This is a genomic window from Rhodococcus mengyinensis, assembly GCF_048381435.1.
GTDB classification, from domain to species: domain Bacteria; phylum Actinomycetota; class Actinomycetes; order Mycobacteriales; family Mycobacteriaceae; genus Rhodococcus_F; species Rhodococcus_F opacus_D.
On sequence record NZ_JBLWIT010000038.1, the window covers coordinates 209,925 to 266,149 of the forward strand.

Genomic DNA, 56,225 nt, shown 5'->3' on the forward strand with positions numbered 1-56,225 from the left:
CCCGAGCCGACGCATTTCACCCCCGCGCGGCGCGCCGTGCCGGGGGCCCTGTTTTCTCGGTCACCGTCTGCGCACTAGACTCTGGCCCCGCGCCCCTATAGCTCAGTTGGTAGAGCTACGGACTTTTAATCCGCAGGTCGTAGGTTCGAGCCCTACTGGGGGCACTCTCCCCTTACCCGGCACATGCCGGGTAAGGGGCACGAGCACTCACCCACATCTCGGCGCTTCCGACGTCGCAGGCGCCCCGATCAGACGACGAACCGCCTCGACAGCGCTCTGCCGCCGCTGTGCCACCGTGCGCTCCCCCGACTTCCCCTCCGGCTTGCGTCCACCACGCGCGGTGGCCAGCGACACGGCGATGTCGGTGATCACGAGCAGCAGCTCGCCCGCGTTCCACGACGGATCGACGAACCCCTCCTGCTGCCCTCGCCGGATCTCGGCGATCTTGGGCCGCAGCGCGAGGGTCCGCGCATCGCTGTCGGCGATCTGCTCGCGCATCTCCAGGTCGGCCCACTTCTGCAGCCTCGCGTTCTCGGGGTGCGCCACGTAGTCGTCGAACAACCGGCCCGCGTAGCCCGGCAGATCGTCTCCCCGCAGCGCCGTCTGCTCGGTCGTCTCGGCGATCCACTGCGCGATGACGGCGTCGAACAGCGCTTCCTTGCTGTCGAAGTACGCGTACAGACGGTCCTTGCTCGCTCGGGCCGTCTCTGCGATGCGGTTGATCCGGGCCCCGGCGACTCCGTGGTGAGCGAACTCCTCCTTGGCCGCGGTGAGGATCCGTTCCCGCGTGGCTTCTCCCGCTGTTCGCATTCCGACATCCTAAATTGCCCGTTGCCGAACCATCTGGTTCGGCGTAGCGTGCGCGGTTGACGAACAGTTTGGTTCGTAAACCTCGCACCCCTCACCCCAAGGAACTCTTCATGGACATCGATCAGGCCCGCAGCACGTTCCACGAGCTCCGGGGGCGCGAGAGCGGCGTCTCCCCCGACGAACTCGACACCGTGTGGGCGGCGCTCGACACCGTCAGGGCCGAAGACATCCTCGGCAGCTGGAAGGGCGACGACTTCGCCACCGGCCACCGCCTCCACGAGAAGCTGTTCGCGAGCCGCTGGCACGGAAAGACGTTCCACTCCCTCGTGGATGCGAAGCCGTTGATCTGCCGTGACGCGGACGGCAACCTCTATTCCGACGTCAAGGCCGGCAACGGCGAAGCCAGCCTGTGGAACATCGAGTTCCGAGGCGAGGTCACCGCGACCATGGTGTACGACGGCGCACCCATCTTCGATCACTTCAAGAAGGTGGACGACTCCACTCTGATGGGCATCATGAACGGCAAGTCCGCACTGGTCCTCGACGACGGCAGGCACTACTACTTCCTGCTCGAAAGAGACTGAGTTCCAATGCAGGTCACAGCAGCGCTCTCACGCGGACCCGATTCCCCGTTCACGCTGGAGACGGTCGAACTCGACGAACCCCGCGCGGACGAGGTACTGGTGCGCATCGTCGCCACCGGCCTGTGCCACACGGACCTCTTCACCAAGGCGGCCCTCCCCCGCGCCGCCGGCCCCGCCGTTCTCGGGCACGAAGGTGCCGGGATCGTCGTGGACGTCGGGTCGCGTGTGAATGGGGTGACGCCCGGTGATCACGTGATTCTCAGCTACCGCCACTGCGGCGACTGCGACCAATGCCGAAGCGCTGGTCCGGCATACTGCGTCGATGCGCACCGGCTGAACAGTTCAGGCAGGCGCGCGGACGGTTCGGCCACCGTCACCCAGAACGGCGAACCCGTGCGCGCCGCCTTCTTCGGCCAGTCCAGCTTCGCCGAACACGTTCTCGCGACTGCCGACAACGTCGTGGTCGTGGACAAGTCCGTAGACCTGGCCGCCGCGGCGCCGCTCGGCTGCGGTTTCCAGACGGGTGCGGGCGCGGTACTGAACGTGCTCCGGCCGGTCAGCGAATCGAGTGTGGTCGTCTTCGGCGCGGGCAGCGTCGGGTTCGCCGCCCTGCTCGCGGCCCGATCATCCGGCGTCGCAACGCTTCTCGCAGTCGATCCGGTTCCCGCACGCCGTGCGCTCGCGGAAGAGTTCGGCGCGGTTGCGATCGATCCCGGATCGCAGGACGTGGTCGCCGCGATCCGTGCGGCGACCGGTGGGGGCTCCACCCACACCCTGGACACCACGGGGATCCCCGCCGTCATCGGCCAGGCGTTGTCGTCCCTGCGGGCGCGCGGCAGCGCGGTGGTCGTCGGTCTCGGCGCACCCGAAGTGGCGGTGAACATTCAGGATCTGATGCTGAGCGGCAAGACCCTCCGCGGCTGCGTCGAGGGCGATTCTTCGGTGCAGCAGTTCATTCCGCAGTTGCTGGCGCTGCACGCGGACGGGAAGTTCCCGTATGACCGTCTCGTCACCGAGTATCGATTCGACGACATCAACCGCGCCGTCGCCGATCAGGCCGCGGGCACGGTGATCAAGCCCGTGCTCGTGTGGTGAATTCGCTAGGGCGTGGCAGGTGACGGTCCGGCCGGCGGCCCGTCGCCCACCTGTCCGTCCTTCGCTTTCGTTTCTCTTCGCATCTCGGCGAGATCCTCGCCGCGCTTGCGGTACGTGAAGCTGACTCCGGCGACGCCGAGGAACAGCACCACTCCGATGATGGCGCCGGCGAGCGACGCGCCGCGGAATCCGGGCGCGTCGACGTCCATGATCCGTTCGCCCGCGTGCGCTGCGCTGTTGCCGCCGAGCACCACACTGAGCGTCAACAGGTTGGGCAGCACCACCAGGACACCGAGGATCAGCAACACGATCTGCACCGGCTTGAACCGGCGCCGGCGGAACAGCCGCCACGCTCCGCGGACCAGCAGCAGCGGCAGCAGGGTGCACAGGGTGCCGAACAACAGTCCCCACAGGATGCCGCCGCCGAAGCTGCCGCCCGCCAGTCCACCCACGTTCTGAGCCCACGCCCGCGGCAGGTAGGCCGCGAGGATGAAGTAGGCGATGACCAGTATCACCAGCAGGACTGCGATGCCGATGGCCTTCTTGGCCCACGCCGGCAGGCCCGATTTCGCCGGTGTGGAAGTGGATGCGCTGTCCTCGGTCGTCATGACTGGTCTCCCTGCGTCGGCAACAGTTCTTCGTCCAGCACCTGCTCGGCCAGTCGCTTCGGGGCGACGAGCGTGTACGACGTTCTGATCCACTCACGGAGCTGTTTCCAGCGGGGCTCGTCCGCGTCCGCGACGTCCACTGCGATCCAGCCGTGTCTACCGAGACCGTATCCCGCGGGCTCGGCCCCTGGTTCCGTTGCGACGACCGCTTCGGCCTCGTCGACGCTGAGCTTCACCGTCAACCGGGTGGCCTCCACGTCACTGAACACGAAATTCTTCCCCCGCACCCGGAACGTCGGGTGTCCGTCCCATTGGGCGACGTCCACCCGCACGGCTTCGGGCAACTCGGCGACGATCTGTTCCAGGCGGCTCATGTTGTTGCCCATGTGACGATTGTCGGCAGCGCCCCGACCCACCGCAACCGGCATAACGGACACGCGGGGTTCCGGCGGGCTCGGCGGGGTCCTGGGTGGCCTGCTCGGAAAGGGTGCGGGCGGCGGACTGGGCCCGGGTGGCGATATTCACACCTGGGGTGGATCGAATCCCAGGAGACCGACAGCTCGGACGAACAGGCTCCCACGCAACCGCCGACACGGCTCGAGTTACGGCGGGGAATCTGTGGAGACCGACAAATCTGTGATCGTCCACAACTGCCCGCGCGTCGCTGTGATGTTCTCTCCCTGCGATGATTACGCTGGTCACCGCACACGCACGCTCATCAGTACACTGTCATGTAACGGTTCGCCGCGTGGCGGCGACACATCCCGGAAGATCCATTACGGATCGGTAACTTGGACGGTTCCCGGGCCGCCGACGGCGTTTACCAACCTACTTACGGTGCCGTAGGCTGAACAAAGTCAAATTGAGCTACTGGAGGCATTACACATGGCGAGGGATCTGACCCAACTCGAACTGCTGCAGGAGTTGTCGCCGGTTGCAGAAGAGAACGTCAACCGCCACATCTCCATGGCCAAGGAATGGCATCCCCACGACTACGTTCCGTGGGACGAAGGACGCAACTTCGCCGCGATGGGCGGCATCGACTGGGATCCCGAGCAGTCGCAGCTCGACGAGGTCGCCAAGGCCGCGATGATCACGAACCTCCTCACCGAGGACAACCTGCCGTCGTATCACCGCGAGATCGCCGAGAACTTCTCGCAGGACGGCGCGTGGGGAACGTGGGTCGGTCGTTGGACCGCGGAGGAGAACCGTCACGGCATCGTGATGCGCGATTACCTCGTCGTGACCCGCGCCGTCGACCCCGTCCAGCTCGAGCGTTTCCGCATGGAGCACATGACGAACGGCTTCGCCTCCCCCGCCGACGTCGACGCCGGCTTCCTCCACTCCGTCGCGTACGTGACGTTCCAGGAACTCGCCACCCGCGTCAGCCACCGCAACACCGGTAAGGCGTGCAAGGACCCGATCGCCGACAAGATGCTGCAGCGCATCGCCGCCGACGAGAACCTGCACATGATCTTCTACCGCAACATGTGCGGCGCAGCCCTCGACCTCGCGCCCGATCAGGCGCTCGAGGCCATCAACATGATCGTCCAGAACTTCCAGATGCCGGGCGCAGGCATGCCGAACTTCCGGCGCAACGGTGTGCTCATGGCCAAGCACGGCATCTACGACCTGCGTCAGCACCTCGAAGAGGTCGTGATGCCCGTCCTGCGCAAGTGGAACATCTTCGAGCGGACCGATTTCACCGCCCGCGGCGAAGAGGTCCGCGAGAGCCTCGGCAAGTTCCTCGAGAACCTCGAGGGCCAGGCCACCAAGTTCGAGGAGCAGCGCGACCGCATGCTGGCCCGCGAGGCCAAGAAGCGCGAGCAGAAGGCTTCGTGACGTAAACAGTTATCCTGTGCCCGGTACCGGATTCGGTACCGGGCACAGTTTTTGTTCCAGCACTTTCGCAGAGGTCGTCAATGTCATCCCTTCGTATCGGATCGCTCGAGCTGCGCAGTCCGGTGGTTCTGGCCCCCATGGCCGGGATCACCAATGTCGCGTTCCGCACGCTATGCCGTGAGCTCGAGACGGAACGCGCGGGCAGCACGTCCGGCCTGTACGTCTGTGAGATGGTGACCGCGCGCGCTCTGGTGGAGCGGCAGCCCGCGACCCTGCACATGACGACGTTCGGACCGACCGAGACACCACGGTCGCTGCAGCTGTACACCGTCGACCCCGACACCACGTACGCCGCGGCCAAGATGATCGTGGACGAGAACATGGCCGACCACATCGACATGAACTTCGGCTGCCCGGTTCCCAAGGTGACCCGCAAGGGTGGCGGCGCGGCGCTGCCGTACAAGCGCACGCTGTTCGGCCGGATCGTCGCCGCCGCCGTGAAGGCGACCGAGGGCACCGACGTCCCGGTGACCGTCAAGTTCCGCGTCGGTATCGACGCCGAACACCACACACATCTCGACGCAGGCCGGATCGCCGCCGGCGAAGGTGCGGCCGCGGTCGCACTGCACGCGCGTACCGCGTCGCAGCGGTACTCCGGCACAGCCGACTGGAACGAGATCGCCCGGCTCAAGGAGCACGTCACCGACGTGCCCGTTCTCGGGAACGGCGACATCTTCGCCGCCGAGGACGCTGCCCGCATGATGGAGCAGACCGGTTGTGACGGCGTCGTCGTCGGCCGCGGATGCCTCGGCCGGCCGTGGCTGTTCGCGGAGCTGAGCGCGGCGCTGAACGGAAAACCGCAGCCCACTCCGCCGAATCTCGGCGAGGTGGCCACGATCATCCGCCGGCACGCGGAACTCCTCGCCGATCATCACGGCGAGGACAAGGGCCTGCGTGAACTGCGCAAGCACGTGTCCTGGTACCTGCGCGGCTTCCCCGCCGGGTCCGAGCTGCGGGTCGCGATGGCCCTCGTGAGCACCCTGACCGAACTCGACGACCTCCTCGTCCAGCTCGATCCGACCATCCCGTTCCCCAAGGACGCCGAGGGACCGCGCGGACGACAGGGGTCACCCGGCACGGTCGCGCTCCCCGAGGGGTGGCTCGACGACCCCGACGACTGCCTGGTGCCCGCCGGCGCCGACCTCATGCATTCTGGTGGTTAGCACCACGAACGCGCGTCACCTCGCTACATGTGTGGAGCCTCGACGTTCGATAAGTACTATGGCTGGAATCCGTCGAGGCCGACGGAGGTCCGAGTCGGCGGAGAGGTCAGGTTGCATCGGTGGGTGATGATCACAGCTCGGACTCACCGACTCCCGAATCCCGTGCCCCCTGGGAGCGTCCTCTCGCGGATCCCAGCTACCGAGAAGCCCAGTCCGGACGGCCGCGGCGACTCCCGCCGCGTCAGCCACCGCCCGAACGGCGGCCTCCCGAGCAGACCGCGCCACCCGAACGGACCGCGCCACCCGAACGGACCGCGCCACCCGAACGGACCGCGCCGCCCGAGCACCGGGCGCAGGTAGAACGCGCCGAACCGTCCCGCCACGACAGCGGCCGGATCGGCCGCCGGGCCGCGGGTGGGCCCACCGAAGCGCTCTCCGTCGCAGACTTGGTGAAGAAGGTCTCCGGGGAGGAACCGAGCGCGCCGGACGATCCGGACAAGACCGAGATCATTCCCCCGATCGACGAGCGGCAGCCACCGCCTCCCGGGGTTCCGCCGCGGGAGACCCCTCCGGCGGCGTCGCCCCCGGAGCCGCCGCAGAGCACACCTGAGCCCGAATGGGTCGCGGATTCCGCCGAGACCACCGCGGTACCGCAGGTGGTCGGCAACCCGGGTACCACCCGCCTGGCTCTCAGCAAGACCCGCAAACGCAAGCGTCTCCGTGCAGCAGGACGCGCCGTCGTCGCACTCGTGGCGGTGGTCGCACTCGCCGGAACCGGCATCGTCTGGGGTTACCTCCGCTCCACCGAGGGCAAGTTCGACCAGATCGCGGCACTCGACACGGAGTCGACCGACATCGTCGACGCCGTCGGGCAGACCGGTGACGAGACCTATCTCATCGTCGGCAGCGACACCCGCGCCGGCGCGAGCGGCGAAGTGGGTGCCGGAACCATCGACGATGCCGAGGGATCCCGCGCCGACACGGTGATGCTCGTCAACATCCCCGCCGACCGGAGCCGGGTGGTCGCGGTGTCGTTCCCCCGCGACCTGGACGTCGAGCGGCCCGTCTGTGAGGGCTGGGACAACGCCAGCGGCACCTACACCGAGGAGACGTTTCCCGCCGCCGACGGCGACAAACTCAACGCCACCTACGCACTCGGTGGACCGAAGTGCCTGGTGAAGGTGATCCAGAAGATGTCGGGTCTCAAGATCGGCCACTTCGTCGGCATGGACTTCGCCGGCTTCGAGTCGATGGTCAACGAGATCGGCGGGGTCAAGGTCTGTACCACCCAGCCGCTAGAGGACGGCGTCCTCGGCACCGTGCTGCCGGAGGCCGGCACCCAGATGCTCGACGGCAAGACCGCACTGAACTTCGTCCGCGCCCGACATGTCGAGGCAGAAGGCAACGGCGACTACGGCCGCATCAACCGTCAGCAGAGATTCCTGTCCGCCCTGCTGCGGGGCGCCCTGTCCAGTCAGGTGCTGCTCAATCCCGGCAAGCTGAACGGCTTCATCAACGCGTTCACCCGCGACACGTTCGTCGAGAACATCGACACGAAGTCGCTGGTCACGCTCGGGCGTTCACTGCAGAACGTCGACGCGGGCGCGGTCACGTTCCTGACGGTGCCCACCGCGGGCACCACCGAATGGGGCAACGAGATTCCGCGCACCGACGACATCAAGGCCATCTTCCGCGCCATCATCGACGACGAGGCGCTGCCCGGCGAGAAGCGTGCGGAACCCCTGCCCTCCGCCCCCGAACCGCAGGCAGCGCCGGCGCCGTTGTCGGTCCAGGCCGTCGACCCGTCCAGCGTGACCGTGCAGGTGTCGAACGCATCGGGTGAGTCGGGACTGGCCGCGACCGTGGCCGACTCGCTGGCCGCCGAGGGGTTCCAGATCTACAACGTCGGCAACTACACCGGAACCAGCGGTGAGACCGTCGTCCGGTTCTCGCCCGGCCACGAAGCCGAGGCGGCGACCCTGGCGTCGTCGTTCCCGGGTGCGGTGCTCGAATCGACCACCGGACTCGGGACGGTCGTCGAGGTCGCACTCGGTTCGAACTTCTCCGGGACCGTCCAGACGCCCAGCCCGATCGACACACCGCTCAGTATGTCGGGCGTGCGAGAGGGTCAGCCCGAGGACGTGGAAATCCCCGCGGACCTGGCGGTTGTGAACGCGGGCGACACGTCCTGCGAATGAGCGCCCGCCCGGTCGCTCGTTCACCCCGCGTTCACCGTGTGATCGTGACTTGGTTTCCCGTGCACCGTAGGCTGTGACCTCATGCGCGTGGCTTACAACGAACAGATGACCGAGCTTGCCGACTTGCTCGGTGAGATGGCGGGGCTTGCGGGGGTCGCCATGGAGCGAGCCACCCAGTCGCTGCTCCAGGCAGATCTCTCCCTCGCCGAGCAGGTGATCGGCGAGCACGACAAGATCACCGAGCTCAGCACCATCTGCGAGGAGCGGGCGTTCGCCCTCCTCGCCCTGCAGGCGCCGGTCGCCGGCGACCTCCGCTCGGTCGTCAGCGGAATCCAGATCGTCGCCGACATCGATCGCATGGGTGCGCTGGCTCTCCACGTCGCCAAGATCGCGCGCCGCCGACATCCCAACCACGTGCTTCCCGAAGAGGTCAACGGCTACTTCGCCGAGATGGGGCGCATCGCCGTCTCCATCGGCGCCGCTGCCCGCGAGGTTCTCGAGACGCGCGATCCCGAACGGGCCGCGCGCCTGCGTGAAGAGGACGAGGCGATGGACGACCTCCACCGTCACCTGTTCACCGTCCTCATGGACCGGGAGTGGAAGCACGGCGTGGCCGCGGCGGTCGACGTCACCCTGCTCGGCCGCTTCTACGAGCGTTTCGCCGACCACGCGGTCGAGGTGGGCCGCCGGGTGATCTTCCTCGTCACCGGCAAGCTGCCCGACGAGACCCAGACGCCCGCCGTCGACGCCGACACCCTCACCTCGTACCCCGAACTGTAGAACTCCCCCAACACTTTTCGCGCGAACGGGACGCTCGTACGGTCTGACCGTACGAGCGTCCCGTTCGTTCGCCCGAGGTCGCCGTCCGCAGACGCGAGAACGCCCCGACCGCGGTACCGGCCGGGGCGTTCTCGTGTGTGTCGCTCTATCCGAAGCGGCCCGAGATGTAGTCCTCGGTGGCCTTCTGCGTCGGGTTGGAGAAGATCTTCTCGGTGTCGTCGATCTCGACGAGGCGGCCCGGCTTGCCGGTGGCCTCGAGGTTGAAGAACGCCGTCTGGTCACTCACGCGCGCCGCCTGCTGCATGTTGTGGGTGACGATCACGATGGTGAAGTCCTTCTTCAGCTCCGTGATCAGGTCCTCGATCGCAAGGGTCGAGATCGGATCGAGCGCCGAGCAGGGTTCGTCCATCAGCAGGACGTCGGGCGAGACCGCGATGGCCCGGGCGATGCACAGACGCTGCTGCTGACCGCCGGAGAGTCCGCCGCCCGGCTTGTCGAGACGGTCCTTGACCTCGGTCCACAGGTTGGCGCCGCGCAGCGACCGCTCGGCCACCTCGTCGAGACGCTTCTTGCTGCGCTCGCCCTGCAGCTTCAGTCCGGCCACCACGTTGTCCTTGATGGACATCGTCGGGAACGGGTTGGGACGCTGGAACACCATGCCGATCGTCTTGCGGACGCCGACCGGGTCGATGCCGGAACCGTAGATGTCCTCACCGTCGAGCAGGATCGAACCCTCCACGCGCGCACCGGGAGTCACCTCGTGCATGCGGTTCAGCGAACGCAGCACCGTCGACTTGCCGCAGCCTGAGGGGCCGATGAAGGCGGTCACGTTCCGCGGGGGGACGGACAGCCCGACATCGGCGACGGCGTGGAATTTGCCGTAGTAGATGTTGACGTCCTTGAGATCCAGACGCTTGGCCATTACCGGCTCCCTACTGATTGGTGTTCGAAATCGAGTGTATGTGTCACTTGCTGCGGACCTGTGAGAAGTGGCCGATGACCTTGGCCAGGATGTTGAGGATGGCGATGAGGAGGATCAACGTCAGCGCCGCACCCCAGATGCGGTTGGTACCGGCATCGGTCGGGTTGTTCATCTCGGCGACCATGACGCCGGGCAGCGTGCCCATCTCGCCACCGAACAGGTTGAAGTTGATGAAGGGTGCGTACCCCACGAGGATCAGCAGCGGCGCAGTCTCACCCATCACCCGGGCCAGCGCCAGCATGACGCCCGTGATGATGCCGGGCAGTGCGGTGGGCAGCACGATCTTGGCGATCGTCTTCCACTTCGGAACGCCCAGCGCGTACGACGCCTCGCGCAAGTCCTGCGGAACGATGCGGAGCATCTCCTCCGTGCTGCGGACGACGACGGGAACCATCAGCAGCACCAGGGCGAGCGCAACGGCGAAGCCGGACTTGGGGAAACCGAACGTCGCGATCCACAAGGCGTAGATGAAGAGGGCGGCCACGATGGACGGGACACCGCTCAGGATGTCGACCATGAAGGTGGTGAGCTTCGCGAGCCGCGACTTCCGGTCGGCGTACTCGACGAGATAGATCGCAACGAACAGTCCGAGCGGAATGGACAGCACCGCGCAGACGATTCCCTGCAGAATCGTGCCGATCAGCGCGTGGTAGATGCCGCCGCCCGCCGCCGAGGAAGTCAGTCCGCTGAGCGAGTGGGTGAACCAGGTGGCCGACGTCAGGGCAGGGATTCCCTTGATGACAGCGGTGACCAGGACCCACACCAGTGGGACCAGCGCCACGAGCACTGCCAGCGTCACGAGGACGGTGGCGGTGAGGTCGGTGATGCGTCGGCGGACACCGACCCCCTGGAAGGTGGGGGCCTTGACCGGCTTGTCGAGTGTCGCGGTCATGGGTCAGTCCTTCTTTCCTGCGATCACGGCGCGGGCAGCGGCGTTCACGACGAAGGTGAGAACGAAGAGCACCAGACCTGCGGCGATGTAGGCGCCGGCCTGAATGTTGTTGTTGAACTCCGCGTAGCCGAGAGCGATCTTCGAGGCGATGGTGGCGCCGCCGTCGAACAGCGACCATCCGAAGGGCTGCGAGGTGGTGCGCAGGATCAGGTAGAGCGCCATGGTCTCGCCGAGGGCGCGACCCAGGCCGAGCATCGATCCGCTGATGTAGCCCGACTTGCCGAACGGAATGATCGTGGTTCGCACCACTTCCCACCGCGTGGCACCCAGCGCGAGTGCTGCCTCGATCTGGGGCGTCGGAGTCTGCACGAACACCTCGCGGGTCACCGCGGTGATGACGGGAAGGATCATGACGGCGAGGACGATACCTGCGGTGAAGATGGTGCCACCGCCGGTGATGGAACCGCTTCCGGTCGCGAACAGTGGGAACCAGCCGAGCTTTTCGTTGAGCCACACGGCAAGCGGCTTGATCGCCGGAGCGAACACCAGCAGACCCCAGAGGCCGTAGACGATCGACGGCACGGCGGCCAGCAGGTCGATCACGTACGCCAGCGGACGTTTGAGCCAGTTCGGCGAGTACTCGGTGAGGAAGATCGCGATGCCGAGGGCGACGGGCATCGCGAGGATCAGAGCGAACAGCGAGACGAGCACGGTCACCTGGAACAGGTCGAGAACACCGAACGCCATGGCATTGATGTTCTGAGTGACCCACTCACGGCTGGTGAGGAAATTGACCTGGTTCCTGCTCAGTGCGGGAACTGCGCGCCAGATCAGGAAGATGCCGATCGCGGCGATGAGGATCGAGATGAAGATCGCCGAGGTGGTTGCGAGGGACTTGAAGATCCGGTCCCCCGGCCTCGCGACGGACTTGCTGCGCGGTGCACCTGTCGGAGTCGGGGCTTCGGCCTTGGTGGTACTCAACTCGGCCTCCGGGGTGCCGTTCGGACCGCCCACCCCGACTCCGCCAGAAGCGGAGCCGGAGGCGCGAGGTGCTGATTCGATGTGCGCTTCACTCATCTGCGCTCGCAATCTTTCCTGGTCAGAATATCGAGTCATGGGCGGGTCCGAACGACTAACGGTACGATCAGCCGATTGCGGCGACCGACGCGTTCAGCTTCTCCTTCATGGAGTCGGGCAGCGGCACGTAACCCTGCTCGGCCAGGTTGCCCTGACCCTCGTTCGCTGCGCTGGTCAGGAACGACTTGACCGCTGCGGAGGTGTCGGCGTCGTAGCCCTTCGAGCACACGATCTCGTAGGTGGCGAGCACCAACGGGTACGCACCCGCTTCCTTGGTGCCGAAGATCGAGCCGAGGTCGAGGGTCAGATCGCCCACACCCTCACCCTTGAACTGCGCACCCTCGATCGCCTTCGCCGCGGACTCGTCCGACAGCGCGACGGGGCCGGAGCCGGTGTCGATCTGTGCGGCAGACAGCTTGTTCTGGTCGGCGTAGGACTTCTCGACGTAGGTGATCGAGCCCGGAGCGGAGGCCACTGCCTGCGCGACACCGGCCGAACCCTTGGCGCCCTCACCGATTCCGCCGGTGAAGTCGGAGCCTGCACCGGTGGTCCAGGCGCCGTTGGAGGCGGCCGTGAGGTACTGCTGGAAGTTGTCGGTGGTTCCCGACGAATCCGAGCGGATGATCGCGGTGACGTCCTGGTCCGGCAGGGTGGCGCCCGGGTTGAGCGCGGCGATGGCCGGGTCGTTCCACTTCTTGATGGTGCCGTTGAAGATCTTGGCGGTCACCTCGCCGTTCAGCACCAGGTCCTCGACGCCGTCGAGGTTGTAGGCGACAGCGACGGGTCCGAAGACGAGCGGAAGGTTCCAGGCCTCGCCGCCGACGCAACGGGCCTTGGCCTGCTCGGCCTGCTCGGCCTTGATCGCCGAGTCGGAGCCGGCGAAGTCGATCTGGCCCGCGATGAACTGGGTACGTCCGTCGCCGGAACCGCTGGGGTTGTACGCCAGGTTGACGGTCTTGCCCTTTTCCTGGCAGACGGAGATGTAGGTGGAGACGAACTGGTCCATGGCGTTCTTCTGGGCCGAGGAACCGGCCGAGGAGAGGTTGGCCTTGCCCTCGCACGTCGCGTTGGACGCCGCTGCGTCGACGCCGCTCGACGCCGCGTTGTTGTCGCTGCCACACGCGGCCAAGGTCATGGCACCCAGGGCCACTGCACCGAGCAGGGCGCCATTGCGCTTGAGATTCACCTAGTCCTCCGGAAATACCGTCTCGCCCGCGATCGGGCGGCGACATGAGGTGCGTTTCTTTGAAATCTGCACCAGGCAACACGGCGCTGCCCACGGAGAAACCTAGGGGTAGCTAATGTCCAGTTGGACCACGATCGGTGAACGGAAGGTGAACAGACCGAGCATTTGTCCACATTTCCGAGACGAACAACAGGTGCGGAAGTAGAGAAGCGCCTCAGGCGCGCGCGTACGCGACGTCGGTATGGAACCGCTCGAACCCGAGCCGGTCGTAGGTATGCAGCGCCGACGCATTGTCGCCCTCGACGTAGAGCAGCACCGCTCCGAGCCCGCGGTCACGCAGATAGTGCAGTCCGGCGAGCGTCAGCAACCGGCCGAGACCACGCCCCTGGGCGTCGGGGCCGATCGCCACCACGTAGACCTCACCGACGGCCGGCACGTCGCCCTGCTTCGGGTGCACCTTGGTCCAGTGGAATCCGAGCAGTCTCTGCTCGTCCGAAGCGGCGAACGCCATGAACAGTCCGGACGGATCGAACCAGGCCTCCGCACGACGCTCGGCCATTTCACGTTCGGTCCACGACCCCTGCTCGGGATGCCAGGCGAAGGCGGCAGCGTTGACCCGCAGCACCTCGGGATCGTCCTCGACGCCGCGGTACTCGCGGAGTGAAACATCTTCCGGCACAACGAGTTCTGGGAGTTCCGCACCGGCGAGCGGACGCCGGAGCTGCAGAAGTTCGCGCGCACCGGTCAGCCCGAGGCGCTGCGCCACCGCCTGTGCCGCAGGCAGGTTTCCGTGCGCCCACACCCGGGCGTCCGGACCACCCTCGGACAGGACCTCGGTGACCAACCGGCCACCGATTCCCCGGCCACGGGCCTCGGGGTCGACGGCGAGTTCGGCCATCGCGGGATGATCCCCGTGACCCGGCTGCAGCTGCGCATACCCGACGATCCGATCGGCGTCGGTCTCCACGAGATGACGGACACCGGCGCTACCGGCGCCGGACACGGCGTGCACGCCCTGCTCCGACACCGGCGCGGTTCCGTCCGCTGCCGTCGCGCGTTCGAGCAGTGCGGACACGTCCGCAGCTTGCTTGCCGTCGAGTCGATCAGTCCAGGACTGAACCGAAGCACTCACTGGATCGCCGGCCCTTCCGCGGATTCGAAGTCCGCATCCTCGGCGTCGAGGTCGTCGATGGGCGGCACCGGCGCACCCGACTTGCTGCGGGTGGGACGGACGGCCTTGTAGCCGACGTTGCGGACTGTACCGATCAAGGATTCGTACTCGCTGCCCAGCTTGGCGCGCAGACGACGCACGTGGACGTCGACCGTGCGGGTACCGCCGAAGAAGTCGTATCCCCACACCTCCTGCAGCAACTGCGCGCGGGTGAAGACGCGACCCGCGTGCTGTGCCAGGTACTTGAGGAGTTCGAACTCCTTGTAGGTGAGGTCGAGGGGACGGCCGCGCAGACGGGCCGTGTACGTGCCCTCGTCGATGACCAGTTCACCCAGCGTGATCTTGCCGGAAGCCTCCGGGCTCGCGACGCCACCGGTGCGTCCGACCAGCAGTCGGAGGCGGGCGTCCACCTCGGCCGGTCCGGTGCCCGGGAGCAGGATGTCGTCGAGGCCCCAGTCGGAATTGACCGCCACCAGGCCACCCTCGGTGAGGACTGCCACCACGGGAACCGCGGAACCCGTGCTGCCCAGCAGCCGGCAGAGGCCGCGAGCCGCCGCGAGATCGGTGCGCGCATCCACCAGGGCGATGTCGGCGGAGCTCGCTTCCAGGAGAGAGGACACCTCCGTCGGGGCAGGCCGCACCGAATGCGCCAGCAGGGCGAGGGCAGGCAGCACTGCCTCGGGGTTGGGGTCGGAGGTAAGAAGCAGTAGCTCCACACAGCCTCCCATCTCGTCGCCGTCGTACCCGGCCGGCAGACGGAATCGTTCATCCGCCGGTCCAGGTAGATCGACACTGAAGGTATCGACACTTTTGTCGGTGACAGAGTAGCGCGCCGCCGTCGGCGTTCGTTGCACCGAACCCCCGGCCGACCGGCGCGGAGGTTGCACCGACACTCCCCCGACGGGTGTCCGTCACAATGGGGCCGTGCGGAAACTCATCATCGGAATCGTCTTCCTCGTGGCTCTCGGTCTCGTCGTCGACTTCGGTTCGGCGGCCTACGCGGAGTACCGGGTGTCGCGGGAACTGCGGGCAGGGGCGTCCCTCACAGCGGACCCCGAGGTGACGGTTCACGGCTTTCCGTTCCTCACCCAGGCGTGGGACGGAAAGTACGAGAACATCGAGATCCGCGCCCAGGGAGTACAGAGTGACGTGGTGGGTGAGGTGACTATCGAGTCCACCCTCCTGGGTGTCTCCGCGCCGCTGTCCGACCTCGTCGACGGCTCCGTGAAGGCCCTTCCGGTCGATCACCTCTCCGGCCGCATGCTCATCGACGCCACCGACCTGGGACGCTTCCTCGACATCCCTGACCTGCAGGTTTCGGCCCCGCCGGCCAGCAAGTCGGACGGCACCGGGGGCTCCGGCGGCTCGGGGATGCCGACCGCGGGCGGCGTCGTCCTCACCGGCACCGTCCCCGTCGGGCCCATCGAGACCACCGTCAGCGTCCAGGCCGACCTGGTTCTCGACGGCGGTCAGGTGAAGATCGTCGCCAGCGACTTCTACTTCGGACCCGAAGGCCACGCCGACTTCACCATCCCCGAACCTCTCGCCCCCGCGATCCTCGGCCTCTTCACCCGGACGATCGACCCCCGGGAACTCCCGTTCGGCGTCCAGCCGACGGAGGTCTACGCGGAAGGCTCGCAGATCGTCATCGAGGGCGTCGGCAACAACGTCACGATCGACCTGAACGAACTGCAGAGCCGATGACCGGAATCACACTGTTACTGATCGCACTGTTCGCCGCCGTCGTGTTCGGGCTCGTCTGGCAACGCCGCCAGGGGACCGTCCGGAGCACCGGCAAGACTTCCGCGGTCGTGACCGACCGACGACGACTGCTCCTCGAGGCGGCGGGCGTCGGGCCGGCATCGCCCGAGCACCCTCGACGGGCCACCGTTCTCCACTTCTCCGCCGACTGGTGCGGACCCTGCGCGGCGGTGCGCAGGGTGGTGGGACAGGTCGTCGCGGACCTCGCCGGCGAGCCGGAACCTCCCGTCGAAGTGGAGGTCGACATCGACGAGTATCCCGCTCTCGCCAAGGAACTCGGCGTTCTGTCGTTGCCGACGACGTTCATTCTCGACGCCGACCGGCAGCAACGCTTCCGGGTGTCCGGAGTGCCCGCCGCGACCGACCTGCGGGCCGCGCTGGGACCCCTCACCCGGCCCCCGGGTTCAAATTCCTGAAGAACCGGGTAAACTCGTCGTCGTGCAATCCAGCCACGAGCTCATGCTCACCCGTCGCCGCACAGTAGACCTGTGCCGCCTCGGGGCTTGTTGCTGTACCTGTTGCTGATCACCAGGGCTGTCGCTTTCTGCTGACACCGCGGATTCCGCGCACGTGATCTCACCCCCGATGACGACGTCTTCCGTCGTCGTTCGGCGCCAGGCAAGCATTCAGGACTCACCGCAGGAGCACTTCTCATGTCCACAACACTCGAGCTCGAGCAGGTCGACGTTCGTGGCCCCCGGTTCGCCGCCTGGGTCACCACCGCCGTCCTCGTCGCCGTGCTCGTCGTGTCGACGTTCTCGCTGGTCGCAGCAGGAATTCTGCTGACGCTTCAAGCGGTCGTCTTCGCGGCAGGCGCAGCCACCGGGCCACGGCGCAGCCCGTACGGCCGGATCTTCGGCACCCTCGTCGCGCCGCGACTCGCCCCGGTCAGTGAACGCGAACCCGTCGCACCGCTTCGCTTCGCGCAGCTCGTCGGCTTCGTCTTCGCCGCCGTCGGCACCGTCGGCTTCTTCGCCGGCTCCGGCGTCGTCGGCGCCGTGGCCACCGCATTCGCCCTGTTCGCGGCGTTTCTCAACGCTGCGTTCGGCATCTGCCTCGGCTGCCAGATCTATCCACTCGTCGCACGCTTCCGCACGGCGGCCTGAAAGTTTCACACCGAGAACCACTGCACGATCCACCCGACACAAGTAAGTACACATCGAAAGGAACACCATGGCTCGCTCCGATGTCCTAGTCTCCGCCGACTGGGCTGAGCAGAACCTCAACGCCCCCAAGACCGTTTTCGTCGAGGTGGATGAGGACACCAGCGCATACGACGGCGGCCACATCGAAGGCGCCATCCGCCTCGACTGGCGGAAGGACCTGCAGGACGGCGTCCGTCGTGACTTCCTGAACCAGCAGCAGTTCTCCGACCTCCTGTCCGCCAAGGGCGTCGCCAACGACGACACCATCGTTCTCTACGGCGGCAACAACAACTGGTTCGCGGCGTACGCGTACTGGTACTTCAAGCTGTACGGCCACCAGGACGTGAAGCTGATCGACGGCGGCCGCAAGAAGTGGGAGCTCGACGGGCGTCCCCTCTCCAAGGAGACCGTCACCCGCGCGGCCACCCAGTACAAGGCCGAGGCCCCCGACCTGTCGATCCGCGCGTTCCGCGACGAGGTCATCGACGCCATCGGCAGCAAGAACCTCGTCGACGTGCGTTCGCCCGACGAGTTCTCCGGCAAGATCCTCGCTCCCGCGCACCTGCCGCAGGAGCAGGCGCAGCAGCGTGGACACGTCCCCACGGCCATCAACATTCCGTGGAGCACCACCGCAAACGAGGACGGCACGTTCAAGTCGGACGACGACCTGGAGAAGCTGTACTCGGAGAAGGGCTACGACGAGTCCAAGCCCACCATCGCGTACTGCCGTATCGGCGAGCGCTCCAGCCACACCTGGTTCGTGCTCAAGGAGATCCTCGGCAAGTCCGATGTCAAGAACTACGACGGCAGCTGGGTCGAATACGGCTCGCTCGTCGGCGCACCCATCGAGTTGGAGGTTCACTGAGCCATGTGTGGAGCACCTGTACAGACCCAGACCCTGCCCGCGGGCGTCGACGTCGAGAAGGAAACGGTCATCACCGGCCGCGTTCTCGCCGCTGACGGCCAGCCGATCGGTGGAGCGTTCGTGCGTCTCCTCGACGGCGGCGGAGAGTTCACCGCCGAGGTCGTCGCCTCGGGCACCGGAGACTTCCGCTTCTTCGCCGCTCCCGGCGAGTGGACCGTGCGTGCACTGTCCAGCTCCGGCAACGGCACCTCGACGGTGAGCCCGTCGAGCGCAGGCGTGCACAACGTCGACGTCACGGTCGGCGAGTAGTCACCAGCTGACGACATCAGAAGGGCCCCGCTCCGGATTCGGAGCGGGGCCCTTCTCGTCGTGCGGACTCTACTTGCCCGGTGCGGCTGGGATGGTCTCGCCGCCCTTCTCCGACTGCGCGAGTGCGGTGATCCAGTCGACGACCTTCTCGCTCTCCCAGTACCAGGGGTCGTTCGGGTTGTTGTTCCAGTAGAACAGGTGCTGGATGAAGCCCAGGAAGATGTACGGCTTGATCACCAGTTCGAAGACGTCCCTGTTGTCCTCGACGAACCCCGGGCCCTCGTCGGCGAGCTTCGCCTTCACGACCTCCGAACCGGGACCCATCGCCCAGTTGAGCGCCTCGACGATCTGCTCCTGGGACACCTGCATGTTGCGGTCCGGGCCGTCTGGGTCGTAAGTCCGGTCGGCGACCTTGCGGAGAACGTCGAGGAAGGACTCGTCGGAGGCGAACCAGTCTTCGTGTGTGACGATGTGCACAATCGACCGCGCCGCCATGTTCGTCACCGCATTCGCGAAGTCGGAGACCGTCTGGCCCGGGTTCAGCAGGGTGAAGTGCATCTGTCCCAGCACCCCGAGTGCCAGTTCGAGAACGGCAATCTCCTGCGGCGCGTCGCACGCGATGTCGTAGGGGCGGCACGCGTAGGTGATCTTGCCGTCGAGAGCGCCGTAGTCGGCCGGCTCGGACGACATGAAACCGCCTCCGGGCGGGCCGGGTTCGCCCATCGAGGGGGTGCCCGCGGGACGGTACGGGTCGCCGATCAGCGCGACGCCGGCGATGTCGTCGGCGGTAACCAGAGCGTTGCCGTCTCGGTGGCCGAGTTCGCGCGACACCCTTTCGACCACCTCGGCGCCGACGCTGTATCCGAGTAGCACGTACTTGGTGTCGTCGCCGCACTTCACCTTGTTCTCGTCGAGAATCTTGTTCGTCGACGCAACACCCGCAGCCATCGAATCCTGGTATGTCGGAACAGGTTGCAGCAGACCCAGACCGTACGTGGACGGGTAGGGAACGTACATCCACCCCACCGTCCCCGGATCGTCCTTGTTGGCCTCGCCGGTCGGCACCGTCACGTTGCCCACCCAGTTCGACCAGAGCTGCCGATTCTCGTCAGCCAGAGGGTTGCGGTCCGCCGTCGAGTCGGTGGCGCCGGATACGGCGACGATCATCACGTCGGGGCAGTCGGCGGCGTAGTTGTTCGGATCGACACGGTCCGTGTCGGCACTCCCCGAATCTGCACTTCCCGAGTCTGCGCTCCCGGTGTCGGGCGCGGCGACGGCAAGGCCGGGAGCACCGAACGCGGTGGCGGTCAGCAGCAGCACCGTCGCCGCGATCGCGGCCCGCACCGGACCGGTGACGGCAGTACTCGATCGAAGCATGGGACCTCCGGGAGGGACGGGAGACGAGACGACCGCATGAGAATGTTCGGAACCGACCGGGTGGTCGCCTTCGAGAAACCGTAGCCGCAGTCACGGTAAGTCGCCTCCCGTTTCGACCGTTCGACGGGTTCGGTTTAGGATGTCCCCGTGGTTATCTTCTTCGAGGTACTTCTTGTCCTTGCCGCCGTGTTGATCACGTGGTTCTCGCTCTACACGATCTACCGCCTGGTCACCGACGAGTCGTGAGTCAGAACCCGGACGCAGGCGCAGATCCGCCTTCCGAGCACCCGACTACGAGCGCGCCCGCTGGGGACACCCCCGCCGTGCGTCGTGGTAGCGGTGACGCAGCCGTCGCGGACGCCATCGAGCGTTCCAAGACGACGGCGTCGCGGAACATCCCGCAGCTTCCGGACCTTCCGCTGCCCGAGGACACCGCAAATCTGCGCCTCGGCCCGGATCTGAACAACGAACTCCTCGCAGTACTGCCCCTCGTGGGTGTGTGGCGCGGTGAAGGGGAAGGCCACGACCCCGACACAGGCGACTACCCCTTCGGGCAGCAGATCATCGTCTCCCACAACGGTGGCAACTACCTCAAGTGGGAATCCCAGACCTGGGTCCTCGACGCCGACGGCGAATACGTGCGCCCCGACCTCCACGAAACCGGCTTCTGGCGGATCAGCGGAGACGGCATCCCCGGCAGCACCAACGAGGAAGTCGTCGAACTCCTCCTCGCCCACAGCTCCGGCATCGTCGAACTGTTCTACGGTCAGGCCCTCACCCAGTCGTCGTGGGAACTCGCGACCGACGTCGTGATCCGCAGCACCTCCGGTGTTCTCGTCGGCGGCGCCAAGCGTCTCTACGGCATTGTCGAGGGCGGCGACCTCGCCTACGTCGAGGAACGCATCATCGCCGACGGTGAGCTGCGTCCCCACCTCTCCGCGCGTCTGTCCCGCTACGTTGGCTAGCGCCCGTGAGTACTTATTAACCACGGGCGGTTAACAAGTACTCACGGCTCGGGTTATCCACAACCTGAGGTTCATCCACAGGTCAGTTGAGATCGGCCTGTTTCGGGCGAATCCTGTCGGTCGCCGTGCGCACCGTCGCGTCCATGACGACTGCGACGATCGACTTCAGGCCCGAATTCCAACGCGTTCTCGACTATCAGCACGGCCTCGTCACGGCCCGGCAACTGCGCGGACTGGGTATCTCGACCCGGCAGATTCAGCACATGGTGGAGTCCGGCCAATGGTCGGCGGTTCTGCACGGCGTCTACGCCGTCACGAACGGTCCGCTCGACCGGCCGATGAGGCTGTGGGCGGCACTGCTGTTCGGCGGTCCCCGAGCGATTCTCAGCCATCGGACGGCGGCCGAGGAGTGGGGGCTGATGCCCGTCGACCCTGACGGGCCGATTCACGTCACGGTGCCCTACGGATTGTCTGCGGAGCCGCAGGGACCGACGTATCGGAAGGCCGGCCGGCGATCCGACCGTCCCGTTCCCCGCGAGGGGGATCTCCTGCATCCCGGGGTCGTGGTGCACCGATCCCGGGCGCACGCCCACATCCTCGTCCCGACGCTTCCGCCTCGAACGTCCCGGGCCGACACCGTCGTGGATCTCGCTGTCGCGGAGCCGTCGGCGGTGGCGGCCGCACGCGTCCTCGTGTCGGCGGTCACCGGCAGCGACATTCCGTCCACGAGTTGCTTCGACGGATCGAGCAGCGTCCACCGCGCAGGTACCGCAAGGCTCTGACCGACGCTCTGACGTTCGTGTCCGGCGGAGTCCAGTCGATTCTCGAGCACCGGTACGCGATCGACGTGGAACTCGCGCACGGACTGCCGGCCGCTCGACGACAGTCGCCTGTTCTCGTCGACGGACGAACCCTTTACGAGGACGTCGACTATTCGAAAAGCGGCGTTCCGCTCCTCGTGCGGCTGGACGGACTGCGGTATCACTCGTCGCGGTCGGTGGCCCTGCGAGATCGGCGTCGCGGCAACGCGGCGGAACTCGCCGGCAAGGCGACGCTGGTCTACGGCTGGGAGGAGGTGACGCGGCGCTCGTGCGACGTCGCGGCCAAGGTGCGGACGGTGCTCGAGCGGGGCGGCTGGAGTGGGCCGAACCCGTGCCCCCGCTGCCGTGAGTACTTATTAACGTCGGGCGGTTAATAAGTACTCACGGGCGCGGAGCGCACAACAGCCCCCGAGCCTTCCGGTGCGTGTGCACCGGGTCCGATCTGGACCAGACCGGGGGCTCGGGGGCCGGGTAGCTGCCTGGGATTCGCTCGCCGCTCGCGCGGTCAGTGAATTCCGTCAGCGGTAGCGGCTAGCTGGCAGCCACCTCACGTGTCCGTCTGTCATACAATTTCAGACCACCTCCTTCCTCGTGTACTGAAGAAAGTACGCCGCACTCACGGAGTCGGCAACGCATTTTCGCTCTCAGCTTTCTCCACCCGTATCACCAGGTCAGCGCTGGTATCCTCCGGAAGCTGGTGGGTGACCACCACGACGGTGCGCTGCGACGACACCAGTCCGCCGTCGCGTGCGAGCAGTCGCCGGAGCAGGTCGGCGCCCGCGTCGGCGTCGAGGTGCTCGGTCGGTTCGTCGAGCAAGAGCACCCGGTCGGGCGACAGCAGAGCCCTGGCGAGGAGCAGTCGGCGACGCTGTCCACCGGACACTGCCCTGGCACCGCCCGCGAGGGTCGTGTGCACGCCCTCCGGCAGCCCCGACACCCAGCCCCCGAGCCCGACCGACTCCAGGACGGTCAGCGCCTCCGCGACCTGGAGGTCGCCGCGCGCCACCCGCAGATTCTCGAGCACGGACGTGTCGAAGAGGTGCGCGTCCTCCGCGAAGAATCCGACGTTCCGGCGGAGAGCCTCGGATCTGACCCGGTGGAGGTCGAGTCCGTCGACCTGGACCGTCCCCGACACAGGGGGGAGCAACCCGGCCAGGGTCATCAGGGTGGTCGTCTTCCCGGACCCGCTGCCGCCGACGATCGCGACCCGGGCGCCCGGCTGTAGGTCGAGGTCGAGCGGGGCGGTGACCTGCCCTCCGGGCCAGCCGCACCGCAGGTGCTTCGCGACGACCTCGGCGGGCCCGTCCAGTTCCCGGTCCCCGGGGTGCGGATCCGCGACGGCGGCGTCGAGCACGGCGAGTATCCGGCGGGACGCGATCCGGGCCCGGGTCAGCGCGACCGCCGCGGCGGGCAGCGCGGCCGTGGCCTCGAACGCGGACAGCGGCAGGAGCACGACGATGCCCATCGCCATCGGGCTCATCGTCCCCGACGAATACAGGTCCATGCCGATGAGCAGTGACGCGATCACGCTCACGCCCACCGCGAGTGGTGTGGCGGCGTCCGCGAACGCGCTGGGTGCGGCGGCGCGGTCGGTGGCCGCGACCGCGGCGTGTTCGGAGCGGACCGCCCGCGACACGGTTCGCTCGAGGCGACCCGCGACGCGGAGTTCCGCGGCGTGATCGAGCGCGGTGACGGCGTCCTCACTGAACCGGGCGCGCGCGTCGGCCCCGGACGTCTCGGCGAGGCGGGCGGCCCGCGCGGACAACCAGGGCGCCGCGACCCCCGACACCGAGAGCGCCACGGCGAGCACGAGTGCGGAGGCGGGCGAGATCACCGCGAGGATGCCGACGGCGGCCACGGCCAGGACGACGGACACGGCGATGGGGACGATCGCGCGGACGACGACGTCACCGAGGGTGTCGACGTCGGCCCCGGTGCGGGCGAGCAGTTCGCCGCGGCGCAGGCCGGCAGCGGCCGCGGGGTCGCCGTCGGCCAACCGCTGGTACAGCTGGGTGCGGGCGGACGTGGTCCCGCGCAGCGCGGTGTCGTGGGTGGCGAGCCGCTCGAGGTACCGGAAGACGCCGCGGGAGATGCCCAGCGCGCGCACCGCCACGACGGCCACGCTGAGGTCCAGGACGGGCGGCATCTGCCACGCCCTCGTGATCAACCATGCCGACAACGCCGCCAGCGCGAGCGCACTGCCCAGCGTGGCCACGCCGGCGGCGACGGCGCGCACTACCCGCCCCGGTTGCAGGTCGAGGAGCGGCAATGCCCGGATCAGCGGGTCACGCGACATCGGCGGTCACCTCGATCACCCGGTCGGCGGCCGCGAGCACGGTCGGCCGGTGCCCCACCACCACGACCGTCCGGCCGGCGGCGGCCAGGCTTCGCAGCGAATCGAGCACGGTCCGCTCCGACGCGTCGTCGAGGTGCGCGGTGGGTTCGTCGAGCACCAGGACGGGACGCCGGGTGGCCAGCACGCGGGTCAGCGCGAGCCGCTGCCGCTGACCGAGCGAAAGTCCCGTTCCGCCGGACCCGACGCGCGTGTTCCAGCCGTCGGGAAGTTCGGCGAGGACCTCGTCGAAACCCGTCGCGGCACAGGACTGTTCGAGGTGGACGACCTCGCCGATGAGCCGGAGGTTCTCGTCCAGGGTGCCGGGTACGAGGACGGGGTGCTGCGGGAGCCACGCCACCTGCGCCCACCACGCGGACCGGTCGAGCGAACTCACGGCGGTGCCCGCCACCCGCACCTCCCCGCGCTCGGGTTCGACGAGGCCGAGGAGTGCTTGCACCGCAGTCGATTTCCCGGAACCGTTGGGTCCGGTCAGCACGGTCACCGCACCAGGCTCGAGGGCGCCGGTCAGGCCGCGCGGCGCCGGGCCGTGCCGGGACGGGACGTCGACGCCGTCGAATTCGATTCGTACCCCGGCCGCGTCGACCAGAACCGCACCGTCGGCGGCGTCGTCGGGACGATCGGTATCGATGACGGCGAAGGCCCGGCTCGCGGCGGCCATTCCGTCCTCGGCGGCGTGGAACTGAGTTCCGACCATCCGCAGCGGTAGGTACACCTCGGGCGCGAGAATCAGTGCGACGATTCCGGCTTCGAGTTCCATCCCCCCGTACACCAGCCGCAGTCCGATGCTCACGGCGACGAGTGCGACGCACAGCGTGGCCAGCAGTTCCAGCACCATCGACGACAGGAACGCCACCCGCAGTGCCGACATCGTGGTGCGGCGGTGGGCGTCGCCGAGTTCACGCACCCGCGTCGCCGGTCCCTGTTCGCGGCCCAGCGCGCGGAGCGTGGGCAGGCCGGCCAGGAGGTCGAGCAGCTGGGAGGACAGTGTGGTCATCGCGGTCAGCGTCTTGGCGGCCTTGCCCTTGGTGAGCAGACCGATGAGGATCATGAAGATCGGGATGAGCGGAAGTGTGACGAAGATGATCGCCGCCGACGTCAGATCCTGAAACGTGATGACCGCGAGCGTCGCCGGAGTGAGCGTCGCCGCGAGGACCAGCGCCGGTAGATACCCGGTGAGGTACGGCACGAGACCGTCGATTCCGCGGGTGAGCACGGTCGCGATCTCGTCCCGCCGCGGGTCGAGCTCGCGCGGTCGCAGACGGGTGGCGACGCCAAGGACCTCCCCCTTCAGCTCCGCCACGACCCGCGTGGCGGACCGGTGCGCGAACCGGGACTGCAGCCAGGTGCCGAGCACCCGCACGCCCACCGCGGTCGCGAGGACCACCAGTTCGGTGGACCACCGGCCGACATCGGTGGCGTCGTCGACGATGACCCCGCCGAGCACCCGGCCGATCATCAGCGCCGACACGATGACCATCGCGACGTTGACGATCGACAGCGCGACCGTGAGGACGAGGTACCCGCGGGCCGCCGCCGAGTATCGCCAGAGGCGGGGATCGACGGGACGCCGGGAACCTCGCTCCCCGCCCGGGCGCTCGTCGGCCGGGCGGGGTGCGTCGCCTACCGCTGTGCTCATCTGCGCCCGAGTGGGAGACCGATCGACGGCGGGATGTGCTTGGTCGAGATCCGTTGGCGGAACACCCAGTACGTCCAGCCCTGGTAGATCAGCACCACCGGGGTGAGGAAGGCGGCGGCCCACGTCATCACCTTCAGCGTGTACGGACTCGACGAGGCGTTGTCGATGGTCAGGTTGTACGCGGCGTCCAGTGTGGACGGCATGACGTTGGGGAACAGCGAGCCGAACAGCAGGGTCACCGTGGCGATGACCGCGATCGACGTGAGCAGGAACGCCCAGCCCTCCCGTTCGGCGCGGGTGAACGCGACCACCCCGAGGAGTGCGGCGGCGGCGATCGCGACGAGAATCCACGTCCAGCCCTTGCCGTGCGCCAGCTGTGTCCACAGCACGAACGCGCCTGCCACCGGAACGGCCGGGATCGCCAGCCGGGACGCCAGTTCGACGGCGTCCGTGCGTACTTCGTCGGCCGTCTTCAGGGCGAGGAACACCGCGCCGTGCAGGGCGAACACGAGTGCGGTCGTCAGACCACCCAGCAACGCATAGGGATTGAGCAGATCGAAGAGGCTCGAGGTGACCTGCTTGTCGGCGTCGATGTCGACGCCCCGCACGATGTTCGCGAACGCGACACCCCACAGCACGGCAGGCACCCAGGACCCGAAGACGATGCCCCAGTCGCACCGCCTGCGCCAGGTGTCGTCGTCGATCTTGCCGCGGTACTCGATGGCGCAGATCCGGACGATGAGCGCGACGAGAATGATCAGCAGCGGCAGATAGAAGCCGGAGAACAACGTGGCGTACCACTCCGGGAACGCGGCGAACAACGCGCCGCCACCGGTGATGAGCCACACCTCGTTGCCGTCCCACACGGGGCCGATAGTGTTGAGCACCACCCGCCGCCGTGTGTCCCCGTTCGGGTCCTTGCGCCTGCCCAGCACCGGCATCAGCATGCCGACACCGAAATCGAATCCCTCGAGGACGAAGTACCCGATGAAGAGCACCGCGATCAGGATGAACCACACTTCTTGAAGTCCCATGACCGTCTCCCCTAGTACGCGAACGAGAGTTGCTCGGGCTTGCCCGGTTCTTCGGGCTCGTCGTGGTCGTCACCCGGTGGATGCGCGTCGTGTTCGAGTGGTCCCTCGACCGTGTAGCGGCGGATCAGCGTGAACCACACGACGGCCAGCGCCCCGTAGACCACCGTGAACGTGATGAGCGAGACCCAGACGGTCCACGGGGAGTGATTCGAGACGCCCTGGTCGACAGTCAGTCTGATCATGTCGACACCGGTCGGGTTGGGTGCCACGACCCACGGTTGACGACCCATCTCGGTGAAGACCCAGCCCGCGCTGTTCCCGAGGAAGGGTGTCGGGATGACGGCGATCGACAGCCAGCCGAACCACTTCTTGTCCGGTACGCGGCCGCCGCGGGTCATCCACAGACCGACCACGGCGAGCAGCGCCGACCCGGCGGCCCAGCCGATCATCGCGCGGAACGTCCAGTAGGTGACGAACAGGTTGGGCTTGTAGTTGCCGGGCCCGTACGTCTCCTCGTAGCGGGCCTGGATCTCGGTGACGCCCTCGACGGTGGAGTCGAACGTGCCGTCCGCCAGGAACGAGGTGAGGCCGGGGATCTTGATGAGCTGGGTGATGCTCTCGCAGTTGTTCTGGGTGCCGACGGTGAGGATGGAGAAGTCGGCGCCGGTTTCGGTGTGGCACAGCGACTCGGCCGATGCCATCTTCATGGGTTGCTGTTCGAACATCAGCTTGCCCTGGATGTCGCCGGTGATCGCGAGTCCGATGCCCGCGGCGACCATCACCCACAGCGCGAGGATGGTGACCGGGCGGAACATCGTCCTCGCGGTTTCCTCGTGCTTCTTCGCCACTTCGGGTTCGGTGGCTTCCTTCGACTTGCGCATGCTGCGCACCATCCACCAGCCGCCGACGCCGGCCACGAACGTCCCTGCCGTGAGGAACGCTCCGGCCACGACGTGTGGGAAGGCCGCGAGCGCCGTGTTGTTGGTGAGCAGTTCCCAGATGCTGGTGAGTTCCGCGCGTCCGGTCTCGGGGTTGTAGATGGCCCCGACCGGGTGCTGCATGAACGAGTTGGCGGTGATGATGAAGTACGCGGACGCGTTCACACCGATTGCGACGAGCCAGATGGTGGCGAGGTGGACAAGCTTGGGCAGCCGTCCCCAGCCGAAGATCCAGAGGCCCAGGAATGTCGACTCGAGGAAGAACGCGACCAGTCCCTCGAGGGCGAGGGGTGCGCCGAACACGTCACCGACGAAGCGAGAGTACTCGCTCCAGTTCATCCCGAACTGGAACTCCTGCACGATGCCGGTGGCGACGCCGAGCGCGAAGTTGATCAGGAACAGCTTCCCGAAGAACTTGGTGAGCCGATACCAGTGGTCCTTTCCGGTGACCACCCACATCGTCTGCATGACGGCGATCAGCGGGGCGAGCCCGATCGTCAGCGGAACGAGGATGAAGTGATAGACGGTGGTTATGCCGAACTGCCACCGGGAGACATCCAAGGCATCCATGGCTACTCCGAAACTGGGCCCGTAGGACAGGCTTCAGGGCCGGAGCGTGGGCTTCCGCCCGACCCTTGAAAACAACGTACTGCGGGGTCGTTTCCCCCGCAGGACTTTGCTACTACGAAATGTAGTAGACCTGTCAACCCTCCGCAGACTCGGTACCCGCCGCCTCGACCGCGAGGCCGACCAGCTCCACGATCTCGTCGGCGAGCGGTGCGTCGGGCAGGGCAAGTCCGTCGATCTTGCGCACCCGCGCGACCATGGTGACACTGGAGATGAGCCAAACGCCTTCCGCCGTAATGAGATCCGCCGGCCGCAGCGCCGCGTACTCGCAGCGGAACCCCTTGCCGGACGCCACCTCGTACAGCGCCTGCTGCGTCGTTCCGGGCAGGATTCCGTGCTCCGGCGGCGGCGTGAGGAGGTGTTTGTCGCGGGCGATGACCACCGTGGAACGTGGCCCTTCCAACACATTGCCCTCGCTGCTGACGAAGATCACATCGTCGGCACCGAGTGTCACCGCATACCGCAGCGCCGCCATGTTCGTGGCATACGACAAGGTCTTCGCCCCGAGCAGCTGCCACGGCGCACTCGCCGACAGATCCACCGAATAGCCCCGGGCCAATGTGAGTACCGACACCCCGTCGCGCCGCGCCTCCAGAATCCGCTCGGACACCGGCCCGACGGTGACGAAAGCAGTCGGGTCGCCACCGGACTCGCGGCCGCGGCTGAGCACGAGTCGCATCGCACCCTCCCGCTCGGACCCCCACTCCTCGACGGCCAGCTCGAGTGCCAGGCGCCACTCGTCCAGGTCCTGAATGGGCAATCCGAGGGCGCGCGCCGACGCGACGAGACGGGTGAGGTGGGCCTCGACCTTCAGTGCGCGACCGCCACGCACCAACAGCGTCTCGAAGACACCGTCGCCGCGCACCACCGCCAGATCGTCCGCGTGCAGCAGCGGGGCATCCGCGTCCCGCACCTCGTGGTCCAGTGTCACCAACACTCGATCAGACATGACGCCCAGCCTATCGACCCTGCTGACCGCCACCCGTGGTCCATGGTCCCTAGACTGGGTTCGTGGTCGACAAACTGCCCGTCTCACCCAGTCCACTCCTCACGGCCCCGGGCGCGGTTCCTGCGCCCGAAGGCTCTCCCGACGCCGGCGTTGCCTGGCATCACGGCGATCCACTCGGCGAACAACGCAGCGCCGAACGTTCCGCGGCGGTCGTCGACCGTTCCCACCGGTTCGTCATCGCGATCAGCGGACCCGAACGACTCACCTGGCTGCACACCATCTCGAGCCAGCACGTCGCCGCGCTCCCCGACGGCGCGAGCGCCGAGAACCTCAGCCTCGACGTCAACGGCCGCGTCGAGCACCACTTCGTCCAGACCGATCTGGACGGCGTCACCTGGATCGACACCGAGGCCGACCGCGGACCCGACCTCCTGTCGTTCCTCACCAAGATGGTGTTCTGGTCCAAGGCCGAGCCCCGCGAGGGCAACGAGCTCGCGGTCCTCAGCGTGCTCGGCCCCGACGCCGTGACGGTCCTCGACGCGGCCGGCGTCGTGGCACCCGCCGAGCCGTACGCCGCCGTCGCGGTGCCCGGGGGCGGATTCGTCCGCCGCATGCCGTGGCCGGCCGCCGAGTCCTTCGACCTGCTGATCCCGCGGGAAGGACTCGCGACGTGGTGGGGCCGGCTCACCGCCGCCGGCGCCGCACCCGCGGGAACGTGGGCGTTCGAGGCACTGCGGGTGGCCGCCGCACGGCCCCGGATCGGACTCGACACCGACGATCGCACCATCCCGCACGAGGTCCGCTGGATCGGCGGTCCCGCCGACCACGGCGCCGTCCACCTCGAGAAGGGCTGCTACCGCGGCCAGGAGACGGTGGCCCGCGTCCACAATCTCGGCAAACCGCCCCGTCACCTCGTCCTGCTGCACCTCGACGGCAGCGCCGAGGGCAGGCCCGAACCGGGCGACCCCGTGACGGCGGGAGGCCGTGCGGTCGGACGGATCGGCACGGTGATCGACCACCACGAGCTCGGACCCATCGCGCTGGCCCTCGTCAAACGGTCCATCCCCACCGACACCGAGTTGGTGGCCGGCTCGTGCGCCGCGTCCATCGACCCCGACTCCGTGCCTGCAGACGACACGGTCCAGGCGGGCCGCGCCGCCGTCGACCGGCTCCGGGGCCGGTGAGCGAGGCGACCGCGACGGCCGGCGAGGTGCTGGCCGTCTGCGTGCTGCACACCGAACGGGACAGCGGCACCCGCCGGGTGACCCGGACGGCGATCGACAAGCGGCCCGTCGACGGCCCTGTGCGCGTCACGACCACCGGACTGGTCGGCGACCGGGTCTGCGACACCGAGTACCACGGTGGCCCGTTCAAGGCCGTCTACGCCTACCAGGAGGACGAGGCGCAGCGCTGGGCGTCGGAGCTCGGCCGCGAACTGCCCCCGGGATGGTTCGGCGAGAACCTCCGCCTCGACGGGATCGCCGCGACCGACGCCGTGATCGGCGAGCGCTGGCGGATCGGCACCACCGAACTGGAGGTGACCAGCCCGCGGACACCGTGCGGGACGTTCGGCGTCTGGGCCGCCGAGCCCCGGTGGGTCAAGCGGTTCTCCGAACGCGGTGACACGGGCGCGTACCTGCGGGTGGTGACGGAGGGGTCGGTCGGCGCCGGCGACACCGTCCAGCGCATCCACGTGCCCGGCCACGGCGTCACCGTGCGCGATCTGTTCACCGGCCGCGACCCGGAACGGTTCGTGGCGCTGCTCGAACAGCAGGAGAACCTCTCTCCGACCGTCGCGGACAAGGCCCGCCGACGGATCGCCGGACTGGAAGTGCAGGTCACGTATTGAGCATCGAACTGGTCGAGGTCGTCCGTTCCGGATTCCGTGAGTGCGTCCACCGCGGTTCCGCGGTGATCCTCCGCGCGGACGGCGAGATCGCGCTCACCCTCGGTGAGGTGCACACGCCGATCTACCCGAGGTCGTCGAACAAGCCGTGGCAGGCCGTGACGATGCTGCGGAACGGCTTCGAACCGTCCAGTTCCGAAGAGCTCGCGATCGCGACCGCATCCCACGAGGGCGAGTCGGACCACATCGAACTCGTCGAGCGGCTGCTCGCCCGGTACGGCCTCGACGAGGACCAGCTCCGCTGCCCCGCCGATCTGCCCTCCAACGAACTCGCCCGGGCCGAACTGCTGGCCGCCGGTGAGCTCCCCCGCCCGGTGTACATGAACTGCTCCGGCAAGCACGCGGCGATGCTCGCCACGTGCCTGGCCAACGACTGGCCGTTGCACAGCTACCTCGAGCCGACGCATCCGCTGCAACTCGCGGTCGTCGAGACGCTCGGGTCGATCAGCGGCGACGTCGACGCCGAACTCGGCATCGACGGATGCGGGCTGCCGATCGTCCCGCTGTCGCTGACGCATCTGGCGCGGGCGTTCGCCCGGCTCGTCACCGCCGAGCCCGACTCCCCCGAGCTCGCCGTCGCCCACGCCGTCCGCGAGCACCCCTACCTCGTCTCGGGCACCGGCAAGGACGACGCGCGGCTGATGCCGGTCGTGCCCGGGCTGATGACGAAGGCCGGAGCAGACGGTGTCTACGCCGGCGCGCTCCCCGACGGCTCGGCGTTCGCGCTGAAGATCGACGACGGCCACGAACGGGCCCGGTTACCCCTCGCCGCAGCACTTCTCCACCGGATGGGCGCCGAGTGGACCGAGGATCTGGCGGCCCTCGCATCGCAGCCCGTGCTCGGCGGCGGCGTCCGGGTGGGGACGGTCCGGGCAATTCCGGGAGTCTTCTGAAGGCGAAACACCGGCATCGGGGCAGCTCGCGAGCCCGGTGAGACTAAACCGACACCGCTTCGGGGTGTGGATGGAAGCGCGAGGGACTTTTCCACGCTAGAGTGTGGGGCAGGAACTTACACACTCAAACGGGGCCGCCAAATTCCCCAGGCCGCCCCGCGAAAGCGCGAGGGGGTCAGCCATGGGCCGCGGCCGGGCTAAGGCAAAGCAGACCAAGGTTGCACGCGAGCTGAAGTACAGCGTACCGACCACGGATTTTGACAGCCTGCAACGAGAGCTCTCAGGTGGGTCGTCCAACTCGCATCGGGACGAGGTCTTCGCTGACCAGCGTGCCGACAGGGAGGGTCACTCCCGGGAGGACGACGACGACTGGCGGCGCTGAGATCTGAAGACAACGAAATGAGGGGGAGCCGATACCGGCTCCCCCTCATTTCCACATCTTCAGCCGGTCGGGGCCACTAGCTCGCCCCGTTCCGACAGACGGCGTCCGACCCTAGAACCTCGGGTGATCGCCGGCGAGAATTGCGCGCTCCGCCGACACGTCGTGCGACTTCTTGATGCTGCCCAGCGTCCAGCAGTCGATGTGGCGCGCCGTCAGGACGGCCAGCGCACGATCGACGTCCTCGGGCGCCACGATCGCGACCATGCCGACGCCCATGTTGAACGTCTGCTCCATCTCGGCCCGCTCCACCCGTCCGCGCTGCGCGATCATCGCGAAGATCGGAGCCGGGCTCCACGTGCCGCGGTCGAGTTCGGCGACCAGACCCTTCGGCATGACCCGAGCGAGGTTGTTGGCCAGTCCACCGCCGGTGACGTGGCAGAACGTGCGCACGTCCGTCTCGGCGGCGAGGGCCAGGCAGTCCTTGGCGTAGATCTTCGTGGGCTCGAGCATCTCCTCGCCCAGGGTGCGGCCGAACTCGTCGACGTGCGCCGTGAGGCTCATGTGGTCGATCTCGAGCAGAACCTTGCGGGCCAGCGAGTAACCGTTGGAATGCAGTCCGGACGAACCCATGGCGATCACGACGTCGCCGGGACGGACCCGGTCGGGCCCCAGCACCTGGTCGGCTTCGACCACACCGACGCCGGTCGCGGACAGGTCGTAGTCGCCGTCCGCCATCACACCGGGGTGCTCCGCCGTCTCGCCACCGAGCAGCGCGCAACCGGCCTGGATGCAGCCTTCGGCGATGCCGCTGACGAGTTCGGCGACACGCTCCGGGACGACCCGCCCGACGGCGATGTAGTCCTGCAGGAACAGCGGCTCGGCACCACAGACGACGAGGTCGTCGACGACCATCGCGACCAGGTCCAGGCCGACGGTGTCGTGCTTGTCGAGTGCCTGAGCGACGGCGAGCTTGGTGCCCACCCCGTCCGTGGACGCCGCGAGCAGCGGCTCCTTGTAGTCACCCTTGAGCGAGAACAGACCCGCGAATCCACCGAGACCACCGAGAACCTCGGGACGGCTGGCGCGCTTGGCCAAGGGAGCGAAGAGTTCCACCGCCCGATCGCCTGCGGCGATGTCCACTCCTGCGGCGGCGTAGGACGCGCCAGGGCGACTTGTCGGATCCTCGGTCATGTGGTTGTTACTCCAGCCTTCTGTTGCTCGTCAAAATCGTGTCGGTCGGGCAATCGAGTGCTGTGATTGCGTCCTTACGGTACCGGAGTACGTTCTCCGGCCGGATCCCGATATCCCGGCCTACGGCCGACTGAGGGCGTTCGCGTTGTCGTTCTCCCGCGTCGCGGGACCGCCTGCCGCGCTCTCGAGCATTCCCTCGAGAACGTTCTTTCCGATCGACGTCTCCGTGGGGAGCGCGATGGGGTACGTGCCGTCGAAGCAGGCCGCGCACAGTCGCGACGCAGGCTGCTCGGTGGCGGCGATCATGCCTTCGGTGGAGATGTAGCCGAGGGTGTCGGCGCCGATGGAACGGCGCACCCCTTCGAGCATCTCGTCGAAGCTGCCGGGCTCGCCGCCGCCGCCCGCACCGTTGGCGATCAACTCGGCCGGGGAGGCGAAGTCGATGCCGTAGAAGCAGGGCCACTTGACCGGCGGCGATGCGATCCGGACATGGATCTCCAGTGCGCCGGCCTCGCGGAGCATCCGGATGAGCGCGCGCTGGGTGTTGCCGCGGACGATCGAATCGTCCACCACCACGAGGCGCTTGCCGCGGATGACTTCCTTGAGCGGGTTGAGCTTGAGGCGGATACCGAGCTGGCGGATCGTCTGCGACGGCTGGATGAAGGTGCGGCCCACGTAGGCGTTCTTCATCAGACCCTGGCCGTACGGAATGCCCGACCCCTGCGCGTAACCGACCGCGGCCGGAGTGCCCGATTCAGGGACCGGGATGACGAGGTCACCCTCGGCGGGGTGCTCGGTGGCGAGGCGACGACCGATCTCGACGCGGGTGGAATGCACCGAACGTCCGGCGATGACACTGTCCGGACGGGCCAGGTACACGTACTCGAACACGCAGCCCTTGGGCTCGGGGTTCGCGAAGCGGGAGGAGCGGACGCCGTCGGCGTCGATGGCGAGCAGTTCGCCGGGCTCGATGTCGCGGACGAAGGACGCGCCGACGATGTCGAGTGCGGCCGTCTCGCTGGCGACGACCCAGCCGCGGTCCAGGCGTCCGAGGCACAGCGGGCGGATGCCGTGCGGGTCTCGGGCCGCGTAGAGCGTGTGCTCGTCCATGAAAGTGAGGCAGAACGCGCCGCGCAGTGTCGGCAGGAGCTTCATGGCCGCCTGCTCGATGGTGCTGTCGGCGGCGGCGTGCGCGAGGAGGGCGCCGACGACGTCCGAGTCGGACGTGGCGCCGCCGGGGCGCTTGTCGTTGACCAGTCCGGCTTCACGGGCGCGCTGCGCCAGCTCCGCCGTGTTGACGAGGTTGCCGTTGTGCCCGAGGGCGATGCCGCTGCCCGCGGCGGTGGTGCGGAAGATCGGCTGCGCGTTCTCCCACGTGGTCGAGCCCGTGGTGGAGTAGCGACAGTGACCGACGGCGACGTGGCCCGGCATCGCTGCCAGGGTCTGCTCGTCGAACACCTGGCTTACCAACCCGAGATCCTTGAAGACCAGCACCTGCGAACCGTCGGCGACGGCGATGCCCGCCGCTTCCTGCCCACGGTGCTGCAGCGCATAAAGTCCGTAGTAGGTGAGTTTCGCCACATCCTCTCCCGGCGCCCAGACGCCGAAGACTCCGCATTCCTCGCGGGGCTCGTTCTCGTCCTCGTCGGACGGGTTCGAAGAGAGAAGATTAGGACTATGGACCGACAGATCGGCTCTGGTCACCGGGGTGCTCCCTGGGGATGGGCGTGTGAGGGGCAAGGTCAGTCTACGTGCCCTGCGCCGCCGCTTCGCCCACGGTGCCGATCGGACCGGCCCAACTCCCGGACGGACAGCCGAAAATAGATTGGTTTCGGTACCGATCAGCATCCTCGAACCACAGAGCGGGGGCTTGTCCGATGAACGTCCGCAGCACGGCACCGACCGCCGCAGAACGCCTGCTCAGCGCGTTCGAAGGTGCGATGGGCATCCCCATTCCCGTGCACGTCCGATGCTGGGACGGCTCGGAGGCAGGCCCCGACTCCGACGTCACCGTCGTCTTCCGCAACCGCCGGGCCGTCCGGAGGGTGCTGTGGTCGCCGAACGAACTCGGTCTCGTCCGGGCCTACGTGTCCGGTGACCTCGAGATCGAGGGCGACGCCTTCCGGCTGCTGACGCTTCCGGACCTCGTCGACCGGCTGGGCACCCTCAGCGTCCGCGGATCCGACCGCGGCACCGTCCTGAAGTCGCTGGCGACGTTCGTCCGGCTCGGCGGCCTCGGACTCCGGCCGACACCGCCGTCGGTGGAGGTGGCCCGGCGCCAAGCACAGCAAGGCGCGCGACGCGTCCTCGGTCTCACATCACTACGACGTCGGCAACGATTTCTACCGCCTGTTCCTCGGTCCGACGATGGTCTACTCGTGCGGCTACTGGGACCAGCGATCCGACGACCGCGATGCGATCGGGACGCTGGAAGAAGCGCAGAACGAGAAGCTGGACCTGGTCTGCCGCAAGCTCGGTCTCCAGTCGGGCATGCGACTGCTGGACGTGGGCTGCGGTTGGGGGTCGCTGGCGATCCACGCCGCCGAGAAGTACGACGTGTCCGTCGTCGGGGTCACCCTCAGCCACGAACAGGCCGAATGGGCACAGGCGAGGGTCTCCGAGGCCGGGCTGTCGGATCTGATCGAGATCCGCGTGCAGGACTACCGCGACGTCGTCGACGGTCCGTTCGACGCGATCTCCAGCATCGGCATGTCCGAACACGTCGGCGACTCCGCGCTGCCGGAGTATGCGCAGCACCTGCTCGACCTTCTCCGTCCCGAAGGCCGCTGCTCAATCATGCGATCGCCTCGGTCCGGTCGCTGACCGGCACCGGCAACTCGTCGGGGTTGATCGAGAACTACATCTTCCCGGACGGCGAGGTGCTGCCGCTGAGCAGAACGCTCGACGCCTTCGAGCGCGCCGGACTCGAGGTGCGCGACGTCGAGGCCCTCCGGGAGCACTACGCACTCACCCTGCGGGCGTGGGTGGGCAGACTCCGCGACTCCTGGGACGACGCGATCCGGCTCGCCGGCGCGGAGCGGGCCCGCACCTGGTTGCTGTACCTCCCGGCCAGCGCCCTGGGGTTCGAGGAGAATGGCCGGCTGACGATCCATCAGGTGCTGGCCGTACGCCCGTCCGACGACGGGTCGAGTGGCCTGCCCCGCACCCGCGCGTTGTGGCTGGGCTGACTACACGCGCAGCAGCGGCAGCCAGTGGGCGATCTCCCCGGCGCGACTCCCCGACGCCGACACTCCGCCGTCGGCGGTCGCACTGTCGAACTCCAGCAGTCCCGTCACCATCAGCAGCCACGTCCGGGGGTCGGTCTCCACGACGTTGGGCGGGGTGCCGCGGGTGTGCCGCGGCCCCTCGATGCACTGGACCGCGACGAACGGCGGAACCCGCACCTCCACGCTCGAACCGGGCGCGACCTGCTCGAGTGTCCGCGCGCTGAGCCGGACCGCCGCGGCCAGCTGGCTGCGGGACGGTGTCTCCTCGGAATCGCCGCGCAGCCACGGGCCGACCTCGAGTACGGCGGCTCTCAGTTCGGCGGGATCTACGGCTCGGCGCGGCGGCATACGCTCAATCTACTGTGGGGGCCCGCGCGAGTTCGGCGGCCACCGCCCCACCGACGTTGACCGAAAGGTGCAGCAGTGCAGGGGCTACGACGCTGCCGCTGCGTCGACGCAACCACTCGAACAGCCACGCGGAGGAGCCGGTGAGCAGCACGCTCGCGGCGACGCCGTCGCCGGCAATCCGGGCCGCGCGCACGTGCCACAGCCCGAACGTGGCGGCGTGCAGGACGTTGGCCGTCGCAGGCGTCCAGGCCCGTCGCAGCATCGCGGACAAGACGCTGCGGAACAGCAGTTCCTCGTGCGCCACGGTCCCTACCGGAATCCGGAACCCCACCCAGCCGGCGAAATCGGTGACGCCGTCGCCGGTCGGCACACGCCTGCGCAGTGCGGGCACACTCAGCGTGATCGCGTATCCGGCGAGCGGGATCACCGACGCCAGGGCGCCGTACCGCAACCCGGACCGGGCCCTCGACGCGGACAGGCCGAGTTCGTCGACGCCATAGCCCGCGGCGCGTGCTGCTCCCACGACCGACAGCCCGAGCGCGCCTCCCGCGACCGCCCGCCCGTACGGGCCGAGCCCCGAACCGGGCAGCACCACGTTGCTCCACAGCACGGCCGCCGCCGCACCGGCAACGGAGGCGACCCTGCTCACTTCTCCGGGCCCTCTGTCCCGGAGAGGGATTCGAGAGTGGACCGGACGCGTTCGGTGTCGACGGGCGTCCACCCCTCGGGCTGGGCGACCGTGATCCAGCCGTCGAGGACGAGAGTCCCGTAATTGTGGCCGTGCCCGTCCGGCACGCCGGCGGCGTTGGTGAGGTCGGCGGAGACCTGCCAGAACGTCACGAACGGAAACCATTTCATCGACGGCGAACGATCCTCGCCCGGTGGTTCCTTCAACCAGTCGGGGCGGGTGAACGCCAGGTCGGGCGACCACCACACGACGGGATCGGACGGGTGCTGCACGTACAGGATACGCGGTGACAGCCATTCGCCGGTTTCCTCCACCATGTCGGCGGAGTCGTCGGCGAACCGCACCACCAGACCCGCCGAGTACTCGGGGGCGACCTCGGGAGTGCCGGGGTCGCGGCGCTGGATCAGCTGTCCCCACAGCCGGTTCGAGTTGGGCGGCCCAACCCACAACACGCCGTCGACGGTCTGCCGGATATCGCTCAGCGTGTCGAAGGCGCCCTCCCCCGCCTGGGTGCCGAGACTTTCGCCGTAGACCAGCAGTTTGGGGCGCGTCGCCTCAGGTTCCTGCAACCACCGCTCGTGCACACGATCGATCAGTTTCTTCCCCGCCTCCGCGGCCTTCTCACGGTCGGCGAGGAACGAGATCCAACTCGGCAGGAACGAATACTGGCTGGCGACCAGCGCCGTGTCACCGTTGTGGACCAACTCGATCGCCTGCGCCGCAGTCGGATTGACCCAACCGGTGCCGGTGGTGGGGACGACGACGAGGACCTTGCGCGAGAACGCGCCGGTCCGCTCGAGTTCGTCGATGACGACGTCCATGCGCGCGTCCGGGTCCTCGGCGGTCTCCAGTCCGGCGTAAACCCGGATGGGGTCCTTGGCCGGGGTGCCGTTGGCCGCCGTGAGCTCGTCGGCGTCGAGCCCTCGGGACACGAAGTTCCGGCCCTCGTACCCGAGGGTGTCCCAGGGCGCCAGCGACTCGGGGCTCCCCGACTTCTCCGGGTCGAGTGGTTGCTCGACGCCGTCGCGGGTGGTCGAATTCTGCAGGCTGAACGCCGCATTCGTGGCGGCGTAGATGCCGCGCATCAGAACACCGTCGACGAGCAGGAAGAACAGCACCGTCACGATGAGGATGCCGACGGTGGTGGCCGTCGGGATCGCGAGGTGCCACCGCCGGATGAGTCGTGCCGCGATCCACCGCACCAGTTCGCGCAGCAGCCGCCACACCGAGATGATCGCGGCGCCCACGAGCAGACTCAGACCGCCCGTGCGGATGTAGCCGGTGGTGGTGGTGCCCTCCGCCCCCATCAGCGCGGCGATCTCACGCTGCCATGCCGCGGAGTACGCGAGCATCACGAGACTCACGACCACGCACGTCACCGTCACGACGACGCGCAGGCCGGTGGACCACGGTTCCGGCAACGGCCACCACGACCGGTGCCGCAGGAAGTAGCGACGTACCAGCCAGCCGATCGCCGTTCCCACCGTGTAACCGATCGCGGCGTTGATGCCGCCGATCAGCCCCTGGAACAGCCAGTCGCGGGGCAGCAGCGACGGCGTCAGCGACCAGCAGAAGAACAGCGTCGCGCACGCGATGCCGGTGAAGTCGAGCCGAAGGAAACGCCAGGTCCGGTCGAGTCGGGGACCGTGGAGGAGTGCAGGATCAACCAACCGCGAGAATTCCCGCGGCCCCCGGTCAACCCTCTCCAATGCCCCCGATTCGACCACTCATCACCCGAACAATGCCGGCAGAGTTCCCTCGAACGTCGTGCGCAGCTCGGCCAGCGAGACCGAGAACTGGCCCTGGACCTCGACGGAATCGGACCCCTCGTCCACCACACCGATGCGCACCCACGGGAGATTACGGGCCGTGCACATACCGGTAAAGCGAGTTTCCTCGGTGCGCGGGACCGCGACGAGCACGCGGCCCGACGACTCGGAGAACAGGGTGACGAACGGATCGGCGTCGTCGGGAAGCAGGATGCGGCAGCCCGTCTCCCCGGCCAGCGCGGCCTCGACGACGGTCTGCGCGAGACCGCCTTCGGACAGGTCGTGCGCCGCGGACACCAGCCCGTCGCGGGACGCCGCGAGGAGGATGTCGGCCAGCAACTGCTCCCGCTCGAGGTCGACCTTCGGTGGCACGCCGCCGAGGTGGCCGTGCTCGACCTGCGACCAGATGGACCCGTCGAACTCGTCGCGGGTGTCGCCGAGCAGGATCAGCGTTTCGCCCGGTTCCAGTCCGAGACCGGTAGGGATGCGACGGTGCACGTCGTCGATGACGCCGAGCACGGCCACCACCGGGGTGGGCAGGATCGGGGTCGACCCGGTCTGGTTGTAGAAGCTGACGTTGCCGCCGGTGACGGGGATGCCGAGCTTCGCGCAGCCGTCCGCCAGACCGCGGACGGCCTGCTGGAACTGCCACATGACGCCGGGATCCTCGGGGGACCCGAAGTTCAGGCAGTTGCTGACGGCCTTCGGGGTCGCGCCGGTGACGGCGACGTTGCGGAAGGCCTCGGCGAGCGCCAGCTGGGCGCCGGCGTACGGGTCGAGCGCGGTGTAGCGGCCGGACGCGTCGGTGGCGAGCGCGATGCCGCGGCCCGTCTTCTCGTCGACGCGGATCACGCCCGAGTCGGCGTTCTCGGCCAGGACGGTGTTGCCGCGCACGTAGCGGTCGTACTGCTCGGTGATCCACTTGCGGCTGCACAGCGCCGGGGACGCGAGCATCTTCAGCAGGGTCGCCTTCAGTTCGTCGGCCGATTCGGGACGCGTCAGTCCGGCGGTGGTGTTGGCGACGAGGGCGTCCTGGCTCGCGGGACGCTGCACGGGGCGCTCGTACACCGGGCCCTCGTGGGCGACGGTGCGCGGCGGCACGTCGACGACGGTCTCGCCGTGCCAGGAGATGGTGAGCCGCTCGCCGTCGGTGACCTCACCGATGACGGTGGCGAGGACGTCCCACTTCTTGCAGACCTCCATGAACGCGTCGACGTTGTCGGGGGTGACGACCGCGCACATGCGTTCCTGGGACTCGCTGGACAGCACCTCGGCCGCGGTCATGCCGGTGGCCCGCATCGGGACCTGCTCGAGGTTGATGTGCATGCCGCCGTCGCCGGCCGCGGCGAGCTCGGACGTGGCGCAGGACAGGCCGGCGCCGCCGAGGTCCTGGATACCGACCACCAGCTTCGCGGCGTACAGCTCGAGACAGCACTCGATGAGCACCTTCTCGGTGAACGGATCGCCCACCTGCACGGCGGGCAGCTTCTTCCGGCTTTTCGATGCTCCAGCTCCGCCTTCGGCTTCGTGTTCGTCCCCACTCTCGTCACCGTCGAACGTCTCCGACGCGAGGACGGACACGCCGCCGATGCCGTCGAGGCCGGTGCGCGCACCGAACAGGATGATCTTGTTGCCGGCGCCGGACGCGAAGGCGAGGTGCAAGTCCTCGACGCGCATCGCGCCGGCGCACAGGGCGTTGACGAGGGGGTTACCGGCGTACGACGCGTCGAACACGGTCTCGCCGCCGACGTTGGGGAGGCCGAGCGAGTTGCCGTAGCCGCCGACACCGCGCACCACGCCGTCGACGACGCGTCGGGTGTCGGGGGCGTCCGCCGCACCGAAGCGCAGCTGGTCCATGACGGCGATGGGACGTGCACCCATGGCCATGATGTCGCGGACGATGCCGCCGACGCCGGTGGCCGCACCCTGGTAGGGCTCCACGTAGGAGGGGTGGTTGTGGCTCTCGACCTTGAACGTGACGGCCCAGCCGTCACCGATGTCGACGACACCGGCGTTCTCGCCGATGCCCGCGAGCATCGAGGAACGCATCTCGTCGGTCGTGGTCTCACCGAAGTACTTCAGGTGCACCTTGGACGACTTGTAGGAGCAGTGCTCGCTCCACATCACCGAGTACATCGCGAGCTCGGCCTCGGTGGGGCGACGGCCCAGGATCTCCTTGATGCGGGCGTACTCGTCGTCCTTCAGCCCCAGTTCCTTGAAGGGCTGTGCGACGTCGGGGGTCGCGGTGGCGGCGGTGACGGTGTCGACCGGGTGTGCTGACACTGGAGGTGGGGTCCCTTCCCTACGGGAGTCAAGAGAGGCAAGCCGGGAGTCACGGTCGGCGCAAGCCGGGTGGCGACGAGCCGTACGTCAGTCTATCCGGCGGCTCGTTCCGGTACCGACCTGGCGCTCCTCGCCCCGCTTCCCTCACGCCGTCGGTGTGAGGAAGGCCGCAAGCGCGTCGGAGTAGGCACGCACGTCGCGGGCGCCCATCAGCTCCCGCGACGAATGCATTCCGAGCTGCGCGGCGCCCACGTCGACGGTGCTCAGCCCGGTCCTGGAAGCGGTGATCGGGCCGATGGTCGAACCGCACGGTAGATCGGCCCGGTGCACGTACCGTTGCAGCGGAACGCCGGCCTGGTCGCAGGCGAGGGCGAACGCGCCGGCTCCGGCCGCGTCGGTGGCGTAGCGCAGGTTCTGATTGACCTTGAGCACCGGTCCCCCGTTGACGGCGATGTGGTGTGCGGGCTCGTGCCGCTCCGGGTAGTTGGGGTGCGTGGCGTGCGCCATGTCCCCGGACGCGCAGATCGATCCGGCCATCGTCTGCAGGAATTCTTCGCGACCACCGCCACGGCCGAGGACGATGCGCTCGAGCACGGTGCTCAGCAGATCGGAGAACGCGCCCCGATCGGACATGCTCCCCACCTCCTCGTGGTCGAACAGCGCGAGCACCGGCACCCGGTCACCGGGGTTCTCGGCCGCCGCCAGCAACGCCTGGGTGCCCGCGTAGCAGGTGCCCTGGTTGTCGAGTCGCGGCGCGCTGACGAGGTCCTGTTCGGTTCCGACGAGGGCGCTGGGCGCGAGATCGTGGGTCATCAGTTCCCACCCGAGCACCGCGTCGGCGGGCACCTCCGCCCGGTCCGCCACGAAGTCGATGAACGAGCGGCGTTCGGACCCCACGCCCCACACCCCGTTGAGGTGGCGCTGCGGATCGAGGTGGACGCCCTTGCGGTCCTCGGACAAGTGGATCGCCAGCTGCGGCACGCGCAGGATCGGTTCGTCGACGCGGACGAGTTTCTCCTCGACCGCGTTGCCGGCCCGCACGCTCAGCCGCCCGGAGATGCCCAGGTCGCGGTCGAGCCACGAGTTGAGCCACGCACCGCCGTACGGTTCGAGACCCACCAGCTGCCACCCTGCCGACGACAGGTCGGGGTGCTGCTTGACACGCAGGTTCGGGCTGTCGGTGTGCCCGCCGACGATGCGGAACGGCGCCGTCCGGCCCAGCCCTTCGGTACTCCACGCGATCAGGGATCCGCCGCGCACCAGGAAGTACCGGCCGGGCTCGCCGGGCCACGAGTCGGTCTCGTGCAACTCGGTGAAACCGTTGCCGGTCAGCAACATCGACACCGTCGCACACACATGGAACGGCGACGGTGATGCATCGACGAAGGTGCAGAGTCCCTGGGCGTCGGCCCACGTAGTGGAAGGCATGGGGTCAATCATGCAGGACCCGCTGTCACGTGTGGGGACCCGAGACGCAGAACTGGTTGCCGTCGGGATCGGCGAGCGTGACCCACCGGAAGTCGCCCATCTCGTGCTGCGCGACCTCCGTCGCGCCCTCGGCACTGAGCCTGCCCACCTCGCCGTCGAGGTCGTCGGACGCCAGGTCGAGGTGGATGCGGTTCTTCCCCGGGGTGGGGTCGCCGACCTTCTGGAACGCCAGCTTCTGCGCGGATTCCGGAAGGGCGACGACGTAGAACCAGCCGTCGTTCTCCTGCTCGATCGTGCCCGCCGTCTGCTTCGCCCACCATTTCGCGAGGGGCCCCGGATCCGTCGTGTCGAACGTGATCATGCCGAGTGTGAGTGCCATGCCCGCAGAGTAGACGTGACCACCGACAGGTTTCGCGGCTTCAGAGGAACTCCTCGATCACCTTCACGGCGGCGTCCACTCCACCCGCAGAACGCAACTCGGCGGCAAGCTCCGCGCTGCGGCGCCGGACCGGCTCGGCGTCGACGTGCGCGAGGGCGTCCCACAACTCGGCTGCCGACACGTCCGAACTGTCCACTCGCACCGCGACTCCCGCGGCGACGAGCGCGTCGGCGTTCTCGAACTGGTCGGTGGCCTGCGGCGCAGCGATCATCGGCGTTCCCGTGAACATTCCCTCACTGGACCCGCCCATGCCGGCGTGGGTGAGGAACGCGTCGGCCTGCCCGAGGATGTCGAATTGGGGCACCCACCGGTGGACCTCGACGTTGCCGGGCACGGTCCCGAGTTCGGCGACGTCGACGTGCTGCCCGATCTGCAGGACGACGTGCCAGCCGTCGAGGTCGCCGAACGCCTCGATGCAGCGCCGGTAGAAGTCGGCGTGATCGGTGAACGCGGTGCCGAGCGAGACGAGCAGCACCTTCCCCGCGCCTGCCGGGCGCTGCCACCGGCCGTCGGCGGGCCGCCGGGTGGGCAGAGCCGGTCCGACGAACGTGTAGACGTCCTCGTTCACCCGATCGGCGTTGGGCTGCATCGATTTCGCGATCAGCACGACCGCCCGAGCCGGGCGCCCGTAGAACTCGTCCGGGTCCGTCTCGACACCGTTGCCCCGCAGCAACTTCCCCTGCCGCTCGTACAGTGCCGCCCCGCGTGGGTCCGCCCGCATCGTGTCCACGAACGACTTCATGTCGTCCTCGTAGCCCTCCCACGCCACGTACGTCGGCGACAATTGCACGATCGGCACGCCCCATTCCTCGGCGAGGACGCGGGCGGGTCCTCCCGCGATGTCGTACAGGAACAGGTCGGGGCGGTCGTCCTCGTACAGCCCCCGCAATTGGGGCAGCATCGACTCGTACTCGGCCTGGAACAGAGTGAGCTGATCGATGGTGTCGCCGTCCCAGGACTTCTCGGACTCCTCCGTCGCACCTGCGGTGTTCACGCGCGGCAACGTCGAGGTGTACTCCTTGAATTCCGCTCCGGTGCTCTCGACGACGTCCTTCACGGCGGCGTCGTTGGCGTACGTCACGCGGTGACCGCGCGTGACGAGTTCGCGGAGAATCTCCAGGCTCGGGTTGACGTGCCCGGGCGCCGGAATGCTGACCATGGCGATGTGTGATCGGGTCATCTTCATCCTCTCGAATACGGAACGGTCCGTCTCGTTCAAGAGTGACACGGGGCGCGAGTCGAGTCAAGACGATACGTCTCGTCTGGTCTACGATCCGTTCATGCCGTCCGCCGACACTCCCCGCCGTTCCGAACGGTCCCGCGCCGCGATCCTGCAGGCCACGCAGGAACTGATCCGCGAACAGCCCTACGGGAAGATCAGCATCGAAGGCATCGCCGCGCGCGCCAAGGTCGGGAAACAGACCATCTACCGGTGGTGGCGATCCAAGGGCGCACTCGTCGTGGACACCCTCCACGAACAGAACGCGGCCGGGGCACAGGAGGCCATGGCCCTGCCGGACACCGGCGACCTCGCCGCCGACATGCGGCTGGTCCTGCGGGCCACGGTCGACGAGTTCACCTCACCCGACTTCGAACCGCTGTTCCGGGCGCTGTCCATCGAATCGCTGCAGGACCCCGAACTGCAGGAACAGATCGTCGAGCGGATCTACCGGCCGCAGTTCGAGTTCGTCGCGGCGCGGTTCCGCTCCGCGCAGGACGCCGGGCAGGTGCGGCCCGACATCGACCTCACCCTCGCGTTCGAGTTGTTCATGGCGCCGATGTTCTACCGCTGGCAGAGCGGAGCACATCCCCTCACCCACGACCACGCGGACGCCGTCGTCGACCTGGCGATGCGCGCCCTCGCACCCTGACGGCCGGGATCAGCGGGCGCCGCTCACGAACCCGAAATCGCCGTCCGCCAGGTCCTCGACGTGGACGGCACGCCCCGACGCGTCGGCGAGGGGAATTTTCCAGTTCGAATACTGGGTCTCGTCGGTGCCCGGCTGATTCTGGATGCGGTACTCCCCCACCAGATCGGCGAGCGCGACACCCGTCAGCAACGACGGGCTGCGGTCGATCAGCCGGTACAGCGCCTTCACGGTGTCGGGTATCGACGCGTCGTCGGCCAGCAGTCCGCGGTCGCGCGCCAATTGCAGTACGGCGTCACGCTGCCTTGTGTCGTGTTCCTTCTCGAGTTCGAGGTCGCGTTCGAGGAGCCCGAGCCGCGAGCGCAATTCGATGTGTTCGCCGGCCAGGTATCCGGCGGTCGGCGGAAGATCGTGCGTGGTAACGGATGTCAGGCACAGGGTCCGGTACTGCTCCGGCGGTGTCGGCCGCTCACCGTCGTGCTCGAACCACAGGATCGACGTCCCCAGGATTCCGCGCTCGGCGAGGTAGTCCTGGACCTCGGGTTCGAAAACCCCGAGGTCCTCACCGATCACCACGGCGCCCGCCCGCTCGGCCTCGAGCGCGAGGATCCCGACGAGAGCCTCGTGGTCGTAGGAGACGTACGTTCCGGCCGCAGGCGACTCCGCGTCGGCGGGGATCCACCACAACCGGAACAGCCCCAGGATGTGATCGACCCGCAGCCCACCCGCGTGCTTCAGCACGGTGCGCAGCATGTCGCGGTACGGGGCGTACCCCAGTTCGGCCAGCCGATCCGGTCGCCAGGGCGGCTGATTCCATTGCTGACCCTGCTGATTGAAGTCGTCGGGAGGCGCACCGACGGTAATGCCCTCTGCCAGGGCCGTTCCCAGCGACCACGCGTCCGCACCCCCGCGCTGGACCCCGACCGCCAGATCGTGCACGATCCCGATGTCCATGCCTGCCGCCCTCGCCGCGTCCTGGGCGTCGGAAAGCTGCTCGTCGCATACCCATTGCAGCCACGAGTAGAACTCGATTCGCGGCGCGAGCTTGCGCCGCTGCGCCTGCACCCAGTCGCTGTCGGGCGCACCGGCCTTCGTCGTCCATCGCGGGTCGTCGGGCGGCAGTTTCTCGGTGAGCGCGCACCAGGTCGCGAAGTCCCGCAGTCCGTCGCCCTCGACGCGGCAGAACTCCTCGAACGCGTGCTGCCTGCTCGGGCTGCGCTCGATCCGGAAGACCCGTTCGAGCACCCGGAGTTTGGCCCGGTACGACGGGTTGCGGTCGATCCGGTCGGACCGGTCGTTCGCCCGCTCGAATCGCGCTGCGGCGTCGCGCATCCGCGCATGGCGTCGCGTCGAGAGGTACGCAGTCTCCGGGATGTTCTCGACACGGATGTACATCGGGTTGACGTAGCGGCGGGTGGTCGGCAGGTACGGCGACGCCTCGATCGGTGGCCGGGGCTGCGCGGCGTGCAGCGGATTGACCAGCACGTAGTCGGCGCCGTGAACGGACCCGAAGATCGAGGCGAGATCCGCGAGGTCGCCGAAGTCCCCGACACCCCACGACCGACGCGACCGGATCGAGTACAACTGCGTCAGCACACCCCAGCGTCGGCGGTCGCTCAGCGCGTCGGACGTCGACAATCGTGCCGGCGTCACCACGAGCGTGCACGACGACGACGTGTGCGAGGTGGACGCCCGCACCGCGTGCCACCCGCACGGAACGTCGGAGGGAACGACGAACGTCGCGCGGCCGACCAGGGCGCCGTCGACCTCCCGCGGATCGACCCACACCTGGAGTTGGCGTGCCGGGACCGTCCCGCCGGACTCCGTGTCGATCGTGACGTCCACCGCCTCGCCGTGCGGAACGTGGACCACGAAACGGGTCTCGGACCCTTCCCTGCCGACGACGACGGGCGGCAGCATCCGTCGCCACGGTGCCGCGTCGCATTCGGACAGGGCGCGCCGCACCTCGCCCTCCGTTGCGGCGGGAACGTCCAGGGCTGCGAGGACGCTGCGGAGTGTGTCGTCACGGACGTCGTGGCGCTGCTGATCCCAACCCCAGTACGACGTCGCCACCCCGTGCCGGGCCGCGAGGTCACGCAACTGCTCGGTGTACGTCACCCCGTCGATCGTGCCAGTTCACCCCGGAATCTGCGCGACTTCCGACCCGTGCCACCGCGGTCGGAGCGCATCGGCGTGATTGACCCTGCGTCGACCGGGGTAACTGTGAAGTAATCAGACGCACGGCGTCCACGGTGAGCCCGCAGGGGAATGCCGTGGACGCACCACGATGCGACCGGCGACCGAGGAGTCTTCGATGCTGCTACGTCTTCCCGGAGTCTATCGCCCGCAACACGATACGCAGTTGCTGGCCGACGTCCTGGCGGCGGAGCCACTCGGCCCCCATTCCCGGGTGCTCGACCTCTGTGCGGGGACCGGCGCGCTGAGCGTGCGCGCCGCCGCCGCGGGTGCGGGCCGGGTAACCGCGGTGGACGTGTCGAGGCGAGCGGCGATCAGCATCAGACTCAATGCCCTTGTCGGAGGGCACCGGATCCGGGTGATCCACGGCGATCTCATCGAGCAGGTTCGCGGGGAACGGTTCGACGTCGTCGTGTCCAACCCGCCATACGTGCCGGCACTGGTCGACTCGGTCCCCGACCGCGGTCCGGCGCGGGCCTGGGACGCGGGCAAGAACGGTCGCGCACTGCTCGATCGGATCTGCTGCCAGGCCCCCGACGTTCTCGTCGCCGGTGGCGTCCTCCTGCTGGCGCAGTCCAGCCTGAGCGGAGTCGAGAAAACTCTGACGATGCTCGAGGAACAGAACATGCGGGTCGACATCGCCGCGACCGCCGAGATCCCCTTCGGACCGGTCCTCGTCGAACGCAGAGGCATGCTCGAGCGGAGAGGGCTCATCGAGGTCGGCCAGACCCGTGAAGAGATCGTGGTGATCCGCGCCGTCAAGTAGATATCGATATTGTGCCACAACGCTTTTCAGTGCCGACGACACTCCGAGGGAGCCGACATGCCGTCATCCACTCGCCTTCCCAGCCCCAACACCGAGGCCTGGGACTGGCAGATCCACGCCCTGTGCCGCGGCGTCGAATCGTCCGTGTTCTTTCATCCCGACGGCGAGCGGGGTAACGCCCGCAGCAACCGTGAACGTCGCGCGAAAGCGATCTGCCGTCGCTGCCCCGTTCTCGTCGAATGCCGCGACCACGCCCTGAGCGTGACCGAACCGTTCGGAATCTGGGGCGGGCTCACCGCGTCCGAACGCCGCGGGATCACCCAGCACGGCGAGGGAACCGTCGCCGTCTGATCCGGCACCGTGCAGGCCTGCGGCCACACACGGTGCCGGTCGGCTCAGGCGGAGATGACGCTGTCGAGGACGGAGTAAAACATGCCGAGCCCGTCGTCGCTGGGGCCGGTGAGGGCCTCGGTGGCGTGCTCGGGGTGCGGCATGAGGCCCACGACGCGGCCGTTGGCCGAGGAGATGCCTGCGATACCGCGCTGCGAACCGTTCGGGTTGTCGCCGACGTAGCGGAACACGACGCGGCCCTCGCCCTCGAGTTCGTCGAGGACGTTCTCCGACGCCTGGTAGCGGCCCTCGCCGGACTTGAGCGGGACCAGGATCTCGGCACCCGACTCGTAGCGGGACGTCCACGCCGTCGACGTGGCCTCGACCTTCAGCCACTCGTCGCGGCAGATGAAGTGCAGGCCCTCGTTGCGGGTGAGCGCGCCGGGCAGGAGGCCCGCTTCGCACAGAACCTGGAAGCCGTTGCAGATACCGAGGACGGGCATGCCGCCCTGCGCGGCCTGCACGACCTTGCCCATGACGGGCGCGAACCGTGCGATGGCGCCGCACCGCAGGTAGTCGCCGTAGGAGAAGCCACCGGGGACGATGACGGCGTCGACACCCTTGAGGTCGGCGTCGCCGTGCCACAGGCTCACGGCCTCGCCGCCGGCGAGGGTCACCGCGCGGGCGGCGTCGACGTCGTCGAGGGTGCCGGGGAAAGTGATGACTCCGACGCGGGCGCTCATGCTTCGACGCGCCTCACGGTCCAGTCCTCGATCACCGTGTTGGCCAGCAGGGCCTCGGCGATCTTCTCGAGCTGAGCGTCGTCGACACTGCCGTCGACCTCGAGCTCGAACCGCTTGCCCTGACGGACATCGGAAACTCCAGCGAAGCCGAGCCGCGGCAGCGCTCCGACAATGGCCTGCCCCTGGGGGTCGAGAATCTCGGCCTTGGGCATGACTTCGACGACGACACGGGCCACGTGCTGCTCCTTGTAGTAGTGCGCGAGCCCAGAGTGGAACACCGGGCACCCGGAAGTTTACCGGGCTACCTGCCTGCGGTTCGCATCGGACGAGCGGGACGAGCCATGCATGCAGGCGCATACTCGAATTCATGCGACTGACTCACTTCGGCCACAGCTGCGTCCTCGTCGAGTTGAACGGTTCCACCATCCTCTTCGATCCGGGCAACTTCTCCCACGGATTCGAGGGCATCACCGGACTGGACGCGATCCTGGTCACCCACCAGCACCCCGACCACGTCGACCAGCAACGACTGCCCGCCCTCGTCGAGGCGAACCCCGGCGCGGCGCTGTACTCGGACCCGCAGACCGCGGCCCAGCTCGGCGGCGCGTGGACGGGGGTGCACGCCGGCGACGAGTTCGACATCGGCGACGTGCACGTCACCGGCACCGGTGGGAGGCACGCGGTGATCCACCCCGACATCCCGGTGATCGACAACACGGCGTTCCTGCTCGGCGACGCCGGCAACCCCGCCCGGCTGATGCACCCGGGCGACTCACTGTTCGTTCCGGAGCAGAAGGTCGACGTGCTGGCGCTGCCCGCCGCGGCGCCGTGGCTGAAGATCTCCGAGGCCATCGACTACCTGCGCGCCGTCGCACCGCGGGTCGCGGTGCCCATCCACCAGGCGATCATCGCGAACGAGGCCACCGGCATCTTCTACGGCCGCTACTCGGACATGGCGCCCGAGGGCACCGAGTTCCGCACGATGCCGAGCGAGTTGAGCGTCGAGGTGGCCTGACCCGTGAGTACTTATTAACCGCGGGCGGTTAATAAGTACTCACGGGTCAGGCGGCACCGATCTGCGGGATCCGCGGCTCCCAGCGGTACACCTGCGGCCGGGCGTCGTGGTAGAGCGCGAGGTCGACGGCGTCGAGCATCGCCTGCCGAGGTCCCGACGTGCCCAACTGCTTCGCGGTGACGGCGAGGCGCACCACGCCCCCACGCCTGGCGGTCCGTCCGGAGCCGAGGACGAGCGCCCGGCACCACCACGGTTCGGCGCGGAATCCCTCACCGATCCCCAGCACCCGCGACCGCACCGACGTCTCGCGTTCGAGGTCGTGGATGGCGGTCATCGTGGCCAGCAGCCGGAACCCGGCGGACGGCAGTGCCGCGACGGCGCCCTGCGACGCCAGCCAGCGGGGCGGAGCGAACAGTCTGGTGCGCAGTCCGGTCTGTTCCATCACCCGGTCCGCCGCCAGCAGTCGCAGCCGCGCCTCGTGTTCGGGAAGCGAGGCGAACTCGGCCCGGCGACGTTTGGTCGCGGCCTGGTCGTATCCGTGGAGGACGACGGCGTCGCCGCGGGATCGGCGCGCGCGGACCCAGTCCTGCGTCACAGGGTCGTTGACCAGTCGATACTTGTCTTTCAGGCGCGGGGCGACGAGCAGCGACAGCGGCACGCCGCGCGCATCCATCTCCTCGGCGAACGCGGCCGCGAAGTCGCGCGTCTCGTCCTTGATTCCTGACACCGACACGATCAGCTGTCCGGTCATGGTCCTCAGCGTGACAGGTGAACGTGAACAGCGAGCAAAGCTCGTGCGCCTTTCCGGTAGTGGGAGCTACCGAAAAGGCGCACGAGCGGCGAAGCCGCCTATTTGGGCAGGACCGCCTCGATGGCCTCGACGACCTCGGGGGCGTCGGGCTCGGTGCGGGGACGGAACCGCTTCACCACGGTGCCGTCGGGTGCGACGAGGAACTTCTCGAAGTTCCACTGGATGTCGCCCGCGGCGCCCTCGGCGTCGGCGGCCTTGGTCAGTTCCTCGTAGAGCGGGTGCCGGTTCTCGCCGTTCACCTCGATCTTCTCCAACAGGGGGAACGTGACGCCGTAGGTGGTGGAGCAGAAGGTCTCGATCTCTTCGGCGGTGCCGGGCTCTTGGCCCATGAACTGGTTGCACGGGACGCCGATCACGGTCAGTCCGCGGTCGGCGTAGTCGGTGGCGAGCTTCTCGAGGCCCTTGTACTGCGGGGTCAGTCCACACTTCGAGGCGACGTTCACCACGAGGACGGCGCGACCGTCGTATTCGCCGAGCGAGGTCGGGGTGCCGCCGAGTGTGTTGATGCCGATGTTCTGAACAGGTGTCGTCATGCGCACCAACGTAGCCAACAAACCTCTGTGCGCCCAGGCTTCGAATCGCCCGGGCGCACAGAGGTTTACTTCGGAGTGGGTGTCAGCTCTTCACGAGGACCCGCGGCTCGTCGGCGGCAGGGGTCTCGGTGGCCTGCTCTTCGACGACCTCGCCGTGGCCGTCGTCGACCATCGTCGACTCGTCGAACGGGAGCTTGCCGTCGAGGACGGTGCGGACGCGCTCGTTGTCGATTGTGTTGGTCCAGGAACCGACGAGCAGGGTGGCGACGGCGTTGCCGGAGAAGTTCGTGACCGCGCGGGCCTCGGACATGAACCGGTCGATACCGACGATGAGGCCGACGCCGTCGAGCAGTTCGGGACGGTGGCTCTGCAGGCCGCCTGCGAGGGTGGCGAGCCCGGCGCCGCTGACTCCGGCAGCACCCTTGGACGCGATGATCATGAACACCAGCAGCGACAGCTGCTCGGGGAAGGACAGCGGCTGGCCCATTGCGTCGGCGATGAAGATCGAAGCCATGGTCAGGTAGATCGCCGTGCCGTCGAGGTTGAACGAGTAGCCGGTGGGGACGACGACACCGACGGTGGTGCGCTCGACGCCGACGTGTTCCATCTTCGCGATCAGACGGGGCAGGGCCGACTCGGACGAGGAGGTGGCGAAGATCAGCAGGTACTCGCGGGCCAGGTACCGGACCAGCTTGAAGATGGAGACGCCTGCGACGACGCGGAGCACGGATCCGAGGACACCGAACACGAAGATCAGGCAGGTCAGGTAGAAGCCGAGCATGAGCGTGGCGAGCTGGACGACGGCGCCGAGACCGGTCTGGCCGACGACGTTCGCGATGGCACCGAAGGCACCGATCGGTGCGAGCCACAGGATCATCGACAGAATCTTGAAGACGAGCTTCTGCACGGAGCCGACAGCGCGCAGGATCGGCTCACCCTGCTTGCCGAGGGCCTGCAGTCCGAAGCCGACGAGCAGCGCGACGAACAGGGTCTGCAGCACGCTTCCCTCGGTCAGCGCCGACATCAGCGACGTGGGGATGATCGACTGGAGGAAGTCCATGGTGCCGCCGGCGCCGTGGGCCTTCTCGGCGAGCGCCGCTCCGGTGCCCGCGGTGTCGGCGCTGATGTTCAGGCCGGAGCCCGGGTTGAGCAGGTTGCCGACCACCAGGCCGATGCCGAGCGCGACCGTCGACATGCCGATGAAGTAGGTGAGGGCGAGTCCGCCGACCTTGCCGACCTTGGCGGCGGCCTTCACCGATCCGATGCCGAGCACGATCGTGCAGAAGATGACCGGGCTGATCATCATCTTGATGAGGTCGACGAACATCGTGCCGAGCACGCCGAGCGACTTGCCGACTCCCGGAGCCAGCCATCCGACAAGGACGCCCGCGACGACGGCGACGATGACCCCCATGTACAACCAGTGTGTCCGGTCGCGCTTCTTGGTCTTCCCTGTCGCAGTACTCATGGGATTGTCCTCCAATTCGAGTGGCAAGCTGATCGGTGAGGCCGGTTAGTGACCGCGATCACGTCTTGGAAGAATCTTCTAAGCGATCGCTTGGCTGGAGAAGTTTGTGTTCATTACGTTCAGGAGAAATGCATTGCCGCACCATCCGCCGAGACGGCCCATGAGCGTCGCGAGGCAGCTCTTCCTCCTGCAGCTCGTCGTGTTGGTGCTGGTCATCGGCGCCGGGACCGCGCTGGCCATCGTCGACCAGCGTCGCGACAGCGACGAGACCACCCGACGTGCCGTCACGGCCGTCGCGACCACGCTCGCGCTGTCGGACGGCACCGTCGAGGCTTTGCGGTCCCCCGACCCGACGGCGGTTCTCCAGCCCCAGACCGAGCGGATCCGTGCCGCGACCGGCACCGATTTCATCGTCGTGATGACGCCCGCCGGCATCCGCTTCACCCACACCAATCCGGAGCTGATCGGCGGGGTGTTCTCCGGCAACATCGAGCGCGCGCTCCGCGGGGAGACGTTCACGGAGACGTATGCCGGCTCGCTGGGACCGTCGATCCGGGCCGTGGCCCCGGTGTACGACGGCGACCGGATCGCGGGTCTCGTGTCCGTCGGCGTCACGCGTGAGAAGATCGGCGACCAGTTCGCCGCAAGTCTGCCGACCATCTTCGCGGTCGCCGCGATCGGTCTGGCGGTGTCGGCGGCCGGCTCGTTCCTGCTCAGCAGGCGCCTGCGCCGTCAGACACTGGGGATGGCGCCGGACGAGCTGCGGCAGATGTACGAGCATCACGACGCCGTCCTGCACTCGATCGGCGAGGGCCTGGTGGTGCTCGGCCGCGACAGCAGTGACACCGCGAAGGCCGAGGTGGTGAACGACGAAGCGCGCCGGCTCCTCGATCTCCCGGAAGGCCCGGTCCCGGTGGCCGCGCTGCCGGAGTCGTTTCGGCAGACGCAGGGCGACGATTCCCGGGACGAGGTGCACGTGACCCCCGACCGCGTGCTGCTCGTCAGCCGGGAGCCCGTGACGTGGGAGGGGCAGCGCCTGGGGACGGTGCTGACACTGCGCGATCGCACCGAATTGCAAAGCATCATGGGTGAACTCGACTCCGTGCGCGGGTTCGCGGAATCGTTGCGGTCGCAGGCCCACGAATCGGCGAACCGCCTGCACACGATCATCACGATGGTCGAACTGGGCCGCTACGACGACGCGATCGCGTTCGCCACCGAGGATCTGCGGTTGTCGCAGGAACTGATCGACCGCCTGATGACGGCGGTGCACGAACCCGCTCTGGCCGCACTGCTGCTCGGCAAGGTGGGTGTGGCCGCCGAACGGGGAGTCGACCTGACCGTCACCGAAGACACCGCACTCGGACCCGTCGCGTCGCTCAGTGCGCGTGAACTCGTCACGCTGGTGGGTAATCTCGTGGACAATGCGATCGACGCCGCCCGCGGTGCGACGGAGTCCCCCGGAGAGGATGCGTGGGTGGAAGTGACCGTCCGTCAGGAGGATTCGATGATGGTGGTACGGGTGGCCGACAGCGGCCCGGGTATTCCCGCCGACGAACTCGACAAGGCGGTCACGCGCGGCTACTCCACCAAGTCAGGTCAGCGCGGGCTCGGGCTGGCGTTGGTGGCCCAGGTCGTGGCGCGGCACGGCGGGGCGATCCACACGGAGCCGTCGCTCGGATCGATGATCGTCGTCGAGATCCCGATCGAGGGTGACGCCTCGTGATCCGTGTGATGATCGTCGAGGACGAACCACTCATCGCCGAGGCGCATCGGGCGTATGTGGAACGCATTCCGGGTTTTTCGGTCCACACGGTCGTTCACGACGGTAACAGCGCGATGCGCGCGGTCGCCGCCGCGAACGGCAGCGACGACCCCATCGACCTCGTCCTCCTCGACATCGGCCTGCCGGATGCCAGCGGACTCGACGTGGCGGCGGCACTGAGTGGCGTGCGACCGAGCCCCGACGTGATCGCGGTGACCTCGGCCCGCGACCTCGAGATGGTCCGCACCGCCGTTGCACGCGGAATCGCGTTGTATCTCCTCAAGCCGTTCACGTTCGCGGCGTTCCGCGACAAACTCGAGCGGTACCGGGAATTCCGCGACGCCCTGCCCGCCGGAAGCAACGCGTTGAGTCAGCACGACATCGATCGGGCGATGTCGGCGCTGCGCACCTCCGACGAGCGCGCGGCGTCCCCGAAAGGCGTTGCACCACAGACACTCGACCACGTCTCCGCCTGCGTCCGTGACGCTGCGGGACCGCTGACGGCGGCCGAGGTGGCGGCCAGCATCGGGGTCTCGCGGGTCACGGCCTGGCGGTATCTCGAACGCCTCGCCGACGACGGGGTGCTCGCCCGGCACACCGAGTACGGCCGGGCGGGGCGCCCGCAGATTCGGTACGCGCTGCGCTGACCCCGTAACGAACCGGCCACGCCACGCGAGACAGTGAGTGAGGCGAAGTAATTCCTGTCGGGGACGATGCAGGGAGAGCACATGAAGACTCACGTGGCAGCATTTCTGACCGTCGCGGCCGCGACCGCGCTCACCGGGTGCACCGGAAACGGCACCGCAGGGGCACCCACCCCGGCCGTAGCGCAGGCCGGGCTCTGCCTCGATCTCGATTCCGCGCTGGTCACCGGCGCGTTCGCGTCGCTCGGCAACGCACCGGGTGGCGAACCGTGGGTACCGGGAACTGCGTCCGAGGCCGCCG

Annotated in this window: 53 protein-coding genes, 1 tRNA gene and 2 pseudogenes (1 of these 56 only partly in view); 26 read left to right on the top strand and 30 right to left on the bottom strand. The window is 68.0% G+C overall.

Features of this window, described 5'->3' with window-relative positions; all coding sequences use genetic code 11:
* Positions 1 to 91 precede the first annotated feature (91 nt).
* Positions 92 to 164, top strand: a tRNA-Lys gene (locus ACNJ7E_RS05725).
* Between the two features lie 43 nt (positions 165 to 207).
* Here ACNJ7E_RS05725 and ACNJ7E_RS05730 read toward each other — a convergent pair.
* The gene (locus tag ACNJ7E_RS05730; protein WP_280778692.1) at positions 208 to 810 is read right to left on the bottom strand and encodes a TetR family transcriptional regulator; all 603 of its coding nucleotides are present in this window, start codon (positions 808 to 810) and stop codon (positions 208 to 210) included.
* Between the two features lie 110 nt (positions 811 to 920).
* Between ACNJ7E_RS05730 and ACNJ7E_RS05735 the strand changes: the two genes are divergently transcribed.
* Both ACNJ7E_RS05735 and ACNJ7E_RS05740 read left to right on the top strand, forming a co-directional pair.
* On the top strand, positions 921 to 1,394 hold the full coding sequence (locus tag ACNJ7E_RS05735) for a DUF4334 domain-containing protein (protein ID WP_418339351.1): 474 nt from the start codon (positions 921 to 923) through the stop codon (positions 1,392 to 1,394).
* Between the two features lie 6 nt (positions 1,395 to 1,400).
* Positions 1,401 to 2,489, top strand: a complete 1,089-nt coding sequence (locus ACNJ7E_RS05740) for an NAD(P)-dependent alcohol dehydrogenase (RefSeq protein ID WP_418339352.1) — start codon at positions 1,401 to 1,403, stop codon at positions 2,487 to 2,489.
* A 5-nt stretch (positions 2,490 to 2,494) separates the two neighbouring features.
* On the opposite strand, the gene ACNJ7E_RS05745 is transcribed toward ACNJ7E_RS05740, so the two are convergent.
* The gene (locus tag ACNJ7E_RS05745; RefSeq protein WP_283354460.1) at positions 2,495 to 3,097 is read right to left on the bottom strand and encodes a hypothetical protein; all 603 of its coding nucleotides are present in this window, start codon (positions 3,095 to 3,097) and stop codon (positions 2,495 to 2,497) included.
* Complete coding sequence (locus ACNJ7E_RS05750; protein WP_280778697.1) at positions 3,094 to 3,483, bottom strand: MmcQ/YjbR family DNA-binding protein; 390 nt, start codon at positions 3,481 to 3,483, stop codon at positions 3,094 to 3,096. The genes ACNJ7E_RS05745 and ACNJ7E_RS05750 overlap by 4 nt, the downstream gene beginning before the upstream one ends.
* A 499-nt stretch (positions 3,484 to 3,982) precedes the next feature.
* On the opposite strand from ACNJ7E_RS05750, the gene ACNJ7E_RS05755 reads away from it, so the two are divergent.
* From ACNJ7E_RS05755 to phoU, 4 genes are all read left to right on the top strand, one after another.
* Positions 3,983 to 4,939, top strand: coding sequence for an acyl-ACP desaturase (locus tag ACNJ7E_RS05755; protein WP_007301063.1), 957 nt, complete (start codon positions 3,983 to 3,985; stop codon positions 4,937 to 4,939).
* 80 nt (positions 4,940 to 5,019) lie between these two features.
* Positions 5,020 to 6,162, top strand: coding sequence for a tRNA dihydrouridine synthase DusB (dusB, locus tag ACNJ7E_RS05760; RefSeq protein WP_009477929.1), 1,143 nt, complete (start codon positions 5,020 to 5,022; stop codon positions 6,160 to 6,162).
* A gap of 119 nt (positions 6,163 to 6,281) precedes the next feature.
* The gene (locus ACNJ7E_RS05765) at positions 6,282 to 8,360 is read left to right on the top strand and encodes an LCP family protein (protein WP_280778700.1); all 2,079 of its coding nucleotides are present in this window, start codon (positions 6,282 to 6,284) and stop codon (positions 8,358 to 8,360) included.
* Positions 8,361 to 8,441: 81 nt separating this feature from the next.
* A complete protein-coding gene (phoU, locus tag ACNJ7E_RS05770; protein WP_105412955.1) occupies positions 8,442 to 9,140 on the top strand; it encodes a phosphate signaling complex protein PhoU in 699 nt (232 codons plus the stop codon).
* A gap of 145 nt (positions 9,141 to 9,285) precedes the next feature.
* Here the strand turns inward: phoU and pstB are convergent, their stop codons facing one another.
* The 6 genes from pstB to ACNJ7E_RS05800 all read right to left on the bottom strand — a co-directional run bounded on the left by pstB (position 9,286) and on the right by ACNJ7E_RS05800 (position 15,164).
* Entirely contained in the window at positions 9,286 to 10,062 is a 777-nt protein-coding gene (gene pstB / locus ACNJ7E_RS05775) for a phosphate ABC transporter ATP-binding protein PstB (RefSeq protein ID WP_007301060.1), read from the bottom strand.
* Positions 10,063 to 10,105: 43 nt separating this feature from the next.
* On the bottom strand, positions 10,106 to 11,014 hold the full coding sequence (gene pstA / locus ACNJ7E_RS05780; protein ID WP_105412954.1) for a phosphate ABC transporter permease PstA: 909 nt from the start codon (positions 11,012 to 11,014) through the stop codon (positions 10,106 to 10,108).
* Positions 11,015 to 11,017: 3 nt separating this feature from the next.
* Positions 11,018 to 12,091 (bottom strand): phosphate ABC transporter permease subunit PstC, encoded by a 1,074-nt coding sequence (gene pstC / locus ACNJ7E_RS05785; RefSeq protein WP_280778702.1) that lies wholly within the window; start codon positions 12,089 to 12,091, stop codon positions 11,018 to 11,020.
* A 67-nt stretch (positions 12,092 to 12,158) separates the two neighbouring features.
* Complete coding sequence (gene pstS / locus ACNJ7E_RS05790; protein ID WP_280778703.1) at positions 12,159 to 13,277, bottom strand: phosphate ABC transporter substrate-binding protein PstS; 1,119 nt, start codon at positions 13,275 to 13,277, stop codon at positions 12,159 to 12,161.
* 214 nt (positions 13,278 to 13,491) lie between these two features.
* Positions 13,492 to 14,409 (bottom strand): mycothiol synthase, encoded by a 918-nt coding sequence (gene mshD, locus ACNJ7E_RS05795; RefSeq protein WP_280778704.1) that lies wholly within the window; start codon positions 14,407 to 14,409, stop codon positions 13,492 to 13,494.
* Positions 14,406 to 15,164 (bottom strand): winged helix-turn-helix transcriptional regulator, encoded by a 759-nt coding sequence (locus ACNJ7E_RS05800; protein ID WP_280778705.1) that lies wholly within the window; start codon positions 15,162 to 15,164, stop codon positions 14,406 to 14,408. Before ACNJ7E_RS05800 ends, mshD begins: the two co-directional genes overlap by 4 nt.
* A 208-nt stretch (positions 15,165 to 15,372) precedes the next feature.
* Between ACNJ7E_RS05800 and ACNJ7E_RS05805 the strand changes: the two genes are divergently transcribed.
* The 5 genes from ACNJ7E_RS05805 (at position 15,373) to ACNJ7E_RS05825 (ending at position 18,528) form a co-directional block, all read left to right on the top strand.
* Entirely contained in the window at positions 15,373 to 16,152 is a 780-nt protein-coding gene (locus ACNJ7E_RS05805; protein WP_105412950.1) for an LmeA family phospholipid-binding protein, read from the top strand.
* Entirely contained in the window at positions 16,149 to 16,625 is a 477-nt protein-coding gene (locus ACNJ7E_RS05810) for a thioredoxin family protein (protein WP_418339353.1), read from the top strand. Before ACNJ7E_RS05805 ends, ACNJ7E_RS05810 begins: the two co-directional genes overlap by 4 nt.
* A gap of 237 nt (positions 16,626 to 16,862) precedes the next feature.
* On the top strand, positions 16,863 to 17,315 hold the full coding sequence (locus ACNJ7E_RS05815) for a DUF4395 domain-containing protein (RefSeq protein ID WP_418339354.1): 453 nt from the start codon (positions 16,863 to 16,865) through the stop codon (positions 17,313 to 17,315).
* A gap of 67 nt (positions 17,316 to 17,382) precedes the next feature.
* Complete coding sequence (locus ACNJ7E_RS05820; protein ID WP_280778707.1) at positions 17,383 to 18,219, top strand: sulfurtransferase; 837 nt, start codon at positions 17,383 to 17,385, stop codon at positions 18,217 to 18,219.
* A 3-nt stretch (positions 18,220 to 18,222) separates the two neighbouring features.
* Positions 18,223 to 18,528: a DUF1416 domain-containing protein gene (locus ACNJ7E_RS05825; RefSeq protein WP_005244353.1), complete on the top strand. Its 306-nt coding sequence runs from the start codon at positions 18,223 to 18,225 to the stop codon at positions 18,526 to 18,528.
* A 69-nt stretch (positions 18,529 to 18,597) separates the two neighbouring features.
* Here ACNJ7E_RS05825 and ACNJ7E_RS05830 read toward each other — a convergent pair whose 3' ends face one another.
* Positions 18,598 to 19,905 (bottom strand): cutinase family protein, encoded by a 1,308-nt coding sequence (locus ACNJ7E_RS05830; RefSeq protein WP_280778710.1) that lies wholly within the window; start codon positions 19,903 to 19,905, stop codon positions 18,598 to 18,600.
* A 323-nt stretch (positions 19,906 to 20,228) separates the two neighbouring features.
* Here ACNJ7E_RS05830 and ACNJ7E_RS05835 point away from each other — a divergent pair, with 323 nt between their 5' ends.
* Positions 20,229 to 20,870, top strand: a complete 642-nt coding sequence (locus ACNJ7E_RS05835; RefSeq protein WP_025431873.1) for a heme-binding beta-barrel domain-containing protein — start codon at positions 20,229 to 20,231, stop codon at positions 20,868 to 20,870.
* 86 nt (positions 20,871 to 20,956) lie between these two features.
* A pseudogene (locus ACNJ7E_RS05840) lies at positions 20,957 to 22,065 on the top strand (type IV toxin-antitoxin system AbiEi family antitoxin domain-containing protein).
* Between the two features lie 242 nt (positions 22,066 to 22,307).
* On the opposite strand, the gene cydC reads toward ACNJ7E_RS05840, so the two are convergent.
* From cydC to ACNJ7E_RS05865, 5 genes are all read right to left on the bottom strand, one after another.
* Positions 22,308 to 23,987, bottom strand: coding sequence for a thiol reductant ABC exporter subunit CydC (cydC, locus tag ACNJ7E_RS05845; protein ID WP_418339355.1), 1,680 nt, complete (start codon positions 23,985 to 23,987; stop codon positions 22,308 to 22,310).
* On the bottom strand, positions 23,977 to 25,683 hold the full coding sequence (gene cydD, locus ACNJ7E_RS05850) for a thiol reductant ABC exporter subunit CydD (RefSeq protein WP_418339356.1): 1,707 nt from the start codon (positions 25,681 to 25,683) through the stop codon (positions 23,977 to 23,979). The genes cydC and cydD overlap by 11 nt, the downstream gene beginning before the upstream one ends.
* The gene (cydB, locus tag ACNJ7E_RS05855; RefSeq protein WP_418339357.1) at positions 25,680 to 26,717 is read right to left on the bottom strand and encodes a cytochrome d ubiquinol oxidase subunit II; all 1,038 of its coding nucleotides are present in this window, start codon (positions 26,715 to 26,717) and stop codon (positions 25,680 to 25,682) included. The genes cydD and cydB overlap by 4 nt, the downstream gene beginning before the upstream one ends.
* 11 nt (positions 26,718 to 26,728) lie before the next feature.
* A complete protein-coding gene (locus ACNJ7E_RS05860) occupies positions 26,729 to 28,225 on the bottom strand; it encodes a cytochrome ubiquinol oxidase subunit I (RefSeq protein WP_283330665.1) in 1,497 nt (498 codons plus the stop codon).
* A 133-nt stretch (positions 28,226 to 28,358) separates the two neighbouring features.
* Positions 28,359 to 29,231 (bottom strand): aminodeoxychorismate lyase, encoded by an 873-nt coding sequence (locus tag ACNJ7E_RS05865; RefSeq protein ID WP_418339358.1) that lies wholly within the window; start codon positions 29,229 to 29,231, stop codon positions 28,359 to 28,361.
* A 62-nt stretch (positions 29,232 to 29,293) separates the two neighbouring features.
* Between ACNJ7E_RS05865 and ygfZ the strand changes: the two genes are divergently transcribed.
* From ygfZ to ACNJ7E_RS05885, 4 genes are all read left to right on the top strand, one after another.
* A complete protein-coding gene (gene ygfZ / locus ACNJ7E_RS05870; protein ID WP_009477908.1) occupies positions 29,294 to 30,415 on the top strand; it encodes a CAF17-like 4Fe-4S cluster assembly/insertion protein YgfZ in 1,122 nt (373 codons plus the stop codon).
* Positions 30,412 to 31,080: an MOSC domain-containing protein gene (locus ACNJ7E_RS05875; protein ID WP_418339359.1), complete on the top strand. Its 669-nt coding sequence runs from the start codon at positions 30,412 to 30,414 to the stop codon at positions 31,078 to 31,080. Before ygfZ ends, ACNJ7E_RS05875 begins: the two co-directional genes overlap by 4 nt.
* Positions 31,077 to 32,030 (top strand): asparaginase, encoded by a 954-nt coding sequence (locus ACNJ7E_RS05880; protein ID WP_418339360.1) that lies wholly within the window; start codon positions 31,077 to 31,079, stop codon positions 32,028 to 32,030. The genes ACNJ7E_RS05875 and ACNJ7E_RS05880 overlap by 4 nt, the downstream gene beginning before the upstream one ends.
* 181 nt (positions 32,031 to 32,211) lie before the next feature.
* Positions 32,212 to 32,412: a DUF3073 domain-containing protein gene (locus ACNJ7E_RS05885; RefSeq protein WP_005244376.1), complete on the top strand. Its 201-nt coding sequence runs from the start codon at positions 32,212 to 32,214 to the stop codon at positions 32,410 to 32,412.
* Positions 32,413 to 32,523: 111 nt separating this feature from the next.
* On the opposite strand, the gene purM is transcribed toward ACNJ7E_RS05885, so the two are convergent.
* Together purM and purF are read right to left on the bottom strand one after the other, a co-directional pair.
* Positions 32,524 to 33,603: a phosphoribosylformylglycinamidine cyclo-ligase gene (gene purM / locus ACNJ7E_RS05890; protein ID WP_005244377.1), complete on the bottom strand. Its 1,080-nt coding sequence runs from the start codon at positions 33,601 to 33,603 to the stop codon at positions 32,524 to 32,526.
* Positions 33,604 to 33,723: 120 nt separating this feature from the next.
* A complete protein-coding gene (gene purF / locus ACNJ7E_RS05895) occupies positions 33,724 to 35,307 on the bottom strand; it encodes an amidophosphoribosyltransferase (protein ID WP_009477905.1) in 1,584 nt (527 codons plus the stop codon).
* 173 nt (positions 35,308 to 35,480) lie between these two features.
* Between purF and ACNJ7E_RS05900 the strand changes: the two are divergent.
* Positions 35,481 to 36,791 (top strand): annotated as a pseudogene (locus ACNJ7E_RS05900) (class I SAM-dependent methyltransferase).
* Here the strand turns inward: ACNJ7E_RS05900 and ACNJ7E_RS05905 are convergent.
* From ACNJ7E_RS05905 to ACNJ7E_RS05935, 7 genes are all read right to left on the bottom strand, one after another.
* On the bottom strand, positions 36,792 to 37,178 hold the full coding sequence (locus ACNJ7E_RS05905; RefSeq protein ID WP_418339361.1) for a sterol carrier family protein: 387 nt from the start codon (positions 37,176 to 37,178) through the stop codon (positions 36,792 to 36,794).
* 4 nt (positions 37,179 to 37,182) lie between these two features.
* The gene (locus tag ACNJ7E_RS05910) at positions 37,183 to 37,827 is read right to left on the bottom strand and encodes a CPBP family intramembrane glutamic endopeptidase (RefSeq protein WP_418339362.1); all 645 of its coding nucleotides are present in this window, start codon (positions 37,825 to 37,827) and stop codon (positions 37,183 to 37,185) included.
* A complete protein-coding gene (locus tag ACNJ7E_RS05915) occupies positions 37,824 to 39,593 on the bottom strand; it encodes an alpha/beta hydrolase (protein WP_418339363.1) in 1,770 nt (589 codons plus the stop codon). The genes ACNJ7E_RS05910 and ACNJ7E_RS05915 overlap by 4 nt, the downstream gene beginning before the upstream one ends.
* 3 nt (positions 39,594 to 39,596) lie before the next feature.
* Positions 39,597 to 41,918, bottom strand: coding sequence for a phosphoribosylformylglycinamidine synthase subunit PurL (gene purL, locus ACNJ7E_RS05920; RefSeq protein ID WP_283354473.1), 2,322 nt, complete (start codon positions 41,916 to 41,918; stop codon positions 39,597 to 39,599).
* 144 nt (positions 41,919 to 42,062) lie between these two features.
* The gene (locus ACNJ7E_RS05925) at positions 42,063 to 43,346 is read right to left on the bottom strand and encodes a M18 family aminopeptidase (protein WP_418339364.1); all 1,284 of its coding nucleotides are present in this window, start codon (positions 43,344 to 43,346) and stop codon (positions 42,063 to 42,065) included.
* A 25-nt stretch (positions 43,347 to 43,371) separates the two neighbouring features.
* Positions 43,372 to 43,725 (bottom strand): VOC family protein, encoded by a 354-nt coding sequence (locus ACNJ7E_RS05930; RefSeq protein ID WP_378455753.1) that lies wholly within the window; start codon positions 43,723 to 43,725, stop codon positions 43,372 to 43,374.
* Between the two features lie 40 nt (positions 43,726 to 43,765).
* On the bottom strand, positions 43,766 to 44,971 hold the full coding sequence (locus tag ACNJ7E_RS05935; RefSeq protein ID WP_418339471.1) for a macrolide family glycosyltransferase: 1,206 nt from the start codon (positions 44,969 to 44,971) through the stop codon (positions 43,766 to 43,768).
* 94 nt (positions 44,972 to 45,065) lie between these two features.
* Between ACNJ7E_RS05935 and ACNJ7E_RS05940 the strand changes: the two genes are divergently transcribed.
* Complete coding sequence (locus tag ACNJ7E_RS05940) at positions 45,066 to 45,656, top strand: TetR/AcrR family transcriptional regulator (RefSeq protein ID WP_317569909.1); 591 nt, start codon at positions 45,066 to 45,068, stop codon at positions 45,654 to 45,656.
* 9 nt (positions 45,657 to 45,665) lie between these two features.
* On the opposite strand, the gene malQ is transcribed toward ACNJ7E_RS05940, so the two are convergent.
* Positions 45,666 to 47,771: a 4-alpha-glucanotransferase gene (malQ, locus tag ACNJ7E_RS05945; protein ID WP_418339365.1), complete on the bottom strand. Its 2,106-nt coding sequence runs from the start codon at positions 47,769 to 47,771 to the stop codon at positions 45,666 to 45,668.
* Between the two features lie 196 nt (positions 47,772 to 47,967).
* On the opposite strand from malQ, the gene ACNJ7E_RS05950 reads away from it, so the two are divergent.
* Positions 47,968 to 48,615, top strand: coding sequence for a HemK2/MTQ2 family protein methyltransferase (locus ACNJ7E_RS05950; RefSeq protein WP_280778734.1), 648 nt, complete (start codon positions 47,968 to 47,970; stop codon positions 48,613 to 48,615).
* Between the two features lie 57 nt (positions 48,616 to 48,672).
* Positions 48,673 to 48,966, top strand: a complete 294-nt coding sequence (locus ACNJ7E_RS05955) for a WhiB family transcriptional regulator (protein WP_105412928.1) — start codon at positions 48,673 to 48,675, stop codon at positions 48,964 to 48,966.
* A 44-nt stretch (positions 48,967 to 49,010) separates the two neighbouring features.
* Here ACNJ7E_RS05955 and purQ read toward each other — a convergent pair whose 3' ends face one another.
* Complete coding sequence (gene purQ / locus ACNJ7E_RS05960; protein ID WP_009477892.1) at positions 49,011 to 49,688, bottom strand: phosphoribosylformylglycinamidine synthase subunit PurQ; 678 nt, start codon at positions 49,686 to 49,688, stop codon at positions 49,011 to 49,013.
* A complete protein-coding gene (gene purS, locus ACNJ7E_RS05965) occupies positions 49,685 to 49,924 on the bottom strand; it encodes a phosphoribosylformylglycinamidine synthase subunit PurS (RefSeq protein ID WP_005244409.1) in 240 nt (79 codons plus the stop codon). The genes purQ and purS overlap by 4 nt, the downstream gene beginning before the upstream one ends.
* A 131-nt stretch (positions 49,925 to 50,055) precedes the next feature.
* Between purS and ACNJ7E_RS05970 the strand changes: the two genes are divergently transcribed.
* Positions 50,056 to 50,703, top strand: a complete 648-nt coding sequence (locus ACNJ7E_RS05970; protein WP_418339366.1) for an MBL fold metallo-hydrolase — start codon at positions 50,056 to 50,058, stop codon at positions 50,701 to 50,703.
* Between the two features lie 46 nt (positions 50,704 to 50,749).
* On the opposite strand, the gene ACNJ7E_RS05975 is transcribed toward ACNJ7E_RS05970, so the two are convergent.
* The 3 genes from ACNJ7E_RS05975 to ACNJ7E_RS05985 form a co-directional block, all read right to left on the bottom strand.
* The gene (locus ACNJ7E_RS05975; RefSeq protein ID WP_280778738.1) at positions 50,750 to 51,454 is read right to left on the bottom strand and encodes a DUF2334 domain-containing protein; all 705 of its coding nucleotides are present in this window, start codon (positions 51,452 to 51,454) and stop codon (positions 50,750 to 50,752) included.
* Between the two features lie 98 nt (positions 51,455 to 51,552).
* Positions 51,553 to 52,047, bottom strand: a complete 495-nt coding sequence (locus tag ACNJ7E_RS05980) for a glutathione peroxidase (RefSeq protein WP_219456744.1) — start codon at positions 52,045 to 52,047, stop codon at positions 51,553 to 51,555.
* A gap of 82 nt (positions 52,048 to 52,129) precedes the next feature.
* Positions 52,130 to 53,515, bottom strand: coding sequence for a cation:dicarboxylate symporter family transporter (locus tag ACNJ7E_RS05985; RefSeq protein WP_418339367.1), 1,386 nt, complete (start codon positions 53,513 to 53,515; stop codon positions 52,130 to 52,132).
* Between the two features lie 160 nt (positions 53,516 to 53,675).
* Here ACNJ7E_RS05985 and ACNJ7E_RS05990 point away from each other — a divergent pair, with 160 nt between their 5' ends.
* From ACNJ7E_RS05990 to ACNJ7E_RS06000, 3 genes are all read left to right on the top strand, one after another.
* The gene (locus tag ACNJ7E_RS05990) at positions 53,676 to 55,241 is read left to right on the top strand and encodes a sensor histidine kinase (protein WP_418339368.1); all 1,566 of its coding nucleotides are present in this window, start codon (positions 53,676 to 53,678) and stop codon (positions 55,239 to 55,241) included.
* Positions 55,238 to 55,927 carry a response regulator gene (locus ACNJ7E_RS05995; RefSeq protein WP_283330650.1) on the top strand — a complete coding sequence of 230 codons (690 nt, stop codon included), beginning with the start codon at positions 55,238 to 55,240 and terminating at the stop codon, positions 55,925 to 55,927. Before ACNJ7E_RS05990 ends, ACNJ7E_RS05995 begins: the two co-directional genes overlap by 4 nt.
* 81 nt (positions 55,928 to 56,008) lie before the next feature.
* A protein-coding gene (locus tag ACNJ7E_RS06000) for an LppP/LprE family lipoprotein (RefSeq protein ID WP_418339369.1) crosses the window boundary here: on the top strand, positions 56,009 to 56,225 show its start. Its footprint extends 308 nt past the window's final position; only the first 217 of its 525 coding nucleotides appear in the window; it begins with the start codon at positions 56,009 to 56,011; its stop codon lies off the right edge, out of view.

What these genes read in the sequence shown, in the direction of transcription:
- ACNJ7E_RS05905 (WP_418339361.1), bottom strand. Translation starts at nt 37,178, where the DNA reads ATGCCGCCGCGCCGAGCCGTAGATCCCGCCGAACTGAGAGCCGCCGTA.
- ACNJ7E_RS05985 (WP_418339367.1), bottom strand. Translation starts at nt 53,515, where the DNA reads ATGAGTACTGCGACAGGGAAGACCAAGAAGCGCGACCGGACACACTGG.
- ACNJ7E_RS05990 (WP_418339368.1), top strand. Translation starts at nt 53,676, where the DNA reads ATGAGCGTCGCGAGGCAGCTCTTCCTCCTGCAGCTCGTCGTGTTGGTG.
- ACNJ7E_RS05730 (WP_280778692.1), bottom strand. Translation starts at nt 810, where the DNA reads ATGCGAACAGCGGGAGAAGCCACGCGGGAACGGATCCTCACCGCGGCC.
- ACNJ7E_RS05950 (WP_280778734.1), top strand. Translation starts at nt 47,968, where the DNA reads ATGCTGCTACGTCTTCCCGGAGTCTATCGCCCGCAACACGATACGCAG.
- ACNJ7E_RS05745 (WP_283354460.1), bottom strand. Translation starts at nt 3,097, where the DNA reads ATGACGACCGAGGACAGCGCATCCACTTCCACACCGGCGAAATCGGGC.
- ACNJ7E_RS05940 (WP_317569909.1), top strand. Translation starts at nt 45,066, where the DNA reads ATGCCGTCCGCCGACACTCCCCGCCGTTCCGAACGGTCCCGCGCCGCG.
- ACNJ7E_RS05935 (WP_418339471.1), bottom strand. Translation starts at nt 44,971, where the DNA reads ATGAAGATGACCCGATCACACATCGCCATGGTCAGCATTCCGGCGCCC.
- ACNJ7E_RS05885 (WP_005244376.1), top strand. Translation starts at nt 32,212, where the DNA reads ATGGGCCGCGGCCGGGCTAAGGCAAAGCAGACCAAGGTTGCACGCGAG.
- cydC (WP_418339355.1), bottom strand. Translation starts at nt 23,987, where the DNA reads ATGTCGCGTGACCCGCTGATCCGGGCATTGCCGCTCCTCGACCTGCAA.
- ACNJ7E_RS05815 (WP_418339354.1), top strand. Translation starts at nt 16,863, where the DNA reads ATGTCCACAACACTCGAGCTCGAGCAGGTCGACGTTCGTGGCCCCCGG.
- ACNJ7E_RS05810 (WP_418339353.1), top strand. Translation starts at nt 16,149, where the DNA reads ATGACCGGAATCACACTGTTACTGATCGCACTGTTCGCCGCCGTCGTG.
- ACNJ7E_RS05820 (WP_280778707.1), top strand. Translation starts at nt 17,383, where the DNA reads ATGGCTCGCTCCGATGTCCTAGTCTCCGCCGACTGGGCTGAGCAGAAC.
- ACNJ7E_RS05755 (WP_007301063.1), top strand. Translation starts at nt 3,983, where the DNA reads ATGGCGAGGGATCTGACCCAACTCGAACTGCTGCAGGAGTTGTCGCCG.
- ACNJ7E_RS05830 (WP_280778710.1), bottom strand. Translation starts at nt 19,905, where the DNA reads ATGCTTCGATCGAGTACTGCCGTCACCGGTCCGGTGCGGGCCGCGATC.
- dusB (WP_009477929.1), top strand. Translation starts at nt 5,020, where the DNA reads ATGTCATCCCTTCGTATCGGATCGCTCGAGCTGCGCAGTCCGGTGGTT.
- ACNJ7E_RS05955 (WP_105412928.1), top strand. Translation starts at nt 48,673, where the DNA reads ATGCCGTCATCCACTCGCCTTCCCAGCCCCAACACCGAGGCCTGGGAC.
- pstB (WP_007301060.1), bottom strand. Translation starts at nt 10,062, where the DNA reads ATGGCCAAGCGTCTGGATCTCAAGGACGTCAACATCTACTACGGCAAA.
- cydB (WP_418339357.1), bottom strand. Translation starts at nt 26,717, where the DNA reads ATGGGACTTCAAGAAGTGTGGTTCATCCTGATCGCGGTGCTCTTCATC.
- ACNJ7E_RS05750 (WP_280778697.1), bottom strand. Translation starts at nt 3,483, where the DNA reads ATGGGCAACAACATGAGCCGCCTGGAACAGATCGTCGCCGAGTTGCCC.
- purM (WP_005244377.1), bottom strand. Translation starts at nt 33,603, where the DNA reads ATGACCGAGGATCCGACAAGTCGCCCTGGCGCGTCCTACGCCGCCGCA.
- phoU (WP_105412955.1), top strand. Translation starts at nt 8,442, where the DNA reads ATGCGCGTGGCTTACAACGAACAGATGACCGAGCTTGCCGACTTGCTC.
- cydD (WP_418339356.1), bottom strand. Translation starts at nt 25,683, where the DNA reads ATGAGCACAGCGGTAGGCGACGCACCCCGCCCGGCCGACGAGCGCCCG.
- ACNJ7E_RS05735 (WP_418339351.1), top strand. Translation starts at nt 921, where the DNA reads ATGGACATCGATCAGGCCCGCAGCACGTTCCACGAGCTCCGGGGGCGC.
- ACNJ7E_RS05740 (WP_418339352.1), top strand. Translation starts at nt 1,401, where the DNA reads ATGCAGGTCACAGCAGCGCTCTCACGCGGACCCGATTCCCCGTTCACG.
- pstC (WP_280778702.1), bottom strand. Translation starts at nt 12,091, where the DNA reads ATGAGTGAAGCGCACATCGAATCAGCACCTCGCGCCTCCGGCTCCGCT.
- purQ (WP_009477892.1), bottom strand. Translation starts at nt 49,688, where the DNA reads ATGAGCGCCCGCGTCGGAGTCATCACTTTCCCCGGCACCCTCGACGAC.
- ACNJ7E_RS05970 (WP_418339366.1), top strand. Translation starts at nt 50,056, where the DNA reads ATGCGACTGACTCACTTCGGCCACAGCTGCGTCCTCGTCGAGTTGAAC.
- ACNJ7E_RS05825 (WP_005244353.1), top strand. Translation starts at nt 18,223, where the DNA reads ATGTGTGGAGCACCTGTACAGACCCAGACCCTGCCCGCGGGCGTCGAC.
- ACNJ7E_RS05925 (WP_418339364.1), bottom strand. Translation starts at nt 43,346, where the DNA reads ATGCCTTCCACTACGTGGGCCGACGCCCAGGGACTCTGCACCTTCGTC.
- ACNJ7E_RS05975 (WP_280778738.1), bottom strand. Translation starts at nt 51,454, where the DNA reads ATGACCGGACAGCTGATCGTGTCGGTGTCAGGAATCAAGGACGAGACG.
- ACNJ7E_RS05980 (WP_219456744.1), bottom strand. Translation starts at nt 52,047, where the DNA reads ATGACGACACCTGTTCAGAACATCGGCATCAACACACTCGGCGGCACC.
- ACNJ7E_RS05860 (WP_283330665.1), bottom strand. Translation starts at nt 28,225, where the DNA reads ATGGATGCCTTGGATGTCTCCCGGTGGCAGTTCGGCATAACCACCGTC.
- ACNJ7E_RS05930 (WP_378455753.1), bottom strand. Translation starts at nt 43,725, where the DNA reads ATGGCACTCACACTCGGCATGATCACGTTCGACACGACGGATCCGGGG.
- pstA (WP_105412954.1), bottom strand. Translation starts at nt 11,014, where the DNA reads ATGACCGCGACACTCGACAAGCCGGTCAAGGCCCCCACCTTCCAGGGG.
- ACNJ7E_RS05865 (WP_418339358.1), bottom strand. Translation starts at nt 29,231, where the DNA reads ATGTCTGATCGAGTGTTGGTGACACTGGACCACGAGGTGCGGGACGCG.